39 protein-coding genes, 2 pseudogenes and 1 riboswitch (1 of these 42 running past the window's edge) are annotated in these 57,671 nt (G+C 73.6%); of the genes and pseudogenes, 28 read left to right on the top strand and 13 right to left on the bottom strand.

What is annotated here, in order from left to right; all coding sequences use genetic code 11:
• The 3 genes from QC282_RS09745 to QC282_RS09735 form a co-directional block, all read left to right on the top strand.
• A protein-coding gene (locus QC282_RS09745; protein WP_279548862.1) for a sigma-70 family RNA polymerase sigma factor crosses the window boundary here: on the top strand, positions 1 to 366 show its 3' portion. The gene continues 222 nt to the left of window position 1, outside the view; 366 of the gene's 588 nt are visible here — the last part of the coding sequence; its start codon lies off the left edge, out of view; the stop codon is at positions 364 to 366.
• Between the two features lie 171 nt (positions 367 to 537).
• Positions 538 to 2,043 carry an IMP dehydrogenase gene (gene guaB / locus QC282_RS09740; RefSeq protein WP_279548861.1) on the top strand — a complete coding sequence of 502 codons (1,506 nt, stop codon included), beginning with the start codon at positions 538 to 540 and terminating at the stop codon, positions 2,041 to 2,043.
• 124 nt (positions 2,044 to 2,167) lie between these two features.
• Positions 2,168 to 3,292 (top strand): GuaB3 family IMP dehydrogenase-related protein, encoded by a 1,125-nt coding sequence (locus QC282_RS09735; protein WP_279548860.1) that lies wholly within the window; start codon positions 2,168 to 2,170, stop codon positions 3,290 to 3,292.
• 305 nt (positions 3,293 to 3,597) lie between these two features.
• On the opposite strand, the gene QC282_RS09730 is transcribed toward QC282_RS09735, so the two are convergent.
• Complete coding sequence (locus QC282_RS09730) at positions 3,598 to 4,806, bottom strand: nucleotide sugar dehydrogenase (RefSeq protein WP_279548859.1); 1,209 nt, start codon at positions 4,804 to 4,806, stop codon at positions 3,598 to 3,600.
• Positions 4,807 to 5,080: 274 nt separating this feature from the next.
• Between QC282_RS09730 and QC282_RS09725 the strand changes: the two genes are divergently transcribed.
• Complete coding sequence (locus QC282_RS09725) at positions 5,081 to 6,787, top strand: glycerol-3-phosphate dehydrogenase/oxidase (protein ID WP_279548858.1); 1,707 nt, start codon at positions 5,081 to 5,083, stop codon at positions 6,785 to 6,787.
• Between the two features lie 98 nt (positions 6,788 to 6,885).
• On the opposite strand, the gene QC282_RS09720 is transcribed toward QC282_RS09725, so the two are convergent.
• A complete protein-coding gene (locus tag QC282_RS09720; protein WP_279548857.1) occupies positions 6,886 to 7,980 on the bottom strand; it encodes a serine hydrolase in 1,095 nt (364 codons plus the stop codon).
• 168 nt (positions 7,981 to 8,148) lie between these two features.
• On the opposite strand from QC282_RS09720, the gene QC282_RS09715 reads away from it, so the two are divergent.
• From QC282_RS09715 to QC282_RS09680, 8 genes and pseudogenes are all read left to right on the top strand, one after another.
• A complete protein-coding gene (locus QC282_RS09715; protein WP_279548973.1) occupies positions 8,149 to 10,143 on the top strand; it encodes a serine/threonine-protein kinase in 1,995 nt (664 codons plus the stop codon).
• A 179-nt stretch (positions 10,144 to 10,322) separates the two neighbouring features.
• On the top strand, positions 10,323 to 12,707 hold the full coding sequence (locus QC282_RS09710) for a protein kinase (RefSeq protein WP_279548856.1): 2,385 nt from the start codon (positions 10,323 to 10,325) through the stop codon (positions 12,705 to 12,707).
• A 130-nt stretch (positions 12,708 to 12,837) separates the two neighbouring features.
• Complete coding sequence (locus QC282_RS09705; protein ID WP_279548972.1) at positions 12,838 to 14,544, top strand: serine/threonine-protein kinase; 1,707 nt, start codon at positions 12,838 to 12,840, stop codon at positions 14,542 to 14,544.
• Between the two features lie 94 nt (positions 14,545 to 14,638).
• Positions 14,639 to 15,712, top strand: a pseudogene (locus tag QC282_RS09700) (serine/threonine-protein kinase); the annotation flags it as partial.
• 313 nt (positions 15,713 to 16,025) lie between these two features.
• Positions 16,026 to 17,669 (top strand): serine/threonine-protein kinase, encoded by a 1,644-nt coding sequence (locus tag QC282_RS09695; protein WP_279548855.1) that lies wholly within the window; start codon positions 16,026 to 16,028, stop codon positions 17,667 to 17,669.
• A 61-nt stretch (positions 17,670 to 17,730) separates the two neighbouring features.
• Complete coding sequence (locus QC282_RS09690; RefSeq protein ID WP_279548854.1) at positions 17,731 to 19,320, top strand: serine/threonine-protein kinase; 1,590 nt, start codon at positions 17,731 to 17,733, stop codon at positions 19,318 to 19,320.
• Positions 19,321 to 19,447: 127 nt separating this feature from the next.
• The gene (locus tag QC282_RS09685; protein ID WP_279548853.1) at positions 19,448 to 21,064 is read left to right on the top strand and encodes a succinic semialdehyde dehydrogenase; all 1,617 of its coding nucleotides are present in this window, start codon (positions 19,448 to 19,450) and stop codon (positions 21,062 to 21,064) included.
• Positions 21,065 to 21,121: 57 nt separating this feature from the next.
• Entirely contained in the window at positions 21,122 to 22,933 is a 1,812-nt protein-coding gene (locus QC282_RS09680; RefSeq protein WP_279548852.1) for a GMC family oxidoreductase, read from the top strand.
• Between the two features lie 120 nt (positions 22,934 to 23,053).
• Here the strand turns inward: QC282_RS09680 and QC282_RS09675 are convergent, their stop codons facing one another.
• Both QC282_RS09675 and QC282_RS09670 read right to left on the bottom strand, forming a co-directional pair.
• On the bottom strand, positions 23,054 to 24,046 hold the full coding sequence (locus tag QC282_RS09675; RefSeq protein ID WP_279548851.1) for an LAETG motif-containing sortase-dependent surface protein: 993 nt from the start codon (positions 24,044 to 24,046) through the stop codon (positions 23,054 to 23,056).
• A 646-nt stretch (positions 24,047 to 24,692) separates the two neighbouring features.
• Positions 24,693 to 24,992 carry a chorismate mutase gene (locus tag QC282_RS09670; protein ID WP_279548850.1) on the bottom strand — a complete coding sequence of 100 codons (300 nt, stop codon included), beginning with the start codon at positions 24,990 to 24,992 and terminating at the stop codon, positions 24,693 to 24,695.
• Between the two features lie 289 nt (positions 24,993 to 25,281).
• Between QC282_RS09670 and guaA the strand changes: the two genes are divergently transcribed.
• Positions 25,282 to 26,862: a glutamine-hydrolyzing GMP synthase gene (gene guaA / locus QC282_RS09665; protein ID WP_279548849.1), complete on the top strand. Its 1,581-nt coding sequence runs from the start codon at positions 25,282 to 25,284 to the stop codon at positions 26,860 to 26,862.
• 24 nt (positions 26,863 to 26,886) lie between these two features.
• Here guaA and QC282_RS09660 read toward each other — a convergent pair whose 3' ends face one another.
• On the bottom strand, positions 26,887 to 27,399 hold the full coding sequence (locus QC282_RS09660; protein WP_279548848.1) for a pyridoxamine 5'-phosphate oxidase family protein: 513 nt from the start codon (positions 27,397 to 27,399) through the stop codon (positions 26,887 to 26,889).
• 150 nt (positions 27,400 to 27,549) lie between these two features.
• Between QC282_RS09660 and QC282_RS09655 the strand changes: the two genes are divergently transcribed.
• The 3 genes from QC282_RS09655 to QC282_RS09645 all read left to right on the top strand — a co-directional run bounded on the left by QC282_RS09655 (position 27,550) and on the right by QC282_RS09645 (position 30,722).
• Positions 27,550 to 28,344 (top strand): class II aldolase/adducin family protein, encoded by a 795-nt coding sequence (locus QC282_RS09655; protein WP_279548847.1) that lies wholly within the window; start codon positions 27,550 to 27,552, stop codon positions 28,342 to 28,344.
• A 245-nt stretch (positions 28,345 to 28,589) separates the two neighbouring features.
• The gene (locus QC282_RS09650; protein WP_279548846.1) at positions 28,590 to 29,870 is read left to right on the top strand and encodes a hypothetical protein; all 1,281 of its coding nucleotides are present in this window, start codon (positions 28,590 to 28,592) and stop codon (positions 29,868 to 29,870) included.
• A 318-nt stretch (positions 29,871 to 30,188) separates the two neighbouring features.
• Positions 30,189 to 30,722, top strand: coding sequence for a DoxX family protein (locus QC282_RS09645; protein WP_279548845.1), 534 nt, complete (start codon positions 30,189 to 30,191; stop codon positions 30,720 to 30,722).
• A gap of 396 nt (positions 30,723 to 31,118) precedes the next feature.
• On the opposite strand, the gene QC282_RS09640 is transcribed toward QC282_RS09645, so the two are convergent.
• Together QC282_RS09640 and QC282_RS09635 are read right to left on the bottom strand one after the other, a co-directional pair.
• A complete protein-coding gene (locus QC282_RS09640; RefSeq protein WP_279548844.1) occupies positions 31,119 to 31,358 on the bottom strand; it encodes a hypothetical protein in 240 nt (79 codons plus the stop codon).
• Positions 31,345 to 32,898: a PspC domain-containing protein gene (locus QC282_RS09635; RefSeq protein ID WP_279548843.1), complete on the bottom strand. Its 1,554-nt coding sequence runs from the start codon at positions 32,896 to 32,898 to the stop codon at positions 31,345 to 31,347. The genes QC282_RS09640 and QC282_RS09635 overlap by 14 nt, the downstream gene beginning before the upstream one ends.
• Positions 32,899 to 33,077: 179 nt before the next feature.
• On the opposite strand from QC282_RS09635, the gene QC282_RS09630 reads away from it, so the two are divergent.
• Together QC282_RS09630 and QC282_RS09625 are read left to right on the top strand one after the other, a co-directional pair.
• Complete coding sequence (locus QC282_RS09630; protein WP_279548842.1) at positions 33,078 to 34,370, top strand: ATP-binding protein; 1,293 nt, start codon at positions 33,078 to 33,080, stop codon at positions 34,368 to 34,370.
• Positions 34,367 to 35,113 (top strand): response regulator transcription factor, encoded by a 747-nt coding sequence (locus QC282_RS09625; protein WP_279548841.1) that lies wholly within the window; start codon positions 34,367 to 34,369, stop codon positions 35,111 to 35,113. Before QC282_RS09630 ends, QC282_RS09625 begins: the two co-directional genes overlap by 4 nt.
• 72 nt (positions 35,114 to 35,185) lie before the next feature.
• Here QC282_RS09625 and QC282_RS09620 read toward each other — a convergent pair whose 3' ends face one another.
• Positions 35,186 to 36,244: an NlpC/P60 family protein gene (locus QC282_RS09620; protein ID WP_279548840.1), complete on the bottom strand. Its 1,059-nt coding sequence runs from the start codon at positions 36,242 to 36,244 to the stop codon at positions 35,186 to 35,188.
• Between the two features lie 427 nt (positions 36,245 to 36,671).
• Between QC282_RS09620 and QC282_RS09615 the strand changes: the two genes are divergently transcribed.
• Positions 36,672 to 37,025 (top strand): hypothetical protein, encoded by a 354-nt coding sequence (locus tag QC282_RS09615; RefSeq protein ID WP_279548839.1) that lies wholly within the window; start codon positions 36,672 to 36,674, stop codon positions 37,023 to 37,025.
• A gap of 7 nt (positions 37,026 to 37,032) precedes the next feature.
• Complete coding sequence (locus QC282_RS09610) at positions 37,033 to 37,605, top strand: hypothetical protein (protein ID WP_279548838.1); 573 nt, start codon at positions 37,033 to 37,035, stop codon at positions 37,603 to 37,605.
• A gap of 112 nt (positions 37,606 to 37,717) precedes the next feature.
• On the opposite strand, the gene QC282_RS09605 is transcribed toward QC282_RS09610, so the two are convergent.
• On the bottom strand, positions 37,718 to 38,914 hold the full coding sequence (locus QC282_RS09605; protein ID WP_279548837.1) for a C40 family peptidase: 1,197 nt from the start codon (positions 38,912 to 38,914) through the stop codon (positions 37,718 to 37,720).
• Positions 38,915 to 38,922: 8 nt separating this feature from the next.
• Positions 38,923 to 39,091, bottom strand: a riboswitch (cyclic di-AMP (ydaO/yuaA leader).
• Positions 39,092 to 39,407: 316 nt separating this feature from the next.
• Between QC282_RS09605 and QC282_RS09600 the strand changes: the two are divergent.
• Positions 39,408 to 39,479 (top strand): annotated as a pseudogene (locus tag QC282_RS09600) (VOC family protein); the annotation flags it as partial.
• Positions 39,480 to 39,857: 378 nt separating this feature from the next.
• Positions 39,858 to 42,338 (top strand): DNA helicase PcrA, encoded by a 2,481-nt coding sequence (gene pcrA, locus QC282_RS09595; protein ID WP_279548836.1) that lies wholly within the window; start codon positions 39,858 to 39,860, stop codon positions 42,336 to 42,338.
• Between the two features lie 85 nt (positions 42,339 to 42,423).
• Here pcrA and QC282_RS09590 read toward each other — a convergent pair whose 3' ends face one another.
• Together QC282_RS09590 and QC282_RS09585 are read right to left on the bottom strand one after the other, a co-directional pair.
• Positions 42,424 to 44,007, bottom strand: a complete 1,584-nt coding sequence (locus QC282_RS09590) for a M23 family metallopeptidase (protein ID WP_279548835.1) — start codon at positions 44,005 to 44,007, stop codon at positions 42,424 to 42,426.
• Positions 44,008 to 44,355: 348 nt separating this feature from the next.
• Positions 44,356 to 45,237: a triacylglycerol lipase gene (locus tag QC282_RS09585; RefSeq protein WP_279548834.1), complete on the bottom strand. Its 882-nt coding sequence runs from the start codon at positions 45,235 to 45,237 to the stop codon at positions 44,356 to 44,358.
• Positions 45,238 to 45,651: 414 nt separating this feature from the next.
• Between QC282_RS09585 and QC282_RS09580 the strand changes: the two genes are divergently transcribed.
• The gene (locus QC282_RS09580; protein WP_279548833.1) at positions 45,652 to 46,068 is read left to right on the top strand and encodes a cobalamin B12-binding domain-containing protein; all 417 of its coding nucleotides are present in this window, start codon (positions 45,652 to 45,654) and stop codon (positions 46,066 to 46,068) included.
• A 450-nt stretch (positions 46,069 to 46,518) separates the two neighbouring features.
• Here QC282_RS09580 and QC282_RS09575 read toward each other — a convergent pair whose 3' ends face one another.
• Positions 46,519 to 48,126 carry a DUF5691 domain-containing protein gene (locus tag QC282_RS09575; RefSeq protein WP_279548832.1) on the bottom strand — a complete coding sequence of 536 codons (1,608 nt, stop codon included), beginning with the start codon at positions 48,124 to 48,126 and terminating at the stop codon, positions 46,519 to 46,521.
• A gap of 50 nt (positions 48,127 to 48,176) precedes the next feature.
• Entirely contained in the window at positions 48,177 to 49,526 is a 1,350-nt protein-coding gene (locus tag QC282_RS09570) for an SWIM zinc finger domain-containing protein (RefSeq protein WP_279548831.1), read from the bottom strand.
• 132 nt (positions 49,527 to 49,658) lie between these two features.
• Between QC282_RS09570 and QC282_RS09565 the strand changes: the two genes are divergently transcribed.
• The 5 genes from QC282_RS09565 to QC282_RS09545 all read left to right on the top strand — a co-directional run.
• Complete coding sequence (locus QC282_RS09565; protein WP_279548830.1) at positions 49,659 to 50,834, top strand: AAA family ATPase; 1,176 nt, start codon at positions 49,659 to 49,661, stop codon at positions 50,832 to 50,834.
• A 135-nt stretch (positions 50,835 to 50,969) separates the two neighbouring features.
• Positions 50,970 to 53,654: a DUF5682 family protein gene (locus tag QC282_RS09560; protein WP_279548829.1), complete on the top strand. Its 2,685-nt coding sequence runs from the start codon at positions 50,970 to 50,972 to the stop codon at positions 53,652 to 53,654.
• A complete protein-coding gene (locus QC282_RS09555; protein ID WP_279548828.1) occupies positions 53,635 to 54,954 on the top strand; it encodes a VWA domain-containing protein in 1,320 nt (439 codons plus the stop codon). The genes QC282_RS09560 and QC282_RS09555 overlap by 20 nt, the downstream gene beginning before the upstream one ends.
• A 116-nt stretch (positions 54,955 to 55,070) precedes the next feature.
• Complete coding sequence (locus QC282_RS09550) at positions 55,071 to 55,997, top strand: hypothetical protein (protein WP_279548827.1); 927 nt, start codon at positions 55,071 to 55,073, stop codon at positions 55,995 to 55,997.
• A 210-nt stretch (positions 55,998 to 56,207) separates the two neighbouring features.
• Positions 56,208 to 57,671, top strand: a 1,464-nt coding sequence (locus QC282_RS09545; protein ID WP_279548826.1) for a hypothetical protein, incomplete at its 3' end; no start/stop codon positions are given.

The following is a 57,671-nucleotide window of genomic DNA, read 5'->3' as shown; positions in this document are numbered from 1 at the left end:
CGCTACAAGGACACCGGGCGCCCCTTCGAGGCGTTCGTCTTCGCCATCGCCGCCCACAAGGTCGCCGACCTGCAGCGCGCCGCGATGCGCCACCCCGGCTCCACGGCCGTGCCCTCCGACGAGATGCCCGAGCGGCCCGACGACTCGCTCGGCCCCGAGGAGCGCGCCCTGCTCAGCAGCGACGCCGAATGGGCCAAGAAACTCCTGGCCAACCTCCCCGAGAACCAGCGCGAACTGCTGCTGCTGCGGATCGCGGTGGGGCTCACCGCCGAGGAGACCGGCCAGATGTTGGGAATGTCACCCGGCGCCGTGCGCGTCGCACAGCACCGGGCCCTGAGCCGGCTGCGGGCACTGGCCGAGCAGTAATCCCCCCCGAGTGGCCGGGTGACCGGGCGTCGCGGCTCCCGTGAACCGGAGGGGCGCCGGACCCGTACGAAGATACGAAGCCCCCATGCCCTCGTGATCGTGGAATGAGACACGTCCGCTTCCCGTTAGCATGGACATCCGCACCGATCAAGGCCATTTGGGGAAGGTGTCATGACTGCCAACGTCGACGGAGTGCCCGGAAAATTCGCGACACTCGGGCTGACCTACGACGACGTGCTGCTGCTGCCGGGCGCATCCGAAGTGCTCCCCAACGCGGTCGACACCTCGTCCCGTATCTCCCGCAACGTCCGGGTCAACATCCCGCTCCTCTCCGCCGCCATGGACAAGGTCACCGAGTCGCGCATGGCGATCGCGATGGCCCGCCTGGGCGGCGTCGGTGTGCTGCACCGCAACCTGTCCGTCGAGGACCAGGTCAACCAGGTCGACCTGGTCAAGCGGTCGGAGTCCGGGATGGTCACCGACCCGATCACGGTGCACCCGGACGCCACGCTCGCCGAGGCCGACGCGCTGTGCGCCAAGTTCCGCATCAGCGGTGTCCCGGTCACCGACCCGGCCGGCAAGCTCCTCGGCATCGTCACCAACCGTGACATGGCCTTCGAGACCGACCGCACCCGTCAGGTCCGCGAGGTCATGACGCCGATGCCGCTGGTCACCGGCAAGGTCGGCATCTCCGGCACGGACGCCATGGAGCTGCTGCGCCGCCACAAGATCGAGAAGCTGCCGCTGGTGGACGACAACGGCGTCCTCAAGGGCCTGATCACCGTCAAGGACTTCGTCAAGGCCGAGAAGTACCCGAACGCCGCCAAGGACGCCGAGGGCCGGCTGCTCGTCGGGGCCGCCGTGGGCGCCAGCCCCGAGGCGCTGGAGCGCGCCCAGGCCCTCGCCGCGGCCGGTGTGGACTTCCTGGTCGTCGACACCTCGCACGGCCACAACAGCAACGCCCTCAGCTGGATGGCGAAGATCAAGTCCAGCGTGAACGTCGACGTGATCGGCGGCAACGTCGCCACCCGCGACGGCGCCCAGGCGCTCATCGACGCCGGTGTCGACGGGATCAAGGTGGGCGTCGGCCCGGGGTCCATCTGCACCACCCGCGTCGTCGCCGGCATCGGTGTCCCGCAGGTCACCGCCATCTACGAGGCCTCCCTCGCGGCCCGTCCGGCGGGCATCCCGCTGATCGGCGACGGCGGCCTGCAGTACTCCGGCGACATCGGCAAGGCGCTCGCCGCCGGCGCCGACACGGTGATGCTGGGCAGCCTCCTCGCGGGCTGCGAGGAGTCGCCGGGCGAGCTGCTGTTCATCAACGGCAAGCAGTTCAAGTCGTACCGCGGCATGGGTTCGCTGGGCGCCATGCAGTCGCGCGGGCAGGGCAGGTCGTACTCGAAGGACCGCTACTTCCAGGCGGAGGTCGCCTCCGACGACAAGCTCGTCCCCGAGGGCGTCGAGGGCCAGGTGCCCTACCGCGGCCCGCTGTCCAACGTGCTGCACCAGCTCGTCGGCGGTCTGCGCCAGACCATGGGCTACGTGGGCGCCGCCACCATCGAGGAGATGGAGTCCAAGGGCCGGTTCGTGCGGATCACCTCCGCCGGTCTCAAGGAGAGCCACCCGCACGACATCCAGATGACGGTCGAGGCGCCGAACTACAGCACCAAGCGCTGACACGGGATTCCACGGGAGGGCGGCCGGGGTGTCCCGGGCCGCCCTCCTCGTACGTCGGGGCGGCGCCGGCGGACCCGTCAGGGATACTGGAAGGCGCTGAACGCAACAGGGAAAGGCCACAGACGTGACTGAGATCGAGATCGGGCGCGGCAAGCGCGGCCGCCGGGCGTACGCCTTCGACGACATCGCCGTCGTCCCCAGCCGCCGTACGCGGGACCCGAAGGAGGTCTCGATCGCCTGGCAGATCGACGCCTACCGCTTCGAGCTGCCGTTCCTGGCCGCCCCCATGGACTCGGTCGTCTCCCCGGCCACCGCGATCCGCATCGGCGAGCTCGGCGGCCTCGGCGTGCTGAACCTCGAAGGCCTGTGGACGCGGTACGAGGACCCGCAGCCGCTGCTGGACGAGATCGCCGAGCTGCCCGTCGAGGCCGCCACCCGCCGCCTCCAGGAGATCTACGCCGCTCCGATCAAGGAGGAGCTGATCGGGCAGCGCATCAAGGAGGTGCGCGACTCGGGCGTGGTCACCGCCGCCGCGCTCTCCCCGCAGCGCACGGCGCAGTTCTCCAAGGCCGTGGTGGACGCGGGCGTGGACATCTTCGTCATCCGCGGCACCACGGTGTCGGCGGAGCACGTCTCCTCCTCGCACGAGCCGCTGAACCTGAAGCAGTTCATCTACGAGCTCGACGTCCCGGTGATCGTCGGCGGCTGCGCCACCTACACGGCCGCCCTGCACCTGATGCGCACCGGCGCGGCGGGCGTCCTGGTCGGCTTCGGCGGCGGCGCCGCGCACACCACGCGCAACGTGCTGGGCATCCAGGTCCCGATGGCCACGGCCGTCGCGGACGTGGCCGCCGCCCGGCGGGACTACATGGACGAGTCCGGCGGCCGGTACGTGCACGTGATCGCGGACGGCGGTGTCGGCTGGTCCGGCGACCTGCCCAAGGCGATCGCCTGCGGCGCCGACGCGGTGATGATGGGCTCCCCGCTCGCGCGCGCGACGGATGGTCCGGGCAAGGGCAACCACTGGGGCATGGAGGCGGTCAACGAGGAGCTGCCGCGCGGCAAGAAGGTCGACCTGGGCACGGTCGGCACGCTGGAGGAGATCCTCACCGGCCCCTCCCACACCCCGGACGGCTCCATGAACCTCTTCGGCGCCCTGCGCCGCGCCATGGCCACGACCGGCTACAGCGAGCTGAAGGAGTTCCAGCGCGTCGAGGTGACGGTGGCGGACGCGCAGCACAAGCGGTGACGTGACGCTGCGCCCGGCTTGAGCGGGAGGGCCTGGACCACGAGGGTGGTCCGGGCCCTTTTGCGTGGCCCAGGGGGCCAAGTGGCCTGGTGAGGGCGTGAGTTGAGGGGGTGGGGGCGCGCGGTTGCGTTCGGAATGAATGCGGGCGGAATGACAGCAACGAGGCGATAGCGTCCGTGTCCGGCGCCCCGGTCTCTGGGGCGCCCCCTTCCGAGGACACGGCTCCGGACCCCGGCCCTCGGGGCCCGGCCCGATTCCGACGGACCGACTGACGGCCGGAGCGCGCCGCGCGGCGGGCGCCCCCGTTACAGCCTGTACGCCACCCCTGTGGGTGTTGCCCCCCGCGTGTCCAGCAGGAGCTGGGCCTTCACCGACAGGCCCTGGAGGTCGTACGTGCGGTGCTGCTGGAGCAGGATCGTGAGGTCGGCGTCGGCCGCCGCCTCGTAGAGGGAGTCCGCGCGCGGGACCGGGCGGTCCAGGACCTGCCAGGACGGGACGTGCGGGTCGTGGTAGCTGACCTGCGCGCCCAGTTCCATCAGGCGGATCGCGATCTCCTGGGCCGGGGTGGCCTGCTGGTCGGCGAGGTCGGCCTTGTAGGTGACGCCGAGGAGCAGCACGCGCGCGCCGCGGGCCGACTTGCCGTGCTCGTTGAGGAGGGCGGCGGCGCGCTGCACGACGTAGCGGGGCATCTGGTTGTTGACCTGCTGGGCCAGTTCCACCATGCGCAGGGTGCGTACGGCGTGTCCGGCGAGGTCCTGGGGCACCGCGTGGCCGCCGACGCCGGGACCGGGGCGGAACGCCTGGAAGCCGAAGGGCTTGGTCTCGGCGCAGCGGATGACGTCCCACAGGTCGACGCCGAGGTCGTGGCAGAGCACGGCCATCTCGTTGACCAGGGCGATGTTGACGTGGCGGAAGTTGGTTTCCAGGAGCTGGACCGTCTCGGCCTCGCGGGGGCCACGCGCGCGTACCACCTTGTCGGTGAGGCGGCCGTAGAAGGCGGCGGCCGACTCGGTGCACGCGGGCGTGAGGCCGCCGATGACCTTGGGTGTGTTGCCGGGGGTGAAGTCGCGGTTGCCGGGGTCGACCCGGCTGGGGGAGTAGGCGAGGTGGAAGTCGCGCCCGGCCCGCAGCCCGGAGCCCTCTTCGAGGAGCCTGCGCAGGAAGTCCTCGGTGGTGCCGGGCGGCACCGGGGACTCCAGGATCACCGTGGTGTGCGGGCGCATGCGGCCGGCGAGGGTGCGGGCGGCGGCCTCCACCTGGCCGAGGTCGAGCCCGCCGTCCGGGCCGCGCGGCGTGGGCGCGCAGATGACGGCGGTGCGGACCCGGCCCAGCTCGGCGGGGCCGGCGGCGGTGCGGAAGCCGCCCGCGAGCATCCTGCGCAGCTCGGCGGGGCTGAGCGAGCCGGACTCGGGACCGGTCCGGTAGCCGAGGGTGGGGATGCCGGCGGCGACGGCGGCCTGGGCCAGGGGCAGGCCGTACGGGCCGAGTCCGATGACGGCGAGATCTGCGGGCATGGCGTGGGCCGTCCTTCCCAGTAACCGAAGCGGGACAGGTGCGCAAGCCCTGTGGACTGGACGAGCGAGCGCAATGTCAGACTAGGAGTAAATATGACCGATATGCGGGATTGGTCGGCCGAGTCTCGCCGGATGTTTCCGTGAGCGTTGTCCACAGGGCGGGGCTGAGTGGTGGCTGAAGTTGGGCAAGCCGGTCAGAATTTGGGCATGGGGGGTAGGAACCGGGCTTCGCCCGACGGGTGCGGCCTACGCGACTGACGAGCGGGAGGCAGCGGTGAGGACAGCGACACTGGGACCGGCGCAGCGCGCCGAGTCACTCGCGGCCATGGCCGAGCGCGAGCTGGACGTGCTGGTCGTGGGCGCAGGTGTGGTGGGCGCGGGCACCGCCCTCGACGCCGTGACGCGCGGCCTGTCCACGGGACTGGTCGAGGCACGCGACTGGGCGTCGGGCACCTCCAGCCGGTCCAGCAAGCTCATCCACGGAGGCCTGCGCTATCTGGAGATGCTCGACTTCGCGCTCGTACGGGAAGCGCTGAAGGAGCGCGGCCTGCTGCTGGAGCGGCTCGCCCCGCACCTGGTGAAACCGGTGCCGTTCCTCTACCCGCTGGAGCACCGGGGCTGGGAGCGGCTGTACGCCGGGTCGGGCGTCGCGCTCTACGACGCCATGTCGATGGCCCGCGGACACGGGCGGGGCCTGCCCGTGCACCGGCACCTGAGCCGCCGTCACGCCCTGCGCGTCGCCCCCTGCTTGAAGAAGGACTCGCTGGTCGGCGCGCTGCAGTACTACGACGCCCAGATGGACGACGCCCGCTATGTGACGACGCTGGTGCGCACGGCCGCGGCGTACGGCGCGAAGACCGCCAACCGCGCGCGCGTGACCGGGTTCCTGCGCGAGGGCGGGCGGGTCGTCGGCGCGCGCGTGCAGGACGTGGAGGCGGGCGGCGAGTACGAGATCCGCGCCAAGCAGATCGTCAACGCCACGGGCGTGTGGACCGACGACACGCAGGCGATGGTCGGGGAGCGCGGCCAGTTCCACGTCCGCGCCTCCAAGGGCATCCACCTGGTCGTGCCCCGGGACCGCATCAGCTCCTCCACCGGGCTGATCCTGCGCACCGAGAAGTCCGTCCTGTTCGTCATCCCCTGGGGCCGGCACTGGATCATCGGCACCACCGACACCGACTGGGACCTCGACAAGGCCCACCCGGCCGCGTCCAGCGCGGACATCGACTACCTGCTGGAGCACGTGAACTCGGTCCTCGCGGTGCCGCTCACGCGGGACGACGTCCAGGGCGTGTACGCGGGCCTGCGGCCCCTGCTCGCCGGTGAGTCCGACGCCACCAGCAAGCTGTCCCGCGAGCACACCGTGGCGCATCCCGCGCCGGGGCTGGTCGTCGTCGCGGGCGGCAAGTACACGACGTACCGGGTGATGGCCAAGGACGCCGTCGACGAGGCCGTGCACGGGCTCGACATGCGCGTCGCCGAATGCGTCACCGAGGACATCCCGCTGCTCGGCGCCGAGGGATACCTGGCGCTGTGGAACGCGCGAGCGCGGATCGCGGCGCGCACCGGACTCCATGTGGTGCGCGTGGAACACCTGCTGAACCGGTACGGATCGCTCACCGAGGAACTGCTCGACCTCATCGCCGAGGACCCCTCCCTGGGCGAGCAGCTGCCGGCGGCCGACGACTACCTGCGCGCCGAGATCGTCTACGCCGCCTCGCACGAGGGCGCCCGGCACCTGGACGACGTGCTGACCCGGCGCACGCGGATCTCGATCGAGACCTTCGACCGGGGCACCCGCACCGCCCGCGAGGCCGCGGAGCTGATGGCGCCGGTGCTGGGCTGGGACACGGACCAGATCGAGCGCGAGGTCCGGCACTACGAGAAGCGGGTGGAGGCCGAGCGGGAGTCCCAGCGCCAGCCGGACGACCTGACGGCGGACGCGGCACGGCTGGGGGCGCCGGACATCGTGCCGTTGTGAGGCGGGGTGCGGCCGGTGTGGCCGGTGGCACGGGGCAGTCGGTGTCCGTGCGGACGGGGCCTGGCGGCGCGCCGGTGTCGGCGCGCCGTCGCTCGACGTCACCCGATCGAGTGGCGATAACCGGGATCTTCGTTCGGAACCCGCTCGTTCCACTGATGGCGAGGGCAGAACTCGGCGGCGAGCAGGCGGAGTTCGAGGCCGGGATCTGCGATCGCCGTCGTGTTCACCCGGAAGGTGAGGACATGACGCCCGTCGACGGTGGCCGCGGTGCGCACGTAGCTGCCGGTGATGCGCCCGTTGTGCCCCCACACCGTGACGCCGCACGGCAGTTTCACGGGGAACAGACCCATGCCGTACGAGCCGTGTGCGGCACGGGTGTCGAGCATCTCGCGCAGCCGGCGCGGGGGCAGCAGGTCGCCGCGCAGGAGGGCCGAGTAGAAGCGGTCCAGGTCGGCGAGCGTCGTCACCATCTCGCCCGCGGCACCCGCCACCCGCGGGTCGAGATCGGTGACGTCGGTCCCGTCCGAGGCGTAGGCACGGCCGTGCGGGGCGGGCAGTGAGGTGCGCGAGCCGGGAAAGGAGGTGCCGGTCAGACCCAGCGGAGCGATGAGACGGTGTTCGGCCTCGGCGGCGTACGAGCGGCCGGTGACCTGCTCGATGACGAGACCGAGCAGGACGTAGTTGGTGTTCGAGTACGAGTAGCGGCCGGGGGAGGCCGGGGGGTGGGTGAGTGCGATGCGCAGGGCCTGACGGGGTGTGACAGGGGCGCCGCCGCTGGTGTCCGCGGTGAAGTCGTACAGGCCGCTGGTGTGGTTGAGCAGGGCGCGCAGGGTCAGCGCGCGGCCGTCGTTCCCCGCTCCGCGCACCAGGCCCGGCAGGTGCCGCTCCACCGTGTCCGACAGCGACAACCGGTGTTCGGCGGCGAGTTGGAGGACCACGGTCGCGACGAAGGTCTTCGTGATGCTGCCGGCGCGGAAGTGGTCGGCGCGCGAGAGGCCCGGTCCGGCATGGGCGTAGCGGGTGCCGCTTCCCGACACGGCGAGCAGGGCGGCGGCGGGCGCTCCACCCCGCGTCACCAGCAGCGGAAGGATCGTCTCCGCGGACGGCACGGTGAGCGCCGACGTGCCGGACGGGGCCAGGGCCAGCAGCAGTACGGCCACGGGGAGAGCCAGTAACGTCCGAAGCGGCTGCATCCCGGTCCTCCCTTGTCGCGGCCCATGATGCAGGCGGCGCGACGGGGGGTCCCATCCGGCCCCCGACCGCACGGGCCCCGGCTGCCGGCGGGGGCACCCTGGGCGCCCGGCACTTGCCGGGTGAGAGACAATGAAGTCTCTGTCAGGGCGGGTTGCATGAGGGGACGCATGTCGGAGGCGGAGCGGGCGGGGACATCCCGTCAGGACAAGAGCGCACGTCTCCTCGCCGGGCGGTACCGGCTGGGAGATGTGCTCGGCCGCGGCGGCATGGGGACGGTGTGGCGTGCCGAGGACGAGACGCTGGGGCGGACGGTCGCCGTCAAGGAGCTGCGGTTCCCGTCGAACATCGACGAGGAGGAGAAGCGGCGCCTGATCACCCGGACGCTGCGCGAGGCCAAGGCGATCGCGCGGATCCGCAACAACAGCGCCGTCACGGTCTACGACGTCGTCCAGGAGGACGACCGGCCGTGGATCGTGATGGAGCTGGTCGAGGGCAAGTCGCTCGCCGAGGTCATCCGGGAGGACGGCCTGCTGGAGCCCAGGCGCGCCGCCGAGGTGGGCCTCGCCGTCCTGGACGTGCTGCGGTCCGCGCACCGCGAGGGCATCCTGCACCGCGACGTGAAGCCGTCGAACGTGCTGATCGCCGAGGACGGCCGGGTCGTGCTCACCGACTTCGGCATCGCGCAGGTCGAGGGCGATCCGTCCATCACCTCGACCGGCATGCTCGTCGGCGCGCCGTCCTACATCTCCCCGGAGCGTGCCCGCGGGCACAAGCCGGGCCCGGCGGCCGACCTGTGGTCGCTCGGCGGGCTGCTGTACGCGGCGGTGGAAGGCACGCCGCCGTACGACAAGGGGTCCGCGATCGCGACACTCACGGCGGTGATGACCGAGCCGCTGGAGGAGCCGAAGAACGCGGGGCCGCTGAGGGACGTCATCTACGGCCTGCTCAACAAGGACCCGGCCAAGCGGCTCGACGACGCGGGCGCGCGGGCGATGCTCACCGCGGTCATCAACGGGTCGGTGAAGGGGCCCGAGCTGGACGCGACCAAGGTCGTGCCGTTGCCGGCGCAGCCCGACAGGCGTGCGGGGAGCGGGGGTTCGGCTGGGTCCGGAGGCAGGCGCGGGGAGGATGCCGCCGAGCGGCTGCGCGGTGCGCTGCGGTCGGTGCGCAGGGCCGCCGGTGCGGGTGCGGTCGCCGGGGCGGCCTCGACGGGCGGCAAGCCCGGCGGCGCCGGGAGCGGTTCGCCGGCGGAGGCCGGGAGCGGGTCCGCCGGTGTGGCGGCCGATGCGTCGGCGGTGGGTGCCGGTGCGTCCGCGGGTGGGGTCAACGCGGCCTCGGCCGGGCGCAGTTCGGGGTGGCCCGTGATGCCGCCGCCGGATCTGCCGGCCAGGTCCGCGCCGAAGGCGTCGCTCACCGATGTCGTGCCGCGGCGGACGCTGGTCGTCATCGCGGTGGTCGTGGTGCTCGCCGTGCTGGGCGTCGTACTGGCGCTGACCCTCGGCGACGGCGGCGGTGCCTCCTCCGACGGGGCGAAGGGCGGCGGCAAGCCGGTCGCCGGCGCGGCGAAGAGCGGGGACACCAGGCAGGACCCGGAGGGCGGTGCCCGGGCGGACGGGGACGCGAAGGAGTCCGCGGGCAGCGGTTCGGCGGACGGTGCGACGGGTTCCAACTCGCCGACCGCCGAGGCCAGCAGGTCGGCCGGGGCGGGCGGCTCGTCCGGCGGTGCCGCGCCGGTGGTCTCGACGCACAAGGGCCGTCAGGGGTACTCGATCGGGCTGCCGGAGGGCTGGAAGTACCAGTCCACCGGTTCGGCCGGGGACCGGTTCACCGGACCACGCGGGCAGAAGCTGCTCGTCGCCTGGACGTCCACGCCGAAGGGCGACCCGGTCGCCGACTGGCGCAACCAGGAGCGGTACATGGTCCGTGCCCAGTACCAGAAGATCCGCATAGCGAAGGTGGACTACCGCGGCTGGAACACGGCCGACTGGGAGTTCACCTACGTGGAGAGCGGCACGAAGTACCGGACGGTCGACCGGGGTTTCGTCGTCGACGACCGACTCGGACACGCCCTGATGTACACGGCGAAAGCCTCGGACTGGGGCAGCGACCTGCGCAAGGACACCTGGCGGACGCTGACGAGGACGTTCGAACCGAAGTCCTGAGGTGAACGGCCCCGGATTCGGGGCGTGAGATCCGGCAACCCCTCTTTGCGGGTTGCCTCCGGCACGTATCGTGAATGGCTGCGGACCGTGCGCATCCAGAACGGGACGCGGTGCGAACGGATTTGACCGACCGAAACGGACGACCGGAACGGACCGACCGGGCTGCCGGGGGAGGCAACGTGGACGACTACGCGGGTCGGGTGCTCGCCGACCGCTACCGCCTTCCGTTGCCGCCGTCCGACGAGTACGAGCTGACCGAGTCCCGGGCCTTCGACACCTACAGCGGGCAGGAGGTCCTGGTCAGACAGGTGCCGTTGCCGGAGGTCGTCGAGGCCGAGGTGCTCGACGCCGAAGGGCTGCCCGACGGATTCACGGCACGGGACGGCGGGGCCCGGCGGCTCGCCGGACAGCACGGGCCGCGGCGGCCCGCCGACCCGGTCGTGCGGCGCGCCGTGGAGGCGGCGCAGGCAGCGGCCCGCATCCCCGACCATCCGCGGCTCGACCAGGTCTTCGACGTGTTCGCCGAGGGCGGTTCGCTGTGGATCGTCAGCGAGCTGGTGGCCGCGCGGCCCCTGGCGGCGCTGCTCGCCGAGAAGCCGCTGACGCCGTACCGGGCGGCCGAGATCGCCTCCGACGTCCTGATGGCGCTGCGGGTGCTGCACGGCCACGGCTGGGTGCACCGCAACCTCACCGCGCGCACGGTGCTGGTCTGCGACGACGGCCGCGTGATGCTGACCGGTCTGGCCGCCGGGGCGGCGGAGGAAGCGCTGTGCGGCTACGACCCGGTGCCGCACGATCCGGACGACGAGGCCGGGGGCGTAGGTGCGGCAGGCGCCGCCGAGCCTCCGGGACCCGCGGGAACGGCGGCCGGGGCCGTCGATCCCGAGGCCGAGCGGCGGGCCGCCATCGAGGCGCGGTCGGCGCGCGGGTTGCCGGCCGCCGGGGTGGAGGCGGCCGGCGCGGGACCGGCCGGGCTCTCGCGCGGGCCCGTCGACCCGACCGCCGACATCCGGGCGGCGCGGGCCGGGGCGATCGCGGCCTACCGCGCGGGGGCGCGGGCGGCTGCCCGCGTCCAGGAGGGGCAGAACGGCCGGACGGCCCTGCCCGGCACCCGCCCGGCCCCCGACACCGCGCCCCCGGAAGGAATCCGGCCGGCCCTGGACGGCCCCGTGCCCCCCGGTGCCTCCGCGCCGTACCTGCCGCCGGAGCAGGGCGCCGCAGTCCCCGCGCGGTCCGTGCCCCCCGCGGCCGAGGCCGGTGCGCCGGCCCGCTGGGACGATCTGGTCGCCGCCGGACCCGCGCCGCGGCGTGGGCCCGCCACCGCGCTGGCCGCCGAGCGGGCGAGGCAGGCGCGGATGGCCGTGGTCGGGCCGGTGACCGAGCGGTGGGCGCCCGAGCAGGCCGGTCCCGTGCACGAGAACTGGCAGCTGGCCGCGCCCATCGGCCCCGCGACCGACCTGTGGGCGCTCGGCGCGCTGCTGTTCCGTGCCGTGCAGGGGCACGCGCCCTACCCGGAGGAGTCGACGGCCGAGCTGGTGCAGATGGTGTGCGCCGAGCCGCCCGCGTTCGCGGAGGAGTGCGGCCCGCTCCGGCCGGTCGTGGAGTCGCTGCTGCGGCAGGACCCGACCGAGCGGATCGACTTCGAGGAACTGGGCGGCTGGCTGCGGTCGTTGGTGCGTTCGGCGCCCGAGCCGGAGGCCGGGGTGCACGTCGTCGCGGCGCCGCCCGCCGACACCGGCCGGCTGCCGATCGTCCGGCGGCGCGGCGAGCTGGTGCGCAGACGGCGCGCCGGGCTGCCCGCGCACCACGGGCGGCACAAGCGGGCCAGACAGGAGCAGCGGTCGCCGCGCCACCTGGGCCGCGTGCTGCTGGTGCTGATCCTGCTCGCGGTCGCCGCGGCGATCGCGTACGCCATGGTGTTCATGCCGAAGGCCGGCACGGCGGGCGGGGACGGTGCCGACCGCACGGGCGCCGCCGGACAGGCCGACCGGCCGCCCGCGCAGTCCCCGGACGCCAGCAGCGGGCCGCAGCCAGGCGAGACGTCGGCGGGGCCGGACGACGGCCCGTCGGACGGGGCGGCCGAGACGCAGACCACCGACGGCCCCGACGTCGCCGACGGCTTCACCCTGCGCAAGGACCCGGAGGGCTTCCGCGTCGCCGTCGCCGAGGGCTGGAAGCGCACCGCTGTCGGCAGCCGCGGCCAAGTGGTCTACGCGCAGGGCTCCTTCGAGCTCATCGTCGTGCCGGGCCGGGACGGCGCGGACGCGTACGGCAGCGACCCGATGACGTACCAGCGGGAGCACGAGAGGGAGTTGCAGCCGTTCCGGGACTCCAGCTGGGCCACGTCGACCGGGCTGAAGACCATCGAGGTCGGCGGGCGGTCCATGGCGGAGGGGCAGTTCACCTGGACCGGGGACGACGGGCGCGAGCTGTTCGTGCGCAACCTGGCGATGCTGGTCGACGGGCGCTACCACGTGGTGCAGGTGCGCGGCCCCGAGGCCGAGCGGGACGAGGTGACGCGGCTGTTTGAGCAGGCGTCGGCGACGTACCAGGTCACGGGCTGAGCGCACGCCGTTCGCCACGCCGAGCGACAACCGTCACAGTGCGGTCACCTTGGTGTCGCGCCGGTTCCCAGGGCGCGGGCCCGTCCCTACGCTGACCCTGTCAAAAGCATTGCGGGGAAACGTGAATCAGATGCAGGGCCTGCTCCTCGCGGGCCGCTACCGACTCGGCGACTCCATCGGCAGCGGTGGCATGGGCCGGGTGTGGCGCGCCCACGACGAGGTGCTGAACCGGTCCGTCGCCGTCAAGGAACTGACCGCCGCCCTCTACGTGTCCGAGAGCGACCAGGGCATCCTGCTGGCCCGCACCAGGGCCGAGGCGCGGGCCGCCGCGCGCATCAACCACTCGGCCGTCGTCACCGTCCACGACGTGCTCGAACACGACGGCCGGCCCTGGATCGTGATGGAGCTGGTCGAGGGCCGCTCGCTGGCCGACGCCGTCACGCAGGAGGGCCGCCTGGAGCCGCGCGAGGCGGCCCGCATCGGCCTGTGGGTGCTGCGTGCCCTGCGCGCCGCGCACACCGCCGGTGTCCTGCACCGCGACGTGAAGCCCGGCAACGTTCTCCTCGGGCACGACGGGCGGGTCCTGCTCACCGACTTCGGCATCGCCCAGATCGAGGGCGACACCACGATCACGCGGACCGGCGAGGTGGTCGGCTCGGTCGACTACCTGGCGCCCGAGCGGGTGCGCGGCCACGACCCCGGTTCCGCCTCCGACCTGTGGGCGCTCGGCGCGACGCTCTACACGGCGGTGGAGGGCAGGTCGCCGTTCCGCCGCACCTCACCGCTGAGCACCATGCAGGCGGTCGTGGACGAGGAGCCGGCCGAGACGCGGTACGCGGGCCCGCTCCAGCCCGTCATCACGGCTCTGCTGCGCAAGGAGCCGGCCACTCGCCCCGACGCGTCGGCCACCGAGCAGATGCTCGTCGAGGCGGCGGAGGGACGGCGCCCGAACGGGGCGGAGGCGTACGTGCCGACGCAGTACGGCGGTCCCGGCGCGGCACCGGCGACCGGGGCGCCGTACGGGCCGTCGTACCCGTCGGGAAGCGGTGCCGCGTACGGCGCGACGGCCGGCGGGGTGTACGGCGGGACGTACGGGGCGGCAGGCGGCGCGGGGTACGGGGCCGCGACCGGACCCACCCGGGTCGGACCGCCCGCGACGGGGCACGGGCACACCGGCCGTACCGCGGCGGGGCGGCGCCGGCTGCGCACCGTGGCCCTGGTCGTCGTCCTCGCCGCCCTCTTCGGCGGCGGCACCGCCGTGGTGCTCCAGCAGTGGGACGAGGGCCGCACGACGGGCAACGGGACGACCGAATCGCCGACGCCGAGCCCCAGCGCCTCGACGTCGCCGCGCCCGGAGGGCGGCGTGCCCGCCTCGTGGGTCCGCCGGGACGACCCGGCCGGATTCAGCCTCTACCTGCCCAAGGGCTGGAAACGCCAGGTCTTCGACACGGCGGGCGGGATCAGGCAGATCGACTACACCCCGGACGGCGGCGAGCACTTCCTGCGCATCGCCGTGGACGCCTCGCCGGACTTCGCCGACCCGCACGCCCACCAGCTCGACCTGGAACAGCAGTTGCAGCGGCTCGTCGACTACCGGCGCGTGACCCTCAGGGAGAACGTCTACCGCGACCGGCCCGGCTCCCTGTGGGAGTACACCTGGACCGCGCAGGCCAAGGACACGCCGTTCCCGGGGCCGCGGCGCGCGATCGAGGAGACGTACGTCGCCCGGGACGGCACCGAGTACGCGCTCTACATGTCGGCGCCCGCCGCCGACTGGCCGACGGCCCGCAGACAGTTCACGTCGGTGCTCCAGGGATGGCGGCCCGGAACGTCCTGAGAGACGCCGGAACGGCCGGTTCGGCGGCGTCGGTTGTCGGCCACCTGCGGTTCGGCACCCGGAGGGTGTGCGTCCGGTGGGGCATGATGGGCTCATGGGGACCGAGGGGGCCGGCGCCCGGATCGTCGCGGGACGGTACCGGCTTGAGGCGAAGCTCGGGCGTGGCGGCATGGGCGTGGTGTGGCGGGCCACCGACCAGTTGCTCGGCCGGCGTGTCGCCGTCAAGGAGCTCCCCTTCGACGACACGCTCACCGCGGAGGAGGCACGGCGGCAGCGCGACCGTACGCTGCGCGAGGCCCGCGCGGTCGCCCAGTTGCACCATCCGCACATCGTCGTCGTGCACGACGTCGTCGAGGACGACGAACGCCCGTACATCGTCATGGAGCTGATCGACGGCGCCACGCTCGCCGACCGTGTCGCCGCGCGCGGCCCGGTCGACGCCGCCGAGGCCGCGCGGATCGGCATCGCCCTGCTGAGCGCGTTGCGCACCGCGCACGAGGCCGGTGTGCTGCACCGGGACCTCAAACCGGCGAACGTCCTGCTGGAGGACGGCACCGACCGGGTCGTCCTTTCCGACTTCGGCATCGCCCAGGTCCCGGGCGCCAGCACGCTCACCGAGAGCGGCTCCTTCGTCGGCTCGCCCGAGTACACGCCGCCGGAGCGGATCGCCGGGGTCAGGACCGGGCCCGCGTCCGATCTGTGGTCGCTGGGTGTGTTGCTGTGCGCGGCCCTGAGCGGTGAATCGCCGTTCCACCGCGACTCGCTGGGCGGTGTGCTGCACGCCGTGGTGTCGGGCGAGATCAGCCCGCCCGAGCAGGCCGCGCCGATCCTGCCCGTGGTGCGGGGACTGCTGGAGCGCGATCCGGAACGGCGGCTGGGCGCGGCGCAGGCCGAGTGGATGCTGCGGGCGTTCCGGGAGACCGGCCGGATGCCCGCGGTCCCGGCCGACGGCACGCCCACCCGGGTGCCGAGCGGGACGGGGAAGCGGCGGCGTCACAGACGGAGCGTGCTGGTGGCCGCGCTGCTGGTCGCCGCGACGGCCGGGGCGGGCCTGTCCGCGGCGGCGCTGCTGATACACCGGGACGGCGACGGGGGCGGCGCGCCGACCAGCCCGGCGCCGGGCCCGGCCACCCGCACCGCCACGCCGACCCCGACGGCCACTCCGACGGCCACTCCGACGGCCACGGTGACGGTGACGCGCACGGCACCCCCGACGACCAGCGGCAGCGCGGCGTCCCCGGCCGCCGCGGGCGATCCGGCCTCCCCGGCCGCCGAGACCGGCCCGGACGCCCCGGCGTCCCCCGTCACCACCGCCCCGGCGTCCCCGGTCACCGACGCCGGGTCCTGACGACGGCCCTGACGCGGCCCGCTTCGGCCGTACGCGCATAAACGGGAGATAAGCCCCACCCCGCGTCACGACTCCGTGACCACCCGCCGCCGCAGGTGGATACGCGGGCGCCCGGCGCGATATGGATGGAGCCATGAGCAACAACGGGGGAGCCCACTACGGGTCCGACGAGCCCACGAGTTTCGGTCTGCAACCGCCGAACCCGCAGGCGGCGGTGCCGCACCCGAACAACCCGTACGCGGCGCACACCCAGGTCGTCCCGCCCCGCCCGCAGCCCGCGCCCGACCCGGGCACCGGGCGGCTCATCGGCGGTCGCTACCGGGTGCTCGCGAAGCTCGGGCACGGCGGCATGGGTACCGTGTGGCGGGCCAAGGACGAGACCGTGGACCGTGAGGTCGCCGTCAAGGAGCCGCGCGTCCCGGACCACCTTCCGGAACGTGAACGCGCCAACGTCTTCGAGCGGATGCGCCGCGAGGCCCGGGCCGCCGCGCGGCTCGACCACCCGGCCGTGGTCAACGTGCACGACGTGGCCGTGGTCGAGGGCCGGCCGTGGATCGTGATGGAGCTGGTGCAGGGCCGCTCGCTGGGCGACGCCCTCCAGGAGGGCACGCTGAGCGCCCGCGAGGCCGCCCGGATCGGCCTGGAGGTCCTCGGGGCGCTGGAGGCGGCGCACGCGGCGGGCATCCTGCACCGGGACGTGAAGCCGGACAACGTGATGCTCGGCCGCCACGACCGGGTCGTCCTGACCGACTTCGGCATCGCCCAGATCGAGGGCGAGACGAACCTGACGGACACCGGCGGCTTCGTCGGCTCCCCCGAGTACATCGCGCCCGAGCGGGTGCTGGGCCAGCGCCCGGGCCCCGCCTCGGACCTGTGGTCGCTCGGCGTCGTGCTGTACGCGGCGACGGAGGGCGTTTCCCCGTTCCGCCGCAGCAACACGCCGGCCACGCTCCAGTCGGTCCTCAACGCCACACCCGCGGCGCCCGCCGCCGCACAGGGCCCGCTCGCCGAGGCCATCACCGGCCTGCTGCAGAAGGACCCCGCCCGCCGTCCCGGCGCGGCCCGGGTGCGGGCCCTGCTGGAAGCGGCGGCGAACCCGCCCGCCCCGGCGCCCACCCAGTTCGTGACGGTCGCCGGCCACGGCGGCGCGGACGGCCCCGGCATCCGCGTCGGCCGCAGGACGCTGATCGGCCTCGGTGCCGCGGTCGTCGCCGCGGCGGTGGCGGCGTACCTGGTGGTCGCGGACCCGTTCGCGGGGCCCCTCCCGGACGAGTGGAAGACCAAGGAGGAGAGGGCCCTCGGCGCGAGCCTGGCCGTGCCCGCCCACTATCTGCGGCGCGTGCCCGAGCAGTCGAGCGACGGCCGCTGGGTCCGCTACTCCGACCCGAGCGGCAGCCTCTGGATCGGCCTGGCCCTGGACAAGAAGTCCGAGGACACCGCCGGCAACATCGCGGAGTCGGCCGCCGCCGAGATGTACGAGGACGAGGCCACGTTCAAGGACAGGGGCGAGTACGAGCTCGACATGCCCGAGGACCCGGAGACGGTGACGCAGGAAACCACGTACCAGGGGAAGAAGGCCGCTCAAAGCACGGTCAAGTACGAGACGGACGACAGTGACAACCCCCTGCCCCGCGAGCTGAAGATCTTCTACTACAAGGACTCCGGCGGGAACATGTACAAGCTGACCATCAGCTACCCGGGCAAGGGCGACTTCACCGAGCGGGGCCGCGAGGTGGCGAAGACGTCCATCGCGAACCTGGACATCCACAAGCTCTGACCCGTCCGGGCGGCACGCCCGCGCGTCGACAAGCGGGTGCCCCGCGCGGTACTGATGGGGCATGAGCAACGACGGGGACGGGACGGGCGTCGAGGGACGGCTGGTGGCCGGGCGTTACCGGCTGGCCGAGCGGATCGGCTCCGGCGGTCTGGGCACCGTGTGGCGGGCCCGTGACGAGCTCGTCGGCCGTGAAGTCGCCGTCAAGGAGCCCCGGTTGCCCGGCGACCCGGAGGAGGAGACCCACCGGCGCGCCGCCCACCGGCTGTACCGCGAGGCCCGCGCCGCCGCCCGGGTCGACCACCCCGCCGCCGTCACCATCCACGACGTGGTCGTGGAGGACGGCGACGGCCCGGACGGACTCCCGTGGATCGTCATGGAGTTGGTCCCGGGCGAGTCCCTGCGCGAGGTGCTGCGCCGCGGCCCGGTCGACGCCCCCGAGGCCGCCCGCATTGGCCTCGCCGTCCTCGGCGCCCTGCGTGCCGGGCACGCCGTCGGCATCGTCCACCGGGATGTGAAACCGGCCAATGTGCTGCTCGGACCGCAGCGCCGCGTCGTCCTCACCGACTTCGGCGTCGCGCCCGTGCACGGCGAGGACTCCGCCGCATCCGCCGCAGGCGCAGGGGAGTTCGCCGGGTCGCTGGAGTACGTCGCGCCCGAGTGCATGTCCGACCGGACCGCGGGCCCGGCCTCCGACCTGTGGTCCCTCGGCGCCCTGCTGTACGCCGCGGTCGAGGGCTCGTCCCCGTTCCGCCGTACGTCACCGGAGGCCACGCTCGCCGCGATCCTCGCCTGTGACCCGCCCGAGCCGGAAAACGCCGGGCCGCTCGGGCCGTTGATAGCCCGGCTGCTGGTGAGGGAGCCCGAGCGGCGGCCCGACGCGGACGAGGTCGGCAAGGTCCTGGAAACGGTGGCCGGACCGGAGGCGGGCGACGATGTCGAGCCGACGGAACCTCATGAGCCGGTTGCGACGGAGGCTTTCGAGGAGGCCGCGCGGGCCGATGGCGGCAGCCCGCCCGCGCCCGCGCCCGCCCCCGTCTCCCGTCGCCGTCGCCTGTTCCGCACCACGCCCTTCGCCCTGCTCGGCGGCCTGTTACTCCTGGCCGGCCTGTGGTCCGCCACCCTCGTCGGCGGCCCCGGCAGCGGAACCGCCGCCGAGCGGACGCCGGCCGGTCCCGCCACCGGCGGGGCCACCTGGACCGCGCACCGGGCCGAGGGCATGGACGCCACCCTCTCCCTGCCGAGCCCCTACCACGCGGCCGGCACCGACGGCAGCGCCACGGAACAGCCCCGTGTCGCGCGCTACCACGACGAGCGCGGCGGCGCCGTGCGGGTCCGCCTCTCCCAGTGGGACCGCGCGCCCCGCACCCCGCTGGAGCAGGCCCGCGAGGCGCACCGCGCCCGGGACGGCCACGACGGCGACGCGCGGACCCGGTACACCCGCACCAGCGTCCGGGGCCACGAGGCCGTCATCGCCGACACGACCTGCGGCCCGGACACCCGCCCCCGGCGCATCATGCAGGCGGTCGTCCGCACCGGCGACGGCCGCCTGTACGAACTGCGCGTCGACATGCCCAGGGGCACCGAGGAGGAGAAGGAGGGCGCGGCGGTGTTCCGGGGCGCCCGCGACCGTATCCGGTTCGGAAGCCACTGATTTCCGACCGCACAACACCCTGATCAGGGCATTTGTTGCCAGCGATCACTGGCGCCGTGTGAGCGGTCCGTGAATCCCTGTTACCGACGGGTACACAAACCGGTCGGTCCGGCATACTCTGCCGCCCATGACGGACGCGCAGGCCCTCGAAGAGACCGGCACCACGAACCCCCTCGCCCCCGCCCCGGCGGGCGCCAGGACCGCCGCGGACGTGGTCACGCCCGAGCTGGTCGCCCAGCTCGTCAAGGGCGTGGCCGGGTCCGGCAGTACCGCCAACCACACGCCGTTCACCGGGGAGAAGCTGGCCGACCTGCCCGAGTCGACCCCCGAGGACGTGGCGAAGGCCTTCGAGGCCGCCCGCGCCGCACAGGCGGTCTGGGAGCGGGTGCCCGTGCGCCGGCGCGCCGCCGTCCTGCTGCGCTTCCACGACCTGCTGCTGGAGCGCCAGGCCGAGGTCCTCGACCTGATCCAGCTGGAGACCGGCAAGGCCCGCCTGCACGCCCACGAGGAGGTCCAGGCCGTCGCGGTCGCCGCCCGGCACTACGGCCGCAAGGCCCCCGCGTACCTGCGCCCCAAGCGGCACACCGGCGCCGTACCGACCCTCACCAAGGTCACCGAACTGCGCCACCCGCGCGGCGTCGTCGGCCAGATCGCCCCCTGGAACTACCCGCTGGAGCTGTCCGTCGGCGACGCGCTCCCGGCGTTCGTCGCGGGCAACGCGGTCGTGATGAAGCCCGACACCGAGACCTGCCTGACCGCCCTGTGGGCCCGTGACCTGCTCGTCGAGGCCGGGCTGCCCGCCGAGGTGTTCCAGGTCGTCCTCGGCGACGGCCCGGTCGTGGGCCCCGAAGTCGTCGCGCACGCCGACTACGTCTCCTTCACCGGCTCCACCCGCACCGGACGCGAGGTCGCCGAGCGCGCCGCCGCCCGCCTGGTCGGCGTCTCCCTCGAACTCGGCGGCAAGAACGCCATGCTGGTGCTGGCCGACGCCGACATCGAGAAGGCCGCGGCCGGTGCCGTGCGCGCCTGCTTCTCCTCCGCCGGGCAGCTGTGCATCTCCATCGAGCGGCTGCTGGTCCACGAGTCGGTCGCCGACGCCTTCCTGGAGCGCTTCGCCGCCCGCACGAAGGCCATGCGGCTCGGCAACTCCCTCTCCTACGGCGCCGACATGGGCTCCCTCGTCGGCGAACGCCAGCTGGAGACCGTCAAGCGGCACGTCGAGGACGCCGTCGCGCGGGGCGCGAAGATCGTCGCCGGCGGCGTCGCCCGCCCGGACATCGGCCCGTACTTCTTCGAGCCCACCATCCTCGACGGCGTCGAGCCGTCCATGTCCGTGTGCGCGGAGGAGACCTTCGGCCCGGTCGTGTCCGTCTACCGCTTCACCGACGAGGACGAGGCGGTCGAACGCGCCAACGCCACGCCGTACGGGCTCAACTCCTCGGTGTGGACGAAGGACGCCCGGCGCGGCAGGGCGGTCGCCGCCCGGCTGCGCACCGGCACCGTCAACATCAACGAGGGCTACGCGCCCGCCTACGGCAGCGTCCAGTCGCCGATGGGCGGCATGAAGGACTCCGGTCTCGGCCGCCGGCACGGCTCGGAGGGCATCCTCAAGTTCACCGAGGCCCAGACCGTCGCCCACCAGCGGCTGCTGCCGATGGCCCCGTCGCTCGGCATGGACGACGAGAAGTACGCGGCGTTCATGAGCGCCAGCCTGCGTCTGATGAAGGCGTTCCGTTTCCGCTAGACCCCGGCCTTTCGTGTCGTTTCGGCCACTTCGGGCGGTTCTCAACGAGGAGAGCACGTGTCACAGGAGATGTATGACTACGACGTCGTCGTCGTGGGCTCCGGCTTCGGCGGTTCCGTCACCGCCCTGCGCCTGACGGAGAAGGGCTACCGGGTGGGGGTGCTGGAGGCGGGCCGCCGCTTCTCCCGCGAGACACTCCCGAGGAACTCCTGGGACCTGAAGAACTACCTGTGGGCCCCCAGGCTCGGCATGTACGGCATCCAGCGCATCCATCTGCTGGGCAACGTCATGGTCCTGGCGGGCGCCGGTGTCGGCGGCGGCTCGCTCAACTACGCCAACACCCTCTACGTACCGCCGAAGCCCTTCTTCGAGGACCCGCAGTGGCGGGACATCACCGACTGGGAGGAGGAGCTGCGGCCGTACTACGACCAGGCGCGGCGCATGCTCGGCGTGCGGCTCAACCCGACCATGACGCCGTCCGACGTGCATCTGAAGGCGGCGGCCGAGCGGATGGGCTGCGGCGACACCTTCCACATGGCGCCGGTCGGCGTGTTCTTCGGCGACGGCGAGGACGCCGGGAAGACCGTGCGCGCGAAGCCCGGCGAGGAGGTGCCCGACCCGTACTTCGGCGGCGCGGGACCGTCCCGCCGCGCCTGCAACGAGTGCGGCGAGTGCATGACCGGCTGCCGGCACGGCGCGAAGAACACCCTGAACGAGAACTACCTGTACCTCGCCGAGAAGGCGGGCGCGGTCGTCCACCCCATGACGACGGTGGTGTCGGTCACGGACGACTCGCGCGGCGGGTACGCCGTCGCCACGCTCCCCACCGGCGAGCGGCGCAAGGGCAAGGGCCGCACGTTCACGGCCCGGCAGGTCGTGCTGGCCGCCGGCACCTACGGCACGCAGACCCTGCTGCACCGCATGAAGGCCGGCGGCCAACTGCAGCACCTGTCGGACCGGCTGGGCGACCTGACCCGCACCAACTCCGAGGCCCTGGTGGGCGCGCAGACCGACGACCGGCGCTACCGCAGGGCGACGGGCGCGCCGAAGGCCGACTTCACCCAGGGCGTCGCCATCACCTCGTCCATCCACCCCGACGCCAACACCCACATCGAGCCGGTCCGCTACGGCAAGGGCTCCAACTCGATGGGAAGCCTGTCGATCCTCCAGGTGCCCTACGCGCACAGCGGCAAGGGCTCGGCCCGGGTCCTCGGCTGGCTGGCGAACGCGGCCAGGCACCCGCTGCTGGTCCTGCGCTCCCTGTCCAACCGCCGCTGGTCGGAGCGCACCATCATCGGCCTGGTGATGCAGTCGCTGGACAACTCCCTGACGACGTACCTGAAGCCGAAGGGCGTCGGCAAGGGCCTGCTCACGGCCCGGCAGGGGCACGGCTCGCCCAACCCGAAGCAGATCAGGGCGGCGACGGAGAGCGCTTCGGCGCTGGCGGCCGAGATCAACGGCTTCGCGGGCTCCAACGTCGGCGAGCTGATGGGCACCCCGCTCACCGCCCACTTCCTGGGCGGCTGCCCCATCGGCGCGTCCCGCGAGACCGGCGTCATCGACCCCTACCACCGCCTGTGGGGCCACCCGGGCATCTCGGTCGTCGACGGCGCGGCCGTCTCGGCGAACCTCGGTGTGAACCCGTCCCTGACGATCACGGCACAGGCCGAGCGGGCCATGTCGTACTGGCCGAACAAGGGCGAGACGGACCCGCGTCCCGCGCAGGGAGCGGCGTACGAACGTCTGAAGCCGGTGGAGCCCAAGAGCCCGGCGGTCCCGTCCACGGCGTTCGGCGCGCTGCGCCTGCCGTTCGTGGGGATACCCGTGGTGCCGCCGAAGAAGGAGCCGGTGGCGCCGCCGAAGCAGTAGGGCTCATGGCAGAAGGGCCCCAAGGCAGAAGGGCCCCAAGGCAGAAGGGCCCCAAGAACAGAAGAAGGGACCTGCGCCCCCCTCCGAGCGCAGGTCCCTTCTTCTGTTCCGTGCTACGCGTTACGCGACGGCACCGGTCTTGCGGCGGCGCACGACGAAGATCGCGCCGGCACCGGCGACGACCGCGGCACCGCCGACGAGGCTGATCACGGGCAGCGCGGAGCTGGAGCCGGTCTCGGCGAGGCTGCCGGTGACCTCCGGAGTGTTGCCGCTGGGCTTCTTGTCGGTGACGGGCGCCTTGCCGCCTTCCTGCGGCTCGGTGCCGTCCGTGTCCGTACCGGCGGCCACGATCTGGAAGCGGTACGCGACGTCACCGAAGCCGATGCACTCGTTGTCGGCGTCGCCGTAGATGGTCGCGCCGAGCGTGAAGCCCGCACCGACCGGGGCGCTCGCCTTGACGTTCAGGCGCATCGGGATGTTGACGACGTAGTCGGGCTCCAGGACGTCGGTGTAGCCGACGTAACCGACCGCGTAGCCGTCCTCGTCCAGGTCGACCCACGTCTTGTTGTCCGGGTCCCAGGCCTGGAGCTGGACCTGCTTGCTGCGGAACAGGTCGACGCCGTCCCGGTCGGCGGAGGCGCCGGCGAAGAAGTCCAGGTCCTCCAGGGTGGAGTCCGAGGAGTTGAGCACGTCCAGCGAGAACTTGTGCCAGCCGCTGCCCGCGGAGATCTTGCCCGGCAGGCCCGTGATGCTGACGTCGACCTGGGAGTCCTCACAGATGGAGGGCTCCGGGTCGGGGGACTCCGACTCGGACGTCGACGGAGCCGGCGAGGAGACACTGGCCGACGGGGCGGCGGACGTGCTCGCCGACGCGGAGGCGCTGGCCGACGCGCTCGTGGAGGTGTCGGTCTCCGGCTCCTTGGTCTTGTCCTCGTCCGTGCCGGTCGACTCGGAGGTGGTCGGCGCGGGGGTGGACGAGGTGTCGTCGCCGGCCGTCTCCGAGGCGGAGACCGAGGCGCTCGGCGTGGTGTTCTCGTCGTCGGTCGCGTACGCGGACGGTGCCGCGAGGAGCGCCACAGGGGCGATCACTGCGGTCGCAGCCGCTGCTGCCATGGCGCGGCGAAGCTTCATGAAGACCTCGGGAAGTCGGCGTGCTGCGACGTCACAGCACAACATTCGGGGAGGCCTCCGCGTGTGGAGCGCGTGGCCCTTGATTCACGAGGTTTGATCAGCGAAGCCTGTGAATGGTTGTGCCCGCGTTCACAGAATTCTTATGTGAGCCGGGTCACGTGCCCCGCGGACCCGTGACGGACGCGGCCCGCGCACGCGAAGGGCCCCGCGGGACGTCGGCCGCGGGGCCCTTCCTCCGTCGGCACCGGCGTCAGGGCGGCACCGGTGCCCGGGGAGCGGCGCCGGGGGGGGGGTGCGCCGCTGGTCTGTGAGGGTGAGGGGTGGCGGTGTGGGACGTTCCGCCGGCCGGCCCCGGGCGTCCCCGGAGCCGGCCGTTCTCTTGGGTGACCGGGCTGCTGTCCCCTGCCGTCCGGTCACTTCCCTGGAGCGAGGTCCCACGACACACGGCACGATCCGTACGTCTCATCGCTCCAGCGAGCCACGCGTGGTTCTTTCGGGCCCGCCCCTGGCTGGCACGGACACCGGGACCAACGAAGGGGCCCGCGAGGCGTCACGCGCCGTACGGGTGAGAGGCGATGCGTACGTCTGTGCCGGGAACAACCCCGGCGGCGGCCCGGCCGCGCCGGGCTCAGATCTTGCCCCGGCACAGCTCCAGCAGCGTCATCGCGAGGGCCGTGCCCGGCTTGCCCAGGGCGTCGCGGAAGTGGCTGAGGACCTCCATCTCGCGGGACAGGTTCACGCGCCGCCCGCCGGAGGAGATCCGCGCCTCCTGGATGACGGCGGAGACGGCCATCCGTTCCTGGATCAGCCCGATGATCCGGTCGTCGAGCGCGTCGATGCGGTCGCGTGCGCCGGTGATCAGGCCGGCGGCCTCGTCGGTGCGGGCGCCGGTCTTCTCGGCGGTGGCGGCCGTGGTCGTGGTGGTCATGTCGGGGCTCCTCGTCGCAGGTGCGGCGCCCCGGGTGACAGGTCCCGGAAAACGCCAGGCGCCCCGGGCCTTGAAGCCCGGGGCGCCTGGGAAGTCGCTTGTCAGTTGCTCAAGCAGCACGACCATGGCAGCCGGCGGGCCGGTTGCCATAGGTGAAGACGAAGGTCTGGTGCGTGAGCATGGAGGCGAGTGTACTCGGTGCCCGCCGCACTCGGCGCGGAACCGCCACCCGGCCCACCTCGGTAGAATCGGCAGCACAAGCCCCCGCCCAACCGCCGGAAGGCACCCCGTGTCATCAGCGACTCCCGCTGCCGCCGCCCCCGACACCGTCCTGGTCGTCGACTTCGGCGCGCAGTACGCCCAGCTCATCGCCCGTCGCGTCCGTGAGGCCCGGGTCTACAGCGAGATCGTGCCGAGCACCATGCCGGTCGCGGAGATGCTCGCCAAGAACCCGGCGGCCATCATCCTGTCCGGCGGCCCGTCGTCCGTGTACGAGGAGGGCGCCCCCCGCCTCGACCGCGAGATCTTCGAGGCCGGCGTCCCCGTCTTCGGCATGTGCTACGGCTTCCAGCTGATGGCGCAGACCCTCGGCGGCACCGTCGACAACACCGGCGCCCGCGAGTACGGCCGTACCGAACTGCACGTCTCCCGGCCGTCGTCCACCCTCTTCGAGGGCACCCCCGCCGAGCAGGCCGTGTGGATGTCGCACGGCGACGCCTGCTCCGCCGCCCCGGAGGGCTTCACGGTCACCGGGTCCACGGACGTCGTCCCGGTCGCCGCCTTCGAGAACGACGACAAGAAGCTGTACGGCGTGCAGTACCACCCCGAGGTGATGCACTCCACACACGGCCAGCAGGTCCTGGAGCACTTCCTGTACCGCGGCGCCGGGCTCACCCCCTCCTGGACCACGGGCAACGTGATCGAGGAGCAGGTCGCGGCGATCCGTGAGCTGGTCGGCGACAAGCGCGCCATCTGCGGCCTGTCCGGCGGCGTGGACTCCGCGGTCGCCGCGGCCCTCGTGCAGAAGGCCATCGGCTCGCAGCTGACCTGCGTGTACGTCGACCACGGCCTGATGCGCAAGGGCGAGACCGAGCAGGTCGAGAAGGACTTCGTCGCCGCGACCGGCGTGCAGCTGAAGGTCGTGGACGCCGAGGAGCGGTTCCTCAAGGCGCTCGCCGGGGTCAGCGACCCCGAGGAGAAGCGGAAGATCATCGGTCGGGAGTTCATCCGGGTCTTCGAGCAGGCGCAGGCCGAGATCATCGCGGACGAGGGCCCCGAGGTCGCCTTCCTGGTGCAGGGCACCCTCTACCCGGACGTCGTCGAGTCCGGCGGCGGCACCGGCACCGCCAACATCAAGTCCCACCACAACGTCGGCGGGCTCCCGGAAGACCTCGAGTTCCAGCTCGTCGAGCCGCTGCGCCAGCTGTTCAAGGACGAGGTCCGCATGGTCGGCCAGGAGCTCGGCCTGCCGGAGGAGATCGTCCAGCGCCAGCCCTTCCCGGGCCCGGGCCTCGGCATCCGCATCGTCGGCGAGGTGACCAAGGAGCGCCTGGACCTGCTGCGCGAGGCCGACGCCATCGCCCGCGAGGAGCTGACGGCGGCCGGGCTCGACCGCGACATCTGGCAGTGCCCGGTGGTCCTCCTCGCGGACGTCCGCAGCGTCGGCGTCCAGGGCGACGGCCGCACCTACGGCCACCCGATCGTGCTGCGCCCGGTCTCCTCCGAGGACGCCATGACGGCCGACTGGTCGCGCCTGCCGTACGACGTCCTCGCGAAGATCTCCACGCGGATCACCAACGAGGTCAAGGACGTCAACCGCGTCGTCCTCGACGTGACGAGCAAGCCGCCGGGCACCATCGAGTGGGAGTGATCCCGGGCCGGGGGGTGACGGGCCCTACGTGCGCTTGACCGTGCGAAGCGGCTCACCGGGCTTCCAGACCTGGAGGACGAGGTACTCGTCGTCCTCCACGTAGGTCCTCACGACCTCCGTCAGCTCGGTGCGGAAGAGGTGGAACGGCTCCGGCGGTTCCACCTCTTTCACGTACCGGGACTTCGTCGCGGCGTCCTCGACCTCGATCGCGCGCCCGCTGATCCGCACGTCGCCGCCGCCCATGGACGTGCCCTCGCCCGGGTTCGCCTGGAGCGCGAAGCGCGGGTCGCGGCGCAGGTCGAGCGCCTTCAGCGAGCCCGGCATCATGCCGAGCCACAGCTCGCCGTTCAGGAACCGCACCTCCAGGCCGGTGGTGCGCGGCGAGCCGTCCCTGCGCAGGGTCGCGAGGACGTGATGGGTGTGGGCGGCGAACCGCTCCTCGACGGTGCGGGCGAGGCCCGGTTCGGCGGCGGTGAACGCCGCCCAGTCCGTCCGGTTCTTCTGTGCTGCCGGGGAGGTCCGGCTCGACTGGCTCATGCGGCCAGGATGGTCCTCAAACCCGACATCTTCTGTCGGGTATCGCCATGACTTTTCCCGACTGCGCCCGATCTTCACAGCACACCTCTGTCCTCCTCGGCTCACGGAGGGTAATTTTCCGGCCCTGAACGGAACACCGCTGGAGGATTTATGCACGGGCCCACCCCGCCCCTGCCGCTGCCCACGGACCAGTTGCAGTTCGCGATGCCGCCGATGCACGAGTCGGTCCGGGACGAGCGCCGGCATCGCAAGGAACGGCTCGCGGGCGCCCTGAGGATCTTCGGGCGGTACGGATTGGAGGACGGCGTCTCGGGCCACATCACCGCCCGGGATCCGGAGTTCACCGACTGCTTCTGGGTCAACCCGTTCGGCATGCCGTTCAAGCACGTCACTGTGAGCGACCTCGTGCTCGCCAACTCCGACGGCCAGGTCATCCAGGGCCGCCACCACGTCAACCAGGCCGCGTTCACCGTGCACGCCCAGGTCCACGCCGCCCGCCCCGACGTCGTCGCCGTCGCCCACTGCCACTCGGTGCACGGCCGCGCCGTCGCCGCCCTCGGCGACCTGCTCGACCCGATCACGCAGGAGAGCTGCGCCTTCTACGAGGACCACGCCGTCTACGACGACTACTCCGGCGTCGCCGTCGATGCCGAGGAAGGGCGCCGCATCGCCGACGTGCTCGGCACCCGCAAGGCGCTCGTGCTGCGCAACCACGGCCTGCTGACGGTCGGCGACTCGGTGGACGCGGCGGCCTGGTGGTTCCTGTCGATGGAACGGTCCTGCCAGGTGCAGCTGACCGCGAAGGCGGCCGGCCGGCCGGTGCTGATCGACCACAAGGCGGCCGTGGCCACCCGCGAACAGGCCGGCGGGGACCTGGTCGCGTGGATCAACTACCAGCCGCTGTGGCAGGACATCAGCCGCAGCGAACCCGACCTGCTGAGCTGAACTCCCACCCGGCGACGGTGGTTGCGAAGCCACGCGGTACGGCCGCTCGGCCCGCGGACGCCTCGCCCGTGAACACCGGGTCAACACGGCGACGCGACGTTCACTCTTCCTGACCACACCTGCCGGACGCGTACGGGGTGGCGTAGGGCACAATTCGCTGTCGTTGCAAGGCAGTTGTACGGCGGTGGACACCCCGGTCGCGGGCGGTCGCCGGTGACGGACCACCGGGAAGGCGGGCATCGGGCGTGGCGGTGCGGGAGGCGAGGCGGGACGGCGTGCACGCCGACGCGCACAAAGGCGGCTGCACCTGCGGAGACTGCCCGCACGGCGCACGTGCCGGGCACCGGCGGGCGGTCGCCGCATTCCTGGCCAGACGCGACGAGTTCGCCGCGGGACAGGGGCTGCCGGCCGCGGTCGCCCACTCGGCGTCCGCCTCCCGCCAGTGGGTCTCGGAGGAACTCACCCAGTCCGCGGAACTGATCGCCGAACGCAGCCGCGCCGAGGGCGACGCCTGGCTGGCGAGCCTGTGGCGCCGCACCGCGTGCGTGGTCTGGGCAGCGGTCGTCCTGCTGCTCCTCGTCCAGGCCCTCACCGCCGTCGGCGGCGGCTGGACGGCGGCCCGCACCGCCGGGCTGCTGGCCGCGGTCGTGGTCGCCGGCGGGCTGACCGCCGCCTCCTGGTTCCACCGGGCGCGCGGCGGCGCGCTCGCGCCGGTGATCGGCGAGGACAACCGGCTGTCCACCTCCCGCGCCGTGGCCGCCGCGTGGGTGCTGTTCCTGGCGTACGCGGTGCTCGTCCTGGTCGGCCGGCTGGCCGCCGCCTCCGGGCCCCGCGAGCGCGACGCGCTGCTCGCCGGTCTCGAACTCGCCCGTGGCGCCGGTGTGGTGACCGTCCTCGCCGTGGTGTGCGCCATCGCCGTCCTGGTGCGCCGCGTGGTCGGCCTGCGGGTGCTCGGCCAGCGGCTGCAGAAGGTCCGGGCGGACCGGCCGCGCGCCGCCGACCTGCTCACCGACGACTCCGGTCGCGGCACCTTCGCCGACATCCAGTACGTCGTGCTCGGCGCCGTCGCCCTCGCCTTCGCGGCGGTACGGCTCGCCCGCCGCCCGGACCAGCTGCCCGACCTGCCGTGGGGCCTGGCCGTCCTGGTGCTGGTGTCGGCGGCCACCTACGTCGCCGGCAAGTACGCGGAGGGCGGCCGTCCCGTGATCCTGTCCGTCGTGCGCTCCCGCGAGGCCGGCGACCTGGACGCCCCGATCCGCACCGGCGACGACATCGAGATCCGCGGCGCCGGCTTCGTGCCGCCCGGCGCCCAGACCGCCGACCGCCTCTCCCGCATGGTCGTCCGCATCGGCACCGTCCACGTCCACGTCCCGCTGGTCCCGGTCACCGGCGGCTTCAGCAACCCGACGGACACCCTCCTGACCGTCCCGGTCCCGGCCGACGTGGAACCGGGCCGCCGCGAGGTCCAGGTCGTGACGGCGGCGGGCGTGGAGACCAACCGGTACACGATCGACGTGACCGACTGAGACGCCGCCCGGGGTTCGGGCCCGGCCCGCCGTGGAATCGGTGGGGTACGCAGCTCGTGTGGCGCGGCACCGAAGGGAACCCAGGGCGGCGTCAGTCGAGTTGCCCGGGAGCTCGCCTCCGGTGAACCGGACGTCCTCCCCGTCGAGCCGGGCACACGCGCGCCGTGCGCCTACGACGACGCCGGGGACGACCGAGCCGGCGCCCCGCCCGGCCGGTCGCGGCAAAAAACCCGCGGCACGGGACTGAGCGCGGTCGGCCCGGTGTACGTATCGTCTGATGAGGGGTCCGGCACGGCGGGTGAGAGGCGGCAGGCGGCGATGACTCACGGTATGCGGACGGACCCACACGACCCCTACCTCGACGGTGGCCGTGGCGGTTGGCGGGACACGGTATCCCACTACGCCCTCCTTCCCCTCCGGGTGTTCCTCGGTGTCACGTTCGTCTACGCCGGGCTCGACAAGCTCACCGACAGCGCCTTCATGAAGGACTCGGGCGCCGGATCGGTCGGCGACCTGATGCGCAGCGTCCGGGACTCCTCCGCCGTCCCGGCCCTGGTCGACCTGGCGCTGGAGAACCCGCCCGGCTTCGGCTACGCCATCGCCCTCGGCGAACTGGTCGTCGGCATCGGCATCCTGATCGGCCTGCTCGCCCGCCTCGCGGCCCTCGGCGGCGCGCTGATCTCGCTCAGCCTGTGGCTGACCGTGAGCTGGGCCTCCGACCCGTACTACTACGGCAACGACCTCGCCTACCTGATGGCCTGGATCCCTCTCGTCCTGGCCGGCGCCCCCTACCTGTCGATCGACGCGGCCCTGCGCTCACGGCGACGGCAGCGGGCGGGCCGGTACCAGTAGGCGCCGGCCGCCGTCTCGCCGCGGGCCGCCGTCTCGCCGTCGGCTGCCCCCTCGCCGACGTCCGCCCCCCTCGCCGACGGTCGCGGGATCGCGGGCTTCTCTGCGATGCGGGGCGGTTCCGGCTGACCGGATTGGCCTGGCCCTCCGGGGCGCGGTCGCTCGCCCGCCCGCCTGGTCGCGCGCTGGCCCGGTTCGCGCGCTGGCCCGCCGGCTCGTCGCTTGCTGCCCGGTCGGGCGTTGGCCCGCCGGCCTCGTCGCTCGGTTGCCCGCCCGGTCGCTTGCCGCCCGGGCGGTTGCTCACCACCCGGTCGGTCGGCCGCCCGGCGGGTCGCCAGGTCGTCGGGCCGTCGTGTCGCCCGGTCGGTCGTCCCGTGTCGCCCGGTCGGTCGTCCGCGGTCAGTGCGGGGTGTTCGCCTCCTCCGGGGTGCCCCGGCGTGCTCCGCGACGGCGTCTGCGGATGCCGCCCGCGACGACCGCCGTCGCGCCCGCCAGGCACAGGCCGCCCATGACGACCGGGATCAGCACGAACCACGGCGTGTCCCAGGCCCCGCCCGCGTCGCCCGCGTAGAGCACGCCGCCGAGGGTGAGGAAGAGACCGGCGACCAGCCTGCCCGGCTGGAACTCATGCCGCAGCACGGGCCACCTCCACCTGTCCGGCGCCGACCCGGAGGTCGAGGTCGAGCGTCCCGGCGTTCTTCCCGCCCGTGACCGGGGGCAGGGTGGTCTCCTGGCGCTTGCCCGGCTCCACGTCCACGTCCTTCCGCTGGTCACCCGGCAACTGGATGTCGCCCACGCCCACCTCGATGCTGAGCCGCACGGTCACGTCCCGGGGCACGATCACCTTTATTCGGCCCACACCCACGTCGGCGCGCGTGGCGACCGACTGCCCGTCGGGCACGCGCAGCCGGGACAGGTCCAGCGTGCCCACGCCGGTGCCGAGGTCGTAGTGGTCCCGCACCTGCGCCACCGCCGTCGGCTGCCAGGTCGTCCGTATCCACTGGGTGCCGATGTCCTTGGGCACCGCCGCCGAACCGGCCAGCAGCCCCGCCGTGACGATCGCCAGGAATATCGACCCCGCTCCGGTTCGTCCGAGGAACGCGCTGACCGTGATGCCCAGGCCGAAGACCACGAGCGCGCAGGACAGGCCGGCCTGGAGGCTGGTGCCCAGCGGGTGGTCGTCCCAGGTGAGGCGCGTGCCGAGGCCGCCCGCGAGGAGGGCGAGCAGGAACACCCAGCCGCCCACCCGGCGGGGGCCGCGCGGTTTCGGCGGCCGGGGCCGCGCCCAGGGGACGTCCTCGCGACGGAGATCCTTCGGGATGCCGCGGCTGATGTTGACGGCCGCCGCGAGGTCCCGGTCGAGGGACTCGTACGGGCCCCACAGATAGCCCGTGCCGCCGACGTGCGTGCCGTCCTTGACTATGGGGTCGCGCCACCAGGACGGCCACGTCGTGGTCACCGGCGGGGCCTGGGGTTCCGGAGGGGCGTCCGCCACGGCCTGCGACGCCAGCGGATCGGGGCCGGGGGCGCCGCGTTGCCGGGACCAGTACCCGGCGCCGGCGAGCAGCAGGGAGAGGATCACGGCGAACGTCAGGACGCCGCCGTTCTTCAGCATGGTCAGGAACACGCCGCAGCCGACCAGCGCGAACAGCACCGCCGCCAGGGCCTGGCCGTCGACCCGGCCGGTGAGCAGCTTGCGCAGCTCGTTCTCCTCCTCGTCGTCGTACGGGACGAAGAGCCAGGCGAAGCCGTAGAAGATGAGGCCGATGCCGCCGGTCGCGGACAGCACCGCGAGCGTGATGCGGAAGATGACCGGGTCCATGTCGCACTGCCGGCCGAGGCCCGCGCACACGCCACCGATCAGCTTGTGCGGCCGGTCGCGGCGGAAGCGGTGCGGCGGTTCGAGGCCGTCCGCCGAACCGGCCGGGTCCGTCCCCGGGCCCGGGGCCCTCGCGCGCCCCTTCTGCCGCGCGCCCGCGTGCCCGTGCGCGCGCGAGCCCTCGCCCGCGTCGGCCGACGCGGGTCCGCCGGAGCCGGGCAGGCCGACCGCAGCATTCGCGGCGTCCGCAGCACCCGCGGCATCCGCGGCGGGCGCGGCATCCTGCGGCCCGGCGCCCAGCGGAGGGCGTGGGCCGGAGCCGGGTCCCGGACCCGTCGCGGCGTGCTCGTGTTCCGTCATGCGTCCATGGTGACGGCCGAGCCGCCGCGACGGGAGTCGGAACGACCCTGGCCGGACCCTGATATCGCCCCTGAGCCGGCGCCCGGGAAGCGTTCGACGGACCCCCGGGCCGAAGATCAGGGGAGTCTCGGGGACGGACCCTGATGCCCGGCTCCGCCGGTCGTGTGACCATCAGTGGCATGCCGGAAGCCGCAGCAGCGCCACTCGCCGAACCGCGGCCGCCGCGCAAGCTCTACCGCAGCAGTGACGGACGCTGGCTCGGTGGTGTGGCGCGGGGGCTCGCCGGTCATCTCGGGCTGCCCGTGATCTGGGTGCGGCTGGTCTTCGTCGGCCTGTTCATGGCGGACGGCCTCGGCGCGTTGCTGTACGCGGCGTTCTGGTTCTTCGTCCCGCTCGGCGTCGGCGGCGTCGAGGCGCAGAAACCGCCTTCCCTCGTCGGCTCGGAGACCTCGCCGGACGGCCGCCGCAGACTCGTCGCCCGCAAGCCGGACCGGGGCCAGATCGTCGCCCTGCTCCTCATGGTCGTGGTGGCCATGGTCTTCGTGGGCAACGTGAACCTGAGCGGCGGCGCGCGGGTCTACCTGTGGCCCATGGTCCTCGTGGGCGCGGGCGTCGCCCTCGTCTGGCGCCAGGCGGACAACGCACGCCGGGCCCGCTGGGCCGAGGTCGGCCGCCACCGGCGCACGGTCACCCTGCTGCGGGCCGTGGCCGGCGTGCTGCTGGTGACGGCCGGTGTCTCCGGCATCTTCGTCCTTCAGGGTTCCGCCGCCCACCTCGGCTCCATCCTCCAGGCCGCCCTCGCCGTCCTCGTCGGGATAACGCTGCTGGCCGGCCCTTACCTGGTGCGCATGACGCAGGACCTCTCCGAGGAGCGCCTGATGCGCATCCGCGCCCAGGAGCGCGCCGAAGTCGCCGCCCACGTCCACGACTCGGTGCTGCACACCCTGACCCTGATCCAGCGCAACGCGGAGAACGCGAACGAGGTGCGCCGCCTCGCCCGCGCCCAGGAGCGCGACCTGCGCACCTGGCTGTACAAACCGGAGGGCACCGGCAAGGACGAGGAGGACGAGCCCACGACGCTCGCCGACGCCGTGCGGCGCAACGCGGCGGAGGTGGAGGACAAGCACGGCGTCCCCATAGAGGTCGTCGTGGTCGGCGACTGCCCGCTCGACGAGAAGACCGCCGCACAGATGCAGGCCGCGCGGGAAGCAATGGTGAACGCCGCCAAGTACGGTGGCGAGGGCGGCGCCGTTCAGGTCTACGCCGAAGTCGAGGGCAGGACGGTCTTCGTGTCCGTCCGGGACCGCGGCCCCGGCTTCGACCTCGACTCGATACCCGCCGACCGCATGGGCGTCAGAGAATCGATCATCGGCCGCATGGAGCGCAACGGCGGCACGGCCCGGCTGCGGGCGGTGCCGGACGGCGGCACGGAGGTCGAGCTGGAGATGGAGAGGGCGGAGAAGACGTCATGAGTGACCCGACCGAGACGAACGGACCGACCGGGGCGGCCGAAGGGGCGGACTCCGCGGGGGTGTCCGGCGGCGGCACGGCCGGGCGCCACGTCCGCGTGGTCCTCGTCGACGACCACCGCATGTTCCGCACGGGCGTCCAGGCCGAGATCGGCCAGACCGCGCAGACCGGCGTCGAGGTCGTCGGCGAGGCCGCAGACGTCGACCAGGCCGTCACGGTCATCACCGCGACCCGGCCGGAGGTCGTCCTCCTCGACGTGCACCTGCCAGGCGGCGGCGGCGTCGAAGTGCTGCGCCGCTGCGCCCCGTTGATGGCCGACGCCGAGCAGCCCGTCCGCTTCCTCGCGCTGTCCGTGTCGGACGCCGCGGAGGACGTGATCGGCGTGATCCGGGGCGGCGCGCGCGGCTACGTCACCAAGACGATCACCGGCACGGACCTGATCGACTCGATCTTCCGCGTCCAGGAGGGCGACGCGGTGTTCTCCCCGCGCCTGGCCGGCTTCGTCCTCGACGCGTTCGCCTCCACCGACGCCCCGCCGGTCGACGAGGACCTCGACCGCCTCACCCAGCGCGAGCGCGAGGTCCTGCGCCTGATCGCCCGGGGCTACGCGTACAAGGAGATCGCCAAGCAGCTGTTCATCTCCGTCAAGACGGTCGAGTCCCACGTCTCGGCGGTCCTCAGAAAGCTCCAGCTGTCCAACCGCCACGAGCTGACGCGGTGGGCCACGGCGCGTCGGCTGGTGTGACGACCGGGCAGCCCTCGGGTCCCCGGCGACCGGGAGCCCGAGCCGTGTCCGCCGAGTACGCCCGTACCGGCGTCACACCACCCGCACAGCCCCCGCGAACGGCATGGAGCTGATCGGGTCCACGCGCACCGAGCTCGACGGATTCGGCGCGTGGACCATCTGGCCGTTTCCGACGTAGAGGCCCACGTGGGTGACGCCGGAGTAGAAGAAGACCAGGTCGCCCGGGGCGAGTTCGGCGCGGGAGACGCGGCGGCCCGCGCCGATCTGGGTGTATGTGGTGCGTGGCAGGGAGATGCCCGCCGCGCGGTAGGCGGCCTGGGTCAGCCCGGAGCAGTCGAAGGCGTTCGGGCCCGTGGCGCCCCAGACGTACGGGCTGCCGATCTTGCCGTAGGCGTACGCGAGGGCCGCCGCGGCGCGGGAGTTGGGGGCAGCGACCCGGCCGGAGGGCGAGGGCATGCCGTCCCGCGCGGGTGCGGAGGAGCGCGACGCCCGTTGCGGGGCCGGGGCCATCCGGGCCCGTTCCTGCGCCGTCAGGCGGGACAGCAGGCGGCGGGCCTCGCCCAGCTTGCCGGTGATCGTCTTCTTGTGCCGCTTCAGTTCCGTCTGCCGTGACTTCAGCGACGATAGTTCGGCGCGGGCCGCGCCGCGCAGTTCCTCCACCTCGCGCAGCTGCTCGCGCACCCGGCCCAGCTCCGCCTTCTGCCGGATGCCCGCCCGCTCCACGAACTCCGCCCCGTCGAGATAACGCTCCGGGGCGGAGGAGAGCGCCAGTTGCAGCGCCGGGTCGAGGCCGCCGGCCCGGTACTGGGCGGCTGCCGCCGAACCCAGCGCCTCGCGCGCCGTGTTGAGCCCGTCCTGCTTGCGCGCCGCCTCGTCCCGCAGGTCCCGGAGCCGGCGTTCGGCCGCCTCCGCCTTCTCCTTCGCGCCGTTGTACTTCTCGGTGGCGGCCTCCGCCTCCCGGTACAGCCGGTCCACCTTCGCCTCGACCTGCGCCGGCGTCAGCCGCGGCTCGGCGTGCCCGGTCCCGTCGAGGGCGGTCGCCGTCGCCGCGCCCGCGAAGGCGATCGTGACGGCCGTACGGAACCTGCCGCCACCCAGCGCGCGTTGTCGGGGCCTGCGGTGCGCTGCCACCTCGGTGCCACGTCCTTTCGACCAGGCCGCGCGGGCCGTACGCGCCGCGCGAGTCGTACCCGCGGGCGTCGTCCCCGGCCCTGGCGCGGGCGGTGTCCGCGTCCGGCGGCGGCCCGTAGGGGGGAGCGTGCCGCCGCCGGACTTTCTGGAGGAGGTGTCCGGCTGTCGCCCCGGCCGAGGCGGCTGTGGAGTGCCGGTCACCCGGGTCAGGACGCTAGGCGTGGTTGTGCGGTCGGGGCCCGGCGTTGCGCGGAACTGGCGCCAGGGGACCGGACCGTGCCCGAATGTGACCGCAGTACCGTTCCGGCGCCGTCGACTTCCCGCAGGGCCGTGACCGATATGACCTTTTCGGGGGTGGAGGGCGGCGGCCCGGTGTTATGAGGGGCGCTGTCGGCGTCGTCCGCGCGCCTCACTAGGCTCCGGGCCCATGGACGTACTCATCCATCTCTTCGTCGGCCTGCACATCGTCGGCATCGCCTCGCTGCTCGGCGGCTTCCTCACCCAGATGAAGGCCATGGGGGAGGGCACCGCCCGCTTCAGCCCCGCGATGCTGCACGGCGCCCTGACGATGCTGGTCACGGGTGTCATCCTGGTCGGCCTCAACCAGGCCGACGACCAGAGCGTCAACAACATCAAGATCGGCGTGAAGCTGGCCCTGCTGATCGTGATCCTCGGCCTCGTCTACGTGAAGCGCGACGAGGAGAGGGCCGAGAAGGGCCTGTTCGGCCTCGTCGGCCTGCTGACCACGGCGAACATCTTCATCGCCGTGCTGTGGACCTGAGCCGGCCATGACTCCCGGACGACAGGCCGCCGTCGCCGTGATCCTGGCCGTCACCGTCACCGCGTGCGGCACCGAGCGGGGTGGGCAACCGGAGGCGGCGAGCCCGCGGCCCTCGTTCACGCCCCGGCCGAAGTGCGCGCAGGCCGCCGAGGTGCCCGCGGTTCCGTCCGCCTCGCCCTCCTCGGCCCCGGCGCCGAGCGGGGACGCTGCCTCGCAGGAACCGCCCGCGGACGCACCTCCGAACTACGCCGAGAACCACGCCTACCGCATGAAGGGCAGCCTGACCGCCCAGCAGCGCGCCCAGGGGCAGGCGTCGGCCCGGCTCATCGAGCGGGAGCTGGAGCGGGCCCGGGAGAAGGACGGCCTCGGTGACGCGCGCATCGAGGCGGCGCTGCGCGCGCTCGGCTGCGGCCCGGACCACGGCGTGTACGTGGAGCGGGGTTTCTACAGCGTCCACACCGGGGTCACGTGCGTGTCCGGTCGCGCCACGCGGGAGGAGATCACCTCCGAGGTGCACGGCGCGTACGTCGAGCCCCAGCCGGGCACCGGCCCGTGCGTCGAGAACCGGGGCGGCCACTGAGGCCACCCCGGCCTCCGGCACCCGGGCCTCCGGCACCCCGGCCTCCGGCACCCCGTACGCCGGCACCCCCGTACGCCGGTCGCCGGTACTCCGTTCGCCGGGCGGTGGCGCCTCAGGCGGGCCGGACCACGCTGTGGATCGACGACTCGCCGTCGTAGTAGATGGACTCCTCGCGGACGTACGTCCCCGGCTTCGGCGCGTGGATCATCATGCCGTTGCCGATGTAGATCCCGACGTGGGTGACGTCGTCGTAGAAGAAGACGAGGTCGCCGGGCAGGGCCTGGGAGACGGTGACCGTCGTGCCGGCGTTGACCTGGTCGTAGGTGGTGCGCGGGATGGCCACGCCCGCGGCCTGCCAGGCGTCCTGGGTCAGGCCCGAGCAGTCGTAGGAGCCGGGCCCGGTGGCGCCCCAGACGTACGGCTTGCCGATCTGGCCGCGCGCGAAGGCGACCGCCTTCTCGGCCCTGGTGGCGTACGTCGGGTCGGTGGCCGACGGGTCGGAGGCGCCGCCGGTGCCGGCCCCGGCGGAGCCGCCCGCCGAACCGCCGGCGGAACCGCTCTCCCGCTGCTCGGCCGCCGCGGCCTCCTCGCGGGCCTGCCGGTCCTCCTCCTGCTGGCGGGCCAGCTCGGCGGCCTTGCGGGCGGCCTCCTCCCGCTTCTTCTTCTCGATCGCCGCGAGCCGCGCCTTCTCCTCGGCGGTCAGCCGCGACAGCAGTGAGCGCGCTTCGGAGAGCTTCTTCTGGACGGTCGCCTTCGCCGTCCTCAGGTCGGTCTGCGAGTCGGTGAGCGTCTCCAGGCTTCTGGTGGCCTCCTGACGCTTCTTCATCGTCGTGGACTGCTGCGTGAAGTAGTCGTCGACCGCTTCCTTCTGCCGGCCGGTGAGCCGGTCCATCAGCTGCGAGCGGTCGAAGAAGTCCTGCGGCGAGTCCGCGAGCAGGAAGGTCGCGGTGTCGGGGACGCCGGCGCCGGTGCGGTACTGGGCGGCGGCGTAGGAGCCCAGCGCCTCGCGCGCCTCGTTGAGTTCCTGCGTGCGCCGGGCGACGTCGTCGAGGAGGGTGTCGACCCGCTTGCGCTGCTTGGCGGTCTTCTCCTTGGCGGAGTTGTACTTCTCGGTCGCCGACTCCGCCTGGCGGTACAGGTCGTCGACCTTCTTCTCGACCTCTTCGAGGCTCGGCCGGTCGTCGGCGGGCGCGGCGTTGGCCGTCTGGGACAGCAGCGCCACGGAGGTGAGGGCCGCGGTGGCGAGGGCGGGGGTCCGTATGCCCGCGACGCGGACCTGGGCGGGACGGGGTTTGCGGTGCGACGCCAAGGGAGGCGACTCCTTCCGTGCTCCGCCTGCCGAGTTAGCTGTCGGGTTCGGGCGGGTGGGTCGGAAGGTTTGCCCTACGGCCCCGCTCACGGGGAGCTCGGCCGATTCACCCCAGGTTTCGGTGGGTCCCCGGCTCCGGCTGCCGTTCGGGCGCACCGGATTCGGCGGAGGCCGCGCGGCCCGGCGACCTTCGCCGGTGGGGGTCGTGCGGCCTGCCCGGCACGGTAGCCAACTCGTGTGGCGCCTGTGAAGGTTGGCGGGTGATATGCCCGATACATTTTCGTGACCTTCGGTCAGGGCCTCGCACACAGTGGTCTATCCGGAGGGATTCGGGGTGGTTTGAAGATTATGAGGCGCTTTGCCCGCCTCGGACCGCTGCTTTCCAGCCGGCCACGGTCCGGTGCCGTGGCCGCTGAGTGAGGTGCGGAGAGAGGTACGGCATGAGAAAAACCAGAGCGCGCGCGGCGCTCGTGGTCGCCACGGGCGTCGCCCTCAGCACGACGTCCCGTTGGGCGAGGACCGGTGGCTGACCGTGGTCTCGCCCGAGGACCCCGACGGGACCGAACGCACCGGCAAGATCCTCGACTGGAAGTCCGGCTTCGGCCCGATCACCGGCGTCGCCGTCAACCGCGAGGGCGACCTCTACGTCAGCCGGCTCTTCGCCGGCGTCGTGACGAAGGTCTCGCACCACGACAGGCGCACGCACGTGAAGGTGCCGTTCCCGGCGGGCCTCGCCCTCGACCCGCACGACGGCAGGCTCTACGTCTCGGCCTGGTCGGTCGCGGACCGTGACGGCACGGTCATGGAGGGGAAGAAGACGCCGGGCGGACAGCTCTGGAAGATCCTCGGCTTCTGACGCGACGGGCCGCTCGACCGCCCCGGCCGTGTGATGTTCTCGAGGTGGCGGCGGGCTGTCAGTGGGGCGCCCTAGACTCGTAGAGCGATGAGCAGCCTCTTTGACGACAGCTTCCTGGCGAGCCTCCAGGCCCCTCGGGCCCACGAGGACGAGCCCCCGCCGCCCCCCGAGGACGAGCACGTCCCGGAACCCGTTCCGGACGACCTGTTCGGCGGGAAGTTCGACCTGCCCCCGGACCGGGACACCCACTACCGGGACGGCGCCCCGCGCCCGGTGACCGACCCGGCCGCGCTGCTCGAAGGGCTGAACGACAACCAGCGCGCCGCCGTCACGCACACCGGCTCCCCGCTGCTCATCGTGGCCGGTGCCGGCTCCGGCAAGACGCGCGTGCTCACGCACCGCATCGCCCACCTGCTCGCCGAGCGGGGCGTCCATCCCGGCCAGATCCTCGCGATCACCTTCACCAACAAGGCCGCCGGCGAGATGAAGGAGCGCGTCGAGCAGCTCGTCGGCCCGCGCGCCCACGCGATGTGGGTGATGACCTTCCACAGCGCGTGCGTGCGCATCCTGCGCCGCGAGAGCAAGAAGCTCGGCTTCACGTCGTCCTTCTCGATCTACGACGCCGCCGACTCCAAGCGCCTGATGGCCCTGGTCTGCCGCGACCTGGACCTCGACCCCAAGCGCTACCCGCCCAAGTCCTTCAGCGCCAAGATCAGCAACCTGAAGAACGAGCTGATCGACGAGGAGGACTTCGCCGCCCAGGCCGCCGACGGATTCGAGAAGACCCTCGCCCAGGCCTACGCCCTGTACCAGTCGCGGCTGCGCGAGGCGAACGCGCTCGACTTCGACGACCTGATCATGACGACGGTCAACCTGCTCCGCGCCTTCCCGGACGTCGCCGAGCACTACCGCCGCCGCTTCCGGCACGTCATGGTCGACGAGTACCAGGACACCAACCACGCCCAGTACGCCCTCGTACGGGAACTCGTCGGCACCGGCGCCCACGACGAGGACGTACCCCCGTCGCCCGACGAGCCCGGCCCGGCCGAACTCTGCGTCGTCGGCGACGCCGACCAGTCGATCTACGCCTTCCGCGGCGCCACCATCCGCAACATCCTCCAGTTCGAGGAGGACTACCCCAACGCGACGACGATCCTGCTGGAGCAGAACTACCGCTCCACGCAGACGATCCTGAGCGCCGCCAACGCGGTCATCGAGCGCAACGAGTCCCGCCGCCCCAAGAACCTGTGGACCAACGCGGGCCAGGGCGCCGCCATCACGGGGTACGTCGCCGACACCGAGCACGACGAGGCGCAGTTCGTCGCCGACGAGATAGACCGCCTCACGGACGCGGGCGAGGCCAAGGCGGGGGACGTCGCCGTCTTCTACCGGACCAACGCCCAGTCCCGTGTCTTCGAAGAGGTCTTCATCCGCGTCGGCCTGCCCTACAAGGTCGTCGGCGGCGTCCGCTTCTACGAGCGCAAGGAGGTCCGGGACGTCCTGGCCTACCTGCGGGTGCTGGCCAACCCGGAGGACTCGGTGCCGCTGCGCCGCATCCTCAACGTCCCCAAGCGCGGCATCGGCGAGCGCGCCGAGGCGATGATCGACGCCCTCTCCCAGCGCGAGAAGATCAGCTTCCCGCAGGCACTGAAGCGCGTCGACGAGGCGTACGGCATGGCCGCGCGGTCCACGAACGCGGTCAAGCGGTTCAACACGCTGATGGAGGACCTCCGGACGATCGTCGAGTCCGGCGCCGGACCGGCCACCGTCCTGGAGGCCGTGCTCGAACGGACCGGCTACCTCGCCGAGTTGCAGGCCTCCACCGACCCGCAGGACGAGACCCGCATCGAGAACCTCCAGGAACTCGCCGCCGTGGCCCTGGAGTTCGAGCAGGAGCGCGGCGAGGACGAGTCGGTCACGCTGTCCGACTTCCTGGAGAAGGTCGCCCTGGTCGCCGACTCCGACCAGATCCCCGACGAGGAGGACGGCGACGGCGTCATCACGCTGATGACCCTGCACACCGCCAAGGGCCTCGAATTCCCGGTCGTCTTCCTCACCGGCATGGAGGACGGCGTCTTCCCGCACATGCGCGCCCTCGGCCAGACCAAGGAGCTGGAGGAGGAGCGCCGCCTGGCCTACGTCGGCATCACCCGCGCGCGCGAGCGGCTCTATCTGACGCGGTCCACCATGCGCAGCGCCTGGGGCCAGCCGTCGTACAACCCGCCCTCCCGCTTCCTGGAGGAGATCCCGGGGGCGTACGTGGAGTGGAAGCGGACCGGGGCGACGGTGCCCATGCCGTCCGGGCCCGTCTCCGGGGTGGCCTCGTCGCTGTCGTCGTCCCGGTCCCGCTCCTCGGCGTCGGGTGCCTCCGGCTTCGCCACGCGCCGGGCGTCGGAGAAGCCGGTCGTGGCGATCGCGGTCGGGGACCGGGTGACGCACGACCAGTTCGGACTCGGAACGGTCGTCGCGGTGAAGGGCACCGGGGCGAACGCGGAGGCGACGATCGACTTCGGCGACGCCAAGCCGAAGCGGCTGCTGCTGCGGTACGCGCCGGTGGAGAAGCTGTGACGGGCAAGCCGTAGGAGGCCGCCGGGAAAGGGGGCGCCGCCCGTCGGACGGGGGTGGCGTTCCCGCTCGGGCGGGGCTGCCCGGCCTACTGCGGGTCGAGGCCGTGGCTGCGGAACCAGGACAGCGGGTCGATCGCCGAACCGCCGGCCGGCCGGACCTCGAAGTGCAGGTGCGGGCCGGTCGAGTTGCCGGAGTTGCCGGAGTACGCGATCGGGTCGCCGGCCTTGACGGTCGTACCGGAGGAGACCCGGTAGGTGGAGAGGTGGCAGTACCACGTCTCCGTGCCGTCCTTCGCGGTCACGATCATCATGTTGCCGTACGCGCTGTTCCACTGCGTGCGGACCGTGCCGTCGGTCGCGGCCATCACGGTCGTGCCGTACGAGACGGGGAAGTCGATGCCGCTGTGCACGGACATCCAGTTGATGCCGGCCTGGCCGTAGTAGGCGCTGAGGCCGTGCTGCGCGACCGGCAGCGCGAACTTCGGGCGGAGCCGCTCCTTGCGGGCCGCTTCCGCCGCCGCCCTCTTCTTCTCGGCCTCCTGCTGGGCCTTGAGGTCGATGCGCTCCTGCGTACGGCTGGCCCGGTCGGCGAAGTCGTCGGCGCCGGCGGTGAGGCTTTCGAGCTGGGTGTCCAGCTGGTTGTTCGCGGCGGCCGGCTGCACCGGCTTCGCGTCGGCCGCGGACGCGTTGGTCTCCTGGCTGTCCTCGTTCATCCCGCTCACCGAGGCGGCGGCGATCCCGGCGACCCCCATCACGCAGGCCGAGGGCACCGCGACCGTCATCAGCGCAGAGCGCTTGGCGGGGGAGCGGCGGCGGGAACGGCCGCCGGCCCGGGCTGCGGCGCGGGAGGCCGCGCGGCCCGTGACGACGACCTCTTCCTGTTCGTCCAGGAGCGAGGTGCCGGTCTCGTCGCCGGCGGTCGCCGGCTCGCCGCCGTCCGGGCCGTCCGCGTGGTCCGGGAAATCCTGGGCCGGTTCGCCGTACGGGGACGAGGCGTTCTCGGCGGCTTCGTCGTACGACGTCCGGTCGAAGTCCGCGTCGGCCTGCTCGTCGTAGGACTCGCCGTGCGGCTCGTAGGTGTCCGGCTGCTGCTGCGTGCCGTCCGTGTTCCACTGCGTCGCGTCGTACGCGCCGGTGTCGAAGGCCTGCGTGCCCCATTCCCAGTGCTGGGTCTGGTCGGCCGGGTTGCCGGACTGGTCGGGCTGCAGCCAGGAACCCGCGTCCCACTGGCCGGTGGCCTCGGGAGAGGTGGCCTGCTGCGGGACCACGGGCATCTGCTGGTAGCCGGACGTCCAGGCGGTCGTGTCGTAGGCGCCGGTGTCGTAACCGGCGTGCTGCGCGGCCTGCTGCTGGGCGGCGTACGCGTCGTAGTGCGCCGTCTCGTGGGTGCCCGTCGTCCACTGGGTTGCGTCGTACGAGCCGGTGCCGCCGCCCGCCGTGTGGTCGGCGCCGGGGAAGTCCCCGAAGAGGGGGTCGGCCGCGAAGGTGGTCGTGGCGTGCGCGCCCGCGTCGGTGGCGGGGGCGTCAAAACCCGTGGCGTCGTAGGCGCCGTACGTGGTGAAGTCACCGTACTGGGTTTCCGGTGTGCCGTAGGACGCGTAGTGCGCGGAGGCGGCGTCGGAAGCCGGAGCCGGGGTGGTCATGGTCCCCGACGGGTGACGGTCGTTCACCAACTTCTCTTTCGCCTCGACAACAGGGGCTGCCAGAGCAGTGCGGCGACTGTACCCGGCGGTACGCGGGCGCGACAATCTTCGGCAGGTTTCGCGCTCGCAGGAAACGGGCATTCGGCCGTGTTTCGGCGGACGACGGGCACGACTTTGGTGTTGTGTTCGACGCGCGTTCGACAGTGACCGGCTTCCGGTCCGCTGTGGATCTCCTTTGTTCGGAACGCAGTTCGGATGCGCGACGGGTGCGGCCGGTGCGGGTTTCTGTGACGGTTCGGGCGTGTTGCGTTGACTCCTCCGGGCGCCGGCGGGGCGTTCCGTTTCCGTCGTCGCCGGGTCACCGGCAGGTCGCCGTCAGGCCACCGTCAGGCCGTCCTCGCGGGGTGCGATGTCCGTGTCCGGCCGGTCCTCGTCGAGGGCCTGGCGTATGCCTGTCGCGACCGCCGGGTGGACCGGCAGGGCGAGATGCCCGATTCCGCTCACCCGGACGTTCTCCACGGTCAGGTCGGGATGGTCCAGGCAGGCCGCCTCCAGCGGGTCCATCACATGGTCCAGGTCGCTCCAGAAGCTGACGAAGCGCGTCCGGCAGCCGGGCGCCGGCCGGGTCAGCTCCTCGATCACCGGCGAACCCGGACGCATCTGGCGCACGATCGGGTGCGCGTTCGCCAGCGGCACGGCCCGGGTCCCGGAGTGCGGCGTGCCCAGGGTCACCAGCGTGCGGACGCGGGCGTCGCCGCCGAGCCGCTGCGCGTAGTAGCGCGCGATCAGGCCGCCGAGGCTGTGCCCCACGATGTCGACCCGCGGGCTTCCCGTGCGCTCGCAGATCTCCTCTATGTGCCGGCCCAGCAGTTCGGCGGCGGTGCGGATGTCGCACGTGAGCGGCGAGTAGTTGAGCGACTCGATCCGCCGCCCGCCGTGCCGGGCGAGGCTGCGGCGCAGCAGGACGAAGACCGACCGGTTGTCGATGAAGCCGTGCAGCAGCACGACCGGGGGCCTGGTGTCCGACGGCAGCCGGGCCGTGCCGTCGCGCTGCCCGGGAAGCGCGGACCGGGCGGGGGCGCGGCGCTCCTGGGTGATGCCGGAGGGGTAGAGCACGAGGTGCGCGGTCAGGATCGCGAGCTCCAGGGCCGTCGCCTTGAGGAGGGCGACCGGCAAGCCCGGCACTCTGGTCAGGCCGGTCGGCAGCAGACGGCGGCACAGGGGGAGAAGGGGCTGCGCTGACCCGGTGACCTTCATGGCCGACCTCCTGTCGGCACGCGGAGGGCGGCTCTGTCCCCCGTGTGCCCTAGTGGAGAGCCGCGACGTCGGCGATGGGCGCGGTGCCTTCGCCGGATACGCCGCACCGCCACGACGCGCGGCCTCGGCGTGGCGGTACGGCGACCTCGTGCGGCTCCCGTGAGAGCTCCGTCCCGGGGTGAGAGCCCTGCGCCGCGGGCGTGTGCGGCGCGTGCAGCACGTGCGGTGTGGGGCCGTCGGAGCCGGGAACGGTGTGCGATGAACGTGTCCCACTGTGTGATTTCCCCCTCCCTCCGCACCGCGAAACGGCCGGTTGCGGGATGCTGGAGATAACGTTCGTTCACTTCCCGGCCGGTGTGGGACCGGGACCGTACGGTTCCGTACCGGATGGTGTAGTCGTTCATGGAGGCAGTGATGGGTGTGGCAGCCGGTCCGATCCGCGTGGTGGTGGCCAAGCCGGGGCTCGACGGCCACGATCGCGGGGCCAAGGTGATCGCGCGGGCGCTGCGCGACGCCGGTATGGAGGTCATCTACACCGGCCTCCACCAGACTCCCGAGCAGATCGTCGACACCGCGATCCAGGAGGACGCCGACGCGATCGGGCTGTCCATCCTCTCCGGTGCGCACAACACGCTCTTCGCGGCCGTGATCGAGCTGCTGAAGGAGCGGGACGCGGCGGACATCCTCGTCTTCGGCGGCGGGATCATCCCCGAGGCGGACATCGCCCCGCTGAAGGAGAAGGGCGTCGCGGAGATCTTCACGCCCGGCGCGACGACGGCGTCGATCGTGGAGTGGGTCCGCGCGAACGTGCGGCAGCCGGCCGAGGCCTGACCCGGCCGCCCGTTCCGCGGGCGGTCGTGCCGCCGGGGTGACGGGGTTCCCCCTCCCTGGGCGAAGCCGGGAGCCCGGGGCGGAGGGGGCGTGGGCGGTGGCGCGGGTGGCGCCGGGGTGATGGAGGTTCCCTGTCCCTGGGCGAAGCCGGGAGCCCGGGGCGGAATGGGCGTGGGCGGCGGTCCGGTGGTGCCGGGCCGCGCGATGCCGCTGCCGCCACCGTGACGCCGGCGCGCGCCGCACGCCGCGGACAGGCCTCGGGCGGGCGCTCGCGACTGCGCCGGGGTCAACCGGCCGGCCATCGCGGCCAGGGCGGTCATCGGAGTTCGCCTGTCGTCGTGGCCCGTCCGCATTGCAGGTCGCCGGCCATCGCGGCCTTCCGCCATCGCAGTCGCCGGTCACCGCAGCCCGTCCGGTCATCGCAGCCTGCCTGCCGTCGTGACCCGGCCCTCATCGCAGCTCGTCCGTCATCGCCGCGCGCAGCCGCAGGGTCGTGACCAGGCGCTGGAAGGCTTCCGCCCAGTAGCCGCCGGCGCCCGGGGACGCGTCCTCCGGTTCGTCCGGTACGGCCAGGAGCCCGTCCAGGTGGCTCGCCTCGGACGGGTCGAGGCAGCGCTCGGCCAGGCCCATCACTCCGCTGAAGCTCCACGGGTAACTGCCCGCGTCCCGCGCGATGTTGAGCGCGTCCACCACGGCCCGGCCCAGCGGCGGGGACCACGGCACCGCGCACACCCCGAGCAGTTGGAACGCCTCGGACAGCCCGTGGGTCGCGATGAATCCCGCCACCCACTCGGCCCGCTCCCCGGCCGTCAGCGTGCCGAGCAGCTTCGCGCGTTCGGCGAGGGACACCGCTCCCGGGCCGCCCGCCTCGGGCGCCGTCGGCTCCCCGAGGAGCGCCCGCGCCCACGCCGCGTCCCGCTGCCGTACCGCCGCCCGGCACCACGCCGCGTGCAACTCGCCCTGCCAGCCGTCCGCCACCGGCAGCGCGACGATCTCCCGCGGTGTACGGCCGCCCAGCCTGCGGGGCCACACCCCGAGCGGCGCCGCCTCCACCAACTGGCCGAACCACCAGGAGCGTTCACCGCGCCCGGCCGGCGGCTTGGGTGTCACGCCGTCCCGCTCCATCGCGGCGTCGCACTCGTGCGGTGCCTCGACGCCGATGGTCGGGACGCGGTGCGTGTGGTCGACGGCCACGCACGCCTCCGCCCTGGCCGCCATCCGCGCGGCGAGCGCCGAATCCGGCAGGGCCGACAGGAGCTCCGCCGCCGTCGCCCTGACGTTCCGGCTGCGGTCGGCCAGCGCCCGCTCAAGGAACGGCTCGTCCCGCGGGCTGAGCCCCGCACGCAGGGAGTCGAGGAACATCAGCCGGTCCTCGGCCCGTTCCGTCGGCCACGTCGTCTCCAGCAGCTCACGCGCGGCAGCCGGGTCGCGGGCGCGCAGGGCGCAGAGCAGGGCGACGCGCTCGGCGAACAGGCCCTCCCGCCACAGCTCTTGCACGCGGTGCGTCTCCTCCGGGTGCGGCAGGGCCGTGCCACCGCCCGGAGTCGCGCGCAGGGCGAAGCGCCAGTCCGGGTTCAGACGGGCCAGCCACAGGGCGCGCGGTCCGGCGAAGGCCAGCGCCGCGGGACGCAGGTCGGTGCGGCCCCGGGCCGCGTCCAGCAGCGCGGGCAGCGACTCCGGAGGGGCCGCGTATCCGCGGGCGTTGGCAGCCGCCAGCCACTGCGGCAGCAGCTCCATCAGGTCCGGTGACGTCCCTCTGCGGCCTCCGCCGGACGCGCCCGACCGGTCGGCCAGCAGCATCGCCAGCCGGCGGGCGGCGGCGGGCGGCAGCGGCGGGCGCGCGTCCTCGGGCGCCGGTTCCGGCCGGGGCGCGGCACGCGCGGGACGCAGCCCGGCCCGGCGCCGCACGGTCTCCTCGGCCGCCGCGTCCAGCAGCGCGAACGGCGCGTCCGGGCCCGGCGCACACCCCGGAGGCGTACGCCGCGCGGTCCCGAGGAGCGCGGCGGTGACCAGTTCCTCCCAGGCGGTGGCCGACCCGGTGGCCGGGGTGCTGTTCATGAGGTCTTCCCTTCGCGTGGAGCGGCCGGACAGTCCCTGCGGGGCGTCGGTCAGCACAGGGGCACCGCGGCGCCTCCCTTCTCCGGCCAGGCCGTCAGCGGGGTGAAGCCCTGGTGGCCGCACTCGCCGAAGACCCGGACGGGGGCGCCGCCCGACAGCGCGACGAGCCGCCACAGGCCCGGACGGGACCGGGCGGCCGGGGTCAGCGGCAGGGCCGTGTCCCCGTCGGCGTCGGCCAGCTGCCACGCGTCGCCGTCCGGGGTCGGCACGACCCGGTCCAGCGTCACCGGCACCGAGTCCAGCCACGGGTCGTCCCGCAGCGCCGCGCCGTAACGGGCGACCGCCCGCGCCGTGGAGACGCCCGCCGGTCGTGCCTGCGTCACCACCGGCGCCGCGAACCGCTCACCGAGCGCCGCCCGTTGGACCCTGCCCGGATACGGCGACACCTCCGCGTCCAGCGTCAGCCCCACGGGAAGCGCCAGCTCCGGGGCGCGGCCGGCGGCGCCGTAGGAGAGGAGGAGCGCGGTGCGCTGCGAGCCCGCCCCGTACAGCCAGATACGGCGGGTCGTCAGACGGCTGTCCGACGTGTCGTACTGGGCGAGGACCAGCCACCGGTCCCGTACCGGCGGGCCCGACGGTGTGGCGGGCAGGCCCACGCGGGAGCGGACCGTGGCCGCGAGGTCGTCCGGCAGCAACGCGCGGCGCAGCCAGGCGCGGTTGAGCAGGTGAAGCAGCGCCGACTCCTCCAGCAACCGCACCGGCCAGTCGGAACCGGACGACGGGATCGCCCCCAACTCCCGTACGCGCGAGGCCAGCCCGGAGGCCTGGGCGTCGACCATGCGCGCCGCCGTCTCCTCCCACAGCCCGTACCCCGCCTGCTCCGCACCGGCCAGGCCGGCACGCAGCAGGTCCGCCAGCCGCTGCTCCAATTCGCCCGCGCCCGCGGTGATCCGCTCGGCCCGGCGCTCCGCCCTGTGCCGCGCCGCCTCGGGGTCGGCCGCACCGGACCCCGAACCTGCCCCGCCCCCCGGCCGGTTCGCCGTCGGCCGTTCTCTTCCGGTGGCCGGTCGCTCCGCCGCCCAGTCCGGCGGCTGCCCCGGCGGCACCGCGTCGGCCGCTGACGCCCACAGCAGAAGGAGCCCGAGGGCGTGCTTGCACGGGAGCTTCCGGCTCGGACAACTGCACCGGTACGCCGGGCCGGACCCGCCCGCCAGATCGACGACCGTCCGATACGGCCCGCCGCCACTGCCCCCGCACAGCCCCCACACCGTCCCCCCGTCCTGACCGGTGCCCGACCACGGGCCGGCCGCGCCGAGCCTGCCGGCCGCCCTGCGTGACGCGTCGTCAGGCGCCAGCGCCAGCACCTGGTCCGCGGTCCAGCGCACCCCCTGCTGAGTCATGACACCGAAGGTAGATCCTCCCACTGACAATCGCCCCGGCGAGCGCGTTTGCGCAGGTCAGAGTGGATTGTCAGTGCCGTGGTGCAGGGTGGGACCAGATCCGAACCGGCCGAGCTGGAGGGGGACTCAGCCATGCCAGTTTCCGTGGAAACCGCACCCGCAGATCCCAGTCGGAACGACTCCGCGCCCGCCATCGCGAGCGACGCGGAAGACATGCCCGTGCCCGGACCGGAGGTGCTGCGGCCGCACGCCGAGGACGCCTTCGCCGACGAACTGACCGCACTGGCCGCGCACGACGACCGGCCGCGCCCCGCCCGCTGGAAGCTGTCGCCGTGGGCCGTCGCCACCTATCTGCTGGGCGGCACCCTGCCGGACGGCACCGTGATCACACCCAAGTACGTGGGACCGCGCCGCATCGTCGAGGTCGCCGTCACCACGCTCGCCACCGACCGCGCCCTGCTCCTGCTCGGCGTCCCCGGCACCGCCAAGACCTGGGTGTCCGAGCACCTCGCGGCGGCTGTCAGCGGCGACTCGACGCTGCTGGTCCAGGGCACGGCCGGCACCCCGGAGGAGGCGATCCGGTACGGGTGGAACTACGCGCAGCTGCTCGCCCACGGCCCCAGCCGCGACGCCCTCGTGCCCAGCCCTGTCATGCGGGCCATGGCGGAGGGCATGACGGCCCGCGTCGAGGAGCTGACCCGCATCCCGGCCGACGTCCAGGACACGCTCATCACGATCCTGTCGGAGAAGACGCTGCCGATACCGGAGCTGGGCGCGGAGGTGCAGGCCGTGCGCGGCTTCAACCTCATCGCCACGGCCAACGACCGCGACCGCGGGGTCAACGACCTCTCCAGCGCCCTGCGCCGCCGCTTCAACACGGTCGTCCTGCCGCTGCCCGCGAGCCCCGAGGCGGAGGTCGACATCGTCACGCGCCGCGTCGACCAGATCGGCCGCTCCCTCGACCTGCCCGCCGTGCCCGACGGCGTGGACGAGATCCGCCGCGTGGTGACCGTCTTCCGTGAGCTGCGCGACGGGGTCACGACCGACGGCCGGACGAAGCTGAAGTCGCCCAGCGGCACTCTGTCGACGGCCGAGGCGATCTCCGTCGTGACCAACGGGCTGGCGCTGGCGGCGCACTTCGGCGACGGCGTGCTGCGGCCGAGCGACATCGCCGCGGGCCTCCTCGGCGCCGTCGTCCGCGACCCGGCGGCCGACCGGGTCGCCTGGCAGGAGTACCTGGAGACAGTCGTCCGGGAGCGGGACGGCTGGACGGACTTCTACCGCGCCTGCCGGGAGGTGAGCGCGTGATCCGTGACCTGAGCGCGGTGTGGCCCGCTGCGGCCACGTGCTTGCCGGGCACCTCCGACGACGGCGACTCGTCGTGGCCGCGCAGTGCCGCGGCGGACGACGACTCCCGCTGGCCCCGCAGGGGAGGGGGACGGCGTGACCGGTGCTGAAGTGCCCGGTGGGGGCCCGCTGTTGCTCGCGGTGCGTCACCACGGGCCGGGGTCGGCGCGGGCGGTCCGGGCGGCGCTGGACGCCGCCCGGCCCCGGGTCCTGCTGATCGAGGGCCCGCCCGAGGCCGACGACCTGATCCCGCTGGCCGGCGACGAGGCCATGCGTCCGCCGGTCGCGCTGCTCGCCCACGCCGTGGACGAGCCGGGCCGCTCGGCGTTCTGGCCGCTGGCCGAGTTCTCCCCGGAATGGGTCGCGATCCGCTGGGCCCTGGCCCACGGCGTCCCGGTCCGCTTCATCGACCTGCCGGCCGCGCACACCCTGGCCTGGCAGCACCATGCGACGCCGGACGACGACAACGCCGGAAGAGGCGCGGGGAACGACGACAACGCCGGAAGAGGCGCGGGGAACCGCGTGCCCGGCCACCGACGGCCCGCGGTCGGGGACGGACAGGGCGAGCCACGGCGGGACGGCCGGGGCGGACGGGGCGACCCGCTGCGTGACGGCCCGGACAGGCGGGGCGCCCCGCAGCGTGACGGCCGGGGCGACCCGCTGCGGGTCGGTCGGGGCGGACAGGGCGACCCACTGAGTAACGGCCGTGGCGCGCAGGATCACCCGCTGCGGGACGGCCAGGACCCGTACGGTCACGCACGGCGGGACGACCCGAACGACGGCGACGACCGTCAGGAGACCCTCCGCGTCGACCCCCTCGCCGTACTCGCCGAAGCCGCCGGCCACGACGACCCCGAACGCTGGTGGGAGGACGTGGTCGAGCACCGCGGCACCGCACAGGCGGACCCGCTCGCGCCGTTCACCGCACTGGAGGAGGCGATGGGCGCGCTGCGGGAGACGTACGGGGACGGCGGCCGAGGGCGGGACGCCGTGCGGGAGGCGCACATGCGGCTCCGGATACGGGCGGCGCAGCGGGAGGTCGGCGACGCGGTGGCCGTGGTGTGCGGGGCGTGGCACGTGCCCGCGCTGCGGCGCAGGAGCACCGTGGCCGCCGACCGCGCGCTGCTGAAGGGCCTGCCCAAGGTCAAGACCGACATGACGTGGGTGCCGTGGACCAACCGGAGACTGTCCCGGTCGAGCGGATACGGCGCGGGCGTCGACTCGCCCGGCTGGTACGGGCATCTGTTCGGCGCGCCGGACCGGCCGGTCGAGCGCTGGCTGACCAGGGTCGCCGGGCTGCTGCGCGCCGAGGACCTGATCGTCTCCCCGGCGCACGTCATCGAGGCCGTGCGGCTGGCGGAGACGCTCGCCGCGATGCGCGGCCGGCCGCTGCCCGGCCTGAGCGAGATCACCGACGCGGTGCGGGCGGTGATGTGCGACGGCTCGGACGTGCCGCTGGCGTTGGTGCACGACCGGCTGGTCGTCGGGGACGCGATGGGCGAGGTGCCGCCGACGGCGCCCGCGGTGCCGCTCCAGCGGGACCTCGCCCGGTCGCAGCGCAGACTGAGGCTCAAACCGGAGGCCGACGAGCGGGAGTTGGAGCTCGACCTGCGCAAGGAGACCGACGCCGGGCGCAGCAGACTCCTGCACCGGCTGCGGCTGCTCGGCGTGGCGTGGGGCGAGCCGTCGGCCTCGCGGGGCAGTACGGGCACGTTCCGCGAGACGTGGCGGCTGCGCTGGGAGCCCGAGCTGGCCGTGCGGGTCGCCGAGGCCGGGGTGTGGGGGACCACCGTGCTCACGGCGGCGACCGCGAAGGCGGAGGCGGACGCCGAGGCGGCACCGGGTCTGGCCGACGTGACCGGGCTCGCCGAGCGCTGCCTGCTGGCCGGACTGCCGGACGCGCTGCCCACGGTGATGCGGGTCCTCGCCGACCGCGCGGCGCTCGACACCGACGTCGGGCACCTCGCCCAGGCCCTGCCCGCCCTGGTCCGGGCGCTGCGGTACGGGGACGTGCGCGGGACGGACACCGCCGCGCTCGCCGGGGTCGCGGCGGGGCTCGCCGAGCGGGTCTTCGTCGGCCTGCCCCCGGCCTGCGCCGCCCTGGACGCCGACGCGGCCGAGGAGATGCGGCGGCACGTGGACGCCGTGCACGGGGCGGTCGGCCTGCTGGGCGACGCCCCGGCGCCCGGACACGGGGATCTGCGCGGCCGTTGGCAGGGCGTGCTGCGCACCCTGTCCGCGCGCGACACCGTGCCGGGCGTGGTCCGGGGGCGTGCCGTGCGGCTCCTGCTGGACGACGGCCAGTTGGCGCAGGACGAGGCGGCACGGCTGATGGGCCTCGTGCTGTCCCCGGGGACCCCGCCGGCGGACGCCGCCGCGTGGATCGAGGGCTTCGTCGGCGGCGGCTCCGGGGGCGGGATGCTGCTGGTGCACGACGAGCGCCTGCTCGGCCTGGTCGACGCGTGGCTGACCGGCGTACCGGCGGGGGCGTTCACGGACGTACTGCCGCTGCTGCGGCGCACGTTCTCGGCGTACGAGCCCGGGGTGCGGCGCACCCTCGGTGAGCTGGTCCGGCGGGGACCGGGCGCGCGGGGGAGCGCGGGGCCCGCCGGGGCCGGCACACGCGGGTTCGCGGCGGACCTGGACGGTGATCGCGCGGACGCGGTGCTGCCGGTGGTGCGGCTGCTGCTGGGGTCCCGGGACGCCGTGGCGGTCGCGGGGAAGGGCGGCGTGACGCACAACGACCTCGTGGGGGTGGCACATGACGGCCGAACCGACTGACCGGGCCGAACCGCCGGGCCCGACTGACCAGGCCGAACCGGCGGGCCCGACTGGCCCGACTGGCCCGGCGGGCCTGACTGGTCTGACTGGCCCGACTGGCCCGACTGACCCGACTGACCCGTCAGACCCGTCCGGCCCGGCGCGCGAGAGGCTCAGGCGGTGGCGGCTGGTGCTGGGCGGCGACGCCGCCGACGGCACGGAGTGCGCGCTGTCCGGGCGGGACGCGGCGATGGACGGGGCGCTCGCCGCGCTCTACGGGAAGCAGGAGAGACCGCGGGCGGGCCGGGACCGCTCGGCGGGGCTCGGGGCGTCGGCGCCGTCGGTGGCGCGCTGGCTCGGCGACATCCGCACGTACTGCCCGTCGTCCGTCGTGCAGGTCATGCAGCGCGACGCCATCGACCGGCTCGGGCTCGCCACGCTGCTGCTCGAACCGGAGATGCTGGAGGCGGTGGAGGCCGACGTGCACCTCGTCGGCACGCTCCTGTCGCTGAAGGGGGCGATGCCGGAGACGACGAAGGAGACGGCACGGGCCGTCGTCCGCAAGGTCGTCGAGGACCTGGAGCGGCGGCTCGCCACCCGCACCCGGGCCACGCTCACCGGCGCGCTCGACCGCAGCGCCCGGATCAGCCGGCCGCGCCACCACGACATCGACTGGAACCGCACGATCGCGGCCAACCTCAAGCACTACCTGCCGGAGCACGGCACGGTCGTGCCGGAACGGCTCGTCGGACACGGGCGCGCGTCGCGGTCCGTGAAGAAGGACGTCGTGCTCTGCGTCGACCAGTCGGGGTCCATGGCGGCGTCGGTGGTGTACGCGTCGGTGTTCGGGGCGGTGCTCGCCTCGATGCGGTCGGTCAGCACGCGGCTCGTCGTGTTCGACACGGCGGTCGTCGACCTCACCGACCAGCTGGACGACCCCGTCGACGTCCTGTTCGGCACCCGGCTCGGCGGCGGCACGGACATCAACCGGGCGCTGGCGTACTGCCAGTCGCGGATCACCCGGCCCGCGGACACGGTGGTCGTCCTGATCAGCGACCTCTACGAAGGGGGCATCCGCGACGAGATGCTCAAGCGGGTGGCGGCCATGACGGCGTCGGGGGTGCGGTTCGTGACGCTGCTCGCGCTGTCGGACGAGGGGGCGCCCGCGTACGACCGGGAGCACGCGGCGGCACTCGGAGCGCTGGGCGCACCGGCCTTCGCCTGTACGCCGGATCTGTTCCCGGAGGTGATGGCGGCGGCGATCGAGAAGCGTCCGCTGCCGGTACCGGACGGGGAGTCAGGGCCGGCAAAACGGACATGACCCCCCATCGGTCACGGGGGGCTTGCACAACCGCAGGAGTCACATGCAAGGATCGGCGAGCGGTCACCGCTCGTGACACGCCAACCGTTTCGCCGTACGGGAGGAAGCTCCCCCTCTTGATCTGGCCGGCAGTCCTGTCCGGAGCCACCACGCGCGTCCTGCGCGGGGTGGCCGGGCGGCGTGCGCTCCACGTGGCGCTGCTGGTGGGCGGTGTGTTCGCCCTCGGGCTGCTGTGCGGGGAGCGGGCACAGGCGGCGGAGAGCGCGCCGTCGGCCACGAGTTCGACGGCGATTCCGGCGGCGAAGACGGCCTCGTCGGCCGAGACGGCCTCGTCGGCCGAGACGGCCTCGTCGGCCGAGACGGCCTCGTCGGCCGAGACGGCCTCGTCGGCCGAGACGGAGGCGTCGCCCGGCGCCGCCTCGGAACTCGCCGCGCAAGACGTCGTCCGGCCGGTCGGTGAGCAGGTCGGCAAGGCGGCCGAAGGCCTCGTCGAAGACCTGGCCGACGGCCTCCGTGAGGGAAGCGGGCGCCTCGGGGACGGGTTCGGCGAGGGTCTCGGTGGCGTGCGGGACAAGATGCCGCCGTCCGCGGCGCTGCCCGCGCTGCCCCCGCCGGCCACCCTGCCGTCGCTCCCGCGGCCCCGGCCCGCGCCGGTCACCGTCACCCCGGAGCCCGGCCCCGCCGTCGAGGCGCCCGCCGCCCGGCGCGACGCCGGCCCGCCGGTCGGCACGGCGGACGACACCGCGGCCGGCGCGGACCACCCGGGCGCCCCGGCACACACGCCCCGGGCGCACGACCAGGGGTCCGCGCACGCCGCGCAGCCCGTGGCTCCCACGCCGCCGCACCAGCCGCCCGGTGGTGAGCCGGACGGAGTGCTGGGCAAGGGTGCCGCCGGTGACGGAGGCGGTTCGCGGTACGGCGACGCGCACGCCGTCACCCCGGTGCACCGGGAGCCGACCGGGCTCGTGCCCGGTGCCGCCGCGCGCGTCGACGCGGCCGAGACCCGGGACCGGCACCGGGACATTCCCGTTTCCCCCGCCTAGGCAGGCCCTCTCCCCGCAGTAGACCTGCCGCGCGGGGGCGGACACAGGTCTGCCCGCCCGTCCGGAACCGCTTCGCCGGACGGCAGCCGCCGGGGCCACGACCGATCGCAACGGTCCGTGAGGCCCCCGGCCCGGAAATGTCCCCAAGCCTTCCAGAGTCCCGGAGTTCCAGGAGCTCCGGCACCGTGGACTTAAGGATCTGACGCACGCATGAACAAGAACATCCGCCGCTCCATCGTCATAGCCGCCGGCGTCACCGGCGCCTGGGCGCTGGGCTCCGCCACGGCCAGTGCGGACGAGCTGCCCGCCTCCTCCCTCTCCGTGCTGGACAACACCAGTGAGGCCACCGAGACCGCCGAGGACACCGGCGGCCTCCTCGGCGTCGTCACCGGCACCGTCTCCGACACCCTCGACGGCGTCATCACCGGCGTGCAGGACACCGTCTCCGGCGTGCCCGCCACCGCCGGGAACACCGCCGACGCCGAGGGCGCCGTCGACGGCGCCACCCGGACCGTCGAGCGGACCACGGACACGCCGGCGGACGCCGCCGAGCAGGCCCGGCGTTACGTCGACGCGAAGGTCGCCGTCCCGAAGACGACGAAGGTCCGCGGCGCGGAGGCCATCCAGGGCGCCAAGGCCGCCCGGGCCGCCGCCGAGGCCGGCATCGGCATCACCGTCGACCAGGGCGGCGCCGGCGCCGAGCAGGTGACCGGCACGGTGACCCGCGCGGTGTCCGACACCGTTTCGGACTCCCCGCAGGACGGCGTCGACTACCTCTTCGGCCCGCTGGCCGCGTTCGCGCCCGAGCTGGAGAAGGCCCTGGCCGCCGCCCAGACGAAGCTGAACGGCACCCGCTCGGCCGTGCAGGCCCAGGTGCGGGGCGTCGACGGCACCATCCGCACCAAGGCCGAACAGGTGATCGCGGGCGGCACGATCGACGACGTGACCGACGCCGCGCAGACCACGGTCGCCGGTGCCGAGTCCCGTGCCGCCGGTGCCGCGGGCACCGTCCGGGGCGAGGCGGGCAAGGCCGCGGGCGCGGCCGAGGCGTCCGTCTCCGCCGTCCCGAGCCACATCACCGGCACCGTCGGCGGCGTGCAGCAGCGGGTCGTCCGCACGGCCTCCGCCGTCCCCGGCACGGTCACGCCGGTCGTCGAGGAGACGGCCCACGCGGCGGTGCCGCCGGTGGCGGGCGCCGCCGTGGACGGGGCGCTGCCGGTCGCCGACCGTGCCGTGTCCGGTGCCGTGCCGGCCGCCGAGCACGCCGTCGCCGGGGTGCGGACGGTGGCCGCCGGCGCGGTCGCCGATGTCCGTCCCGTCGCCGGGGGCGTCGCCGAGGACGTGCCGTCGTACGCCACCGCGCTGGCCGGCCGGGTCACCGCCGACGCCACGGGCGCCGCACTGCCGCCGGTCGCGTACACCGCCGTGCACGCGGCGGTGCCGGTCGCCGAGCAGGCCGTCGCGGACGCGAGCGGGCTGGCGTACGGCGTCTCGGGCGACGTGCGGCCCTTCGCGGGCGACACCGCCGGTTCCGTGGCGCCGCTGGCGTACGACGTCGCCGGACAGGCGGGCGGCTTCGCCGAGGGCGTCGCGGGCGAGGTGCCGCCGTTCGCGTACGGCGTCGCCGGGGCCGCGCAGCCCGTCGTGGAGACCGTCGCCGACACCGTGCGGCCC

This window comes from Streptomyces sp. DH24 (genome assembly GCF_029813775.1).
GTDB lineage: Bacteria > Actinomycetota > Actinomycetes > Streptomycetales > Streptomycetaceae > Streptomyces.
Note: the sequence above shows the minus strand (reverse complement) of the source record. Positions and strands in the feature narration are given on the sequence as shown.

Bases quoted from the DNA above. Each gene is read 5' to 3' on its own strand.
- QC282_RS09555 (WP_279548828.1), top strand. From the start codon at position 53,635: ATGACGGCCGAACCGACTGACCGGGCCGAACCGCCGGGCCCGACTGAC.
- QC282_RS09565 (WP_279548830.1), top strand. From the start codon at position 49,659: ATGCCAGTTTCCGTGGAAACCGCACCCGCAGATCCCAGTCGGAACGAC.
- QC282_RS09625 (WP_279548841.1), top strand. From the start codon at position 34,367: ATGAGTGACCCGACCGAGACGAACGGACCGACCGGGGCGGCCGAAGGG.
- QC282_RS09720 (WP_279548857.1), bottom strand. From the start codon at position 7,980: ATGCAGCCGCTTCGGACGTTACTGGCTCTCCCCGTGGCCGTACTGCTG.
- QC282_RS09660 (WP_279548848.1), bottom strand. From the start codon at position 27,399: ATGAGCCAGTCGAGCCGGACCTCCCCGGCAGCACAGAAGAACCGGACG.
- QC282_RS09685 (WP_279548853.1), top strand. From the start codon at position 19,448: ATGACGGACGCGCAGGCCCTCGAAGAGACCGGCACCACGAACCCCCTC.
- QC282_RS09610 (WP_279548838.1), top strand. From the start codon at position 37,033: ATGACTCCCGGACGACAGGCCGCCGTCGCCGTGATCCTGGCCGTCACC.
- QC282_RS09585 (WP_279548834.1), bottom strand. From the start codon at position 45,237: ATGAAGGTCACCGGGTCAGCGCAGCCCCTTCTCCCCCTGTGCCGCCGT.
- QC282_RS09705 (WP_279548972.1), top strand. From the start codon at position 12,838: ATGCAGGGCCTGCTCCTCGCGGGCCGCTACCGACTCGGCGACTCCATC.
- QC282_RS09615 (WP_279548839.1), top strand. From the start codon at position 36,672: ATGGACGTACTCATCCATCTCTTCGTCGGCCTGCACATCGTCGGCATC.
- QC282_RS09645 (WP_279548845.1), top strand. From the start codon at position 30,189: ATGACTCACGGTATGCGGACGGACCCACACGACCCCTACCTCGACGGT.
- QC282_RS09675 (WP_279548851.1), bottom strand. From the start codon at position 24,046: ATGGCAGCAGCGGCTGCGACCGCAGTGATCGCCCCTGTGGCGCTCCTC.
- QC282_RS09690 (WP_279548854.1), top strand. From the start codon at position 17,731: ATGAGCAACGACGGGGACGGGACGGGCGTCGAGGGACGGCTGGTGGCC.
- QC282_RS09570 (WP_279548831.1), bottom strand. From the start codon at position 49,526: ATGACTCAGCAGGGGGTGCGCTGGACCGCGGACCAGGTGCTGGCGCTG.
- guaB (WP_279548861.1), top strand. From the start codon at position 538: ATGACTGCCAACGTCGACGGAGTGCCCGGAAAATTCGCGACACTCGGG.
- QC282_RS09715 (WP_279548973.1), top strand. From the start codon at position 8,149: ATGTCGGAGGCGGAGCGGGCGGGGACATCCCGTCAGGACAAGAGCGCA.
- QC282_RS09695 (WP_279548855.1), top strand. From the start codon at position 16,026: ATGAGCAACAACGGGGGAGCCCACTACGGGTCCGACGAGCCCACGAGT.
- QC282_RS09580 (WP_279548833.1), top strand. From the start codon at position 45,652: ATGGGTGTGGCAGCCGGTCCGATCCGCGTGGTGGTGGCCAAGCCGGGG.
- pcrA (WP_279548836.1), top strand. From the start codon at position 39,858: ATGAGCAGCCTCTTTGACGACAGCTTCCTGGCGAGCCTCCAGGCCCCT.
- QC282_RS09575 (WP_279548832.1), bottom strand. From the start codon at position 48,126: ATGAACAGCACCCCGGCCACCGGGTCGGCCACCGCCTGGGAGGAACTG.
- QC282_RS09630 (WP_279548842.1), top strand. From the start codon at position 33,078: ATGCCGGAAGCCGCAGCAGCGCCACTCGCCGAACCGCGGCCGCCGCGC.
- QC282_RS09655 (WP_279548847.1), top strand. From the start codon at position 27,550: ATGCACGGGCCCACCCCGCCCCTGCCGCTGCCCACGGACCAGTTGCAG.
- QC282_RS09670 (WP_279548850.1), bottom strand. From the start codon at position 24,992: ATGACCACCACGACCACGGCCGCCACCGCCGAGAAGACCGGCGCCCGC.
- QC282_RS09635 (WP_279548843.1), bottom strand. From the start codon at position 32,898: ATGACGGAACACGAGCACGCCGCGACGGGTCCGGGACCCGGCTCCGGC.
- QC282_RS09730 (WP_279548859.1), bottom strand. From the start codon at position 4,806: ATGCCCGCAGATCTCGCCGTCATCGGACTCGGCCCGTACGGCCTGCCC.